Here is a 57671-nt window from a genome sequence, read left to right as displayed (position 1 = left end):
GGCCAGGGCCTCCGCGGCCCGGGCCACGGCGGCCTTGCGGGCCTTGGTGGCGCGCACGCCCCGTTCCAGCCACAGGCCCTTGATCTCCAGGACGCCCCGCTCCCGGTGGAACTTGGGATCCAGCCTTCCCACCAGGGCCTCCCCTTCGAGGATCGGCAGCACGTAGTACCCGTACTGCCGTTTCCCTTCGGGAACGAAGGCCTCGAACCGGAAGTCGAAATCGAAAAGGCGCAGCGCGCGGGCGCGGTCCCGGAGGATGGGGTCGAAGGGGCACAGGAGGACGGTGCGGTCCGCCGGTTCCGCCAGGCGCCGTTTCCAGTCCTCGGGCGCGAAGGCCTGCCTTCCGTCCTCGGTCTCCACGGGGCGGATGCGTCCGGCCTTCTCGGCCTGGGCGCACCACTCCCGGGCCTCGGCGGGGCCCAGGGCGTCGTAGTAGTCGGCGAGTTCCCGGGGCGTGGCCACTCCCAGGCGATCCAATGCGGTGGCGCAGGCCCACTCCCGGTGCTCGGCAGGGGTGGAGGCCGGCAGGGCGTGGGCCTCCGGGAAGACCCGCTCGGGCAGGTCGTAGACCTTGTGGAAGTTCACCCGGCTGGCCACGGCGAGCTCCCCGGCGTGCCAGAGGAACTCCAGGGCGGCCTTCTGGGGCTTCCAGCCCCACCACGCGCCGGCGCCCTTGTCCCGCTTGTGCTCGAAGTCCGCGCTGCGCAGGGGCCCCTCGGCGCGGATGCGCTCCAGGACCAGGTCCAGGAGCTCGTCGACCTTTTCGCCGACCCGTTCCCGCCACCAGGCGTTGCGGAGGATCCGTTCGCGGCTGCGGGGGAACCTGACCTTCCAGTGGGGGTAGGAGGCCAGGGGAATGGCCGAGGCGTCGTGGGTCCAGTGCTCGAAGAGCCTGCGGTCCCCCTGGAAGAGGGCGTCGAAGGCGGCGGGGGTGTAGCCGTCAAGGCGGCTGCCGAGGATGAGGTGATGGGCACGTTCCACGACGTTGATGGAGTCCAGCTGCACGTAGCCCAGCTGGCGGACCAGGGCCTCCAGGCCCGGCGGGGGCGGGCCCAGGAGGGCCTGGGCCGCCAGGAGGAGGCGCCGGGCCTGGGATTGGGTGACGGGTTCGGGTCTGCGGGCCATGGGTCTCGTCCGGGCGGTTGGGGCGCGTGAATCCTGCCAGAATACCTCTGGAGGCCCCCTTGGCTGGACATCTCATCCTCGTGCCCACCCCCCTCGGAAACCTGGGGGACCTGACGGAACGGGGGCGCGACGCCCTTTCTGAATGCGACCTGGTGGCCTGCGAGGACACGCGGCGCACCGGCGGGCTCCTGGCCCATCTGGGAATCGACAAGCCCCTGGCGCGTTTCGACGACCACGCCCCCCTGGAGGCGCGGGAGCGCGTGGCGCTGGCCCTGGCCGCGGGGCGCACCGTGGCCTACTGTTCGGACGCGGGAATGCCGGGCGTGAACGATCCCGGCTTCGAGTTGGCGCGCCTGGCCCGGGAAGCGGGGGCCCGCGTCACCGTGCTGCCGGGGCCGTCGGCGGTGACCCTGGCGGTGGTGGCCTCGGGGCTGCCCAGCCACGCCTTCGGCTTCTGGGGCTACCTGCCCTCCCGCAGCGAACCCCGCAAGGCGATGCTCCGCCGTTTGGCCGGCAAGGAGGAGACGGTGGTGGTTTTCGAGACGCCCCACCGGATCCATGAGACGTTACTGGAGTTGGAGGAGATCGTGCCCGACCGGGAGCTGGCCCTGGGCCGGGAACTGACCAAGCTCCACGAGACCTGGTACCGGGGCACCCCTGCCCAGGTGAAGGCGGCCCTGGGCTCGGAGGGCCGGGGGGAAATGGTCCTGGTCATGGCGGGAGCCGATGCCAAACGCACAGTTTCAGAGGCGTTGGACGAAAGCGAACAGGGAGACGCCCTGCCGGAGTGGGCCGGCCGGTTCCTGGATGCCGCCCGGGAAGGGGGCATGACGCTGAGGGAGGCCGTAAAGCCCCTCGCCAGGCACCTCGGGCGACCCGCGAGCGATGTATATCGCATGGCAATTGAACGGTAAACACGACTTAAGCGGTCGGGCATTCCGTAAAATTATGGTCAAAACGCGTGATTCTTGATCCTTCGGTCAAGATTTGTGGTTTCCTTTGTCCTAGATGCTCCACCACCGCTTCCGCACGACGGGTTTCCGACCCTGGCCCTGAGCCCCGGTTTCCGTTCCGTGCGTTCCTGGTCTCCCTCACCCCAACCCCTCACAGGAGCCAAGCCATGAGGATTTCCCGCATCTTCGGCGTCGCCGCCGTTCTCACCGCCGCCGGGTTCGCCGCCCAGGCCCAGGACGTCAAGGTCAACATCCTGACCGAGTTCTGGTACACCCAGATGATGGACAGCAACCTGCGCAACAACGGCGCGCAGAACGTGGTGTCCAACTATTACGGCCTCGACTCCCGCTTCACCGAGAACACCTTCAACGTCAAACGTGCTGAGATCTACTGCAACTACAAGATCAACGACGAGTGGGCCGGCTACGTCATGTTCGACCCCAGCCTGACCAACACGTCCTCCGGCGCCAACTCGGCCACGACCAACTCCGGCGCGGCCCTGCAGGACTGGGTGATCACCTGGACGCCCAAGGGCACTGGCCTCACCGTCAAGGCCGGCCAGATGAAGATGCCGACCACCTACGAATCCACCCTCATGTCGGCCCGGGACATCTACTTCTTCGACCGCGCCCAGATCAGCCGCGTCCTCGGCGAGCGCCGCGACCGCGGCGTCATCGCCACCTACAGCTACGGCAAGGCCGACGCCTTCAAGGGCAACGTGAGCGCGGCCATTTCCAACGGCACCTCCGACGACGGCACCGCCGGCAAGACCGCGGTGGACCAGAATGCGCAGAAAGACTACACCTTCCGCTTCGACGGCAGCTTCACCTCCGCCCACAAGTTCGGCCTCTGGTACCGCACCGGCCAGACCAACCTGAAGTCCTCCACCACCGTCAGCGCCACCCTGCCCGCGAACTGGGTTGCCGCCGGCGTCACCCAGGCCGACCTGCTGGACAACCGCGACAAGACCTCCGCCACCGGCCTGTTCTATTCCTTCAACACCGCGAAGGTGCATATCCTGGGCGAATTCGCCACCGGCCTCGTGGGCCGCCGGTTCCCCACCCTCTTCGGCGCCGCCGCGGCCCCCAGCCGGGAGCACCTGGACCAGAAGTTCCAGACCTTCGCCATCACCGGCGTCTACAAGATGGGCGCCCACCAGATCGGCGCGCGCTACGACATGTTCAACTACAACTCCGGCGACGACTACTACGGCGCCGTCAACCCCTACAAGCCCACCACCGGCCTCAACGCCGGCGGGGACTTCTCGCCCAAGTACACCGAGACCACCCTCGGCTACAACTACGTGTTCAATCCCTCCAAGAACACCTACGGCAAGCTGAAGCTCGACTACATCCTGCGCAGCAAGAACTTCCTCCGCGCCATCGCCGGCCAGTCCGGCGAGCAGGGCGGCGACAGCCTGGTCCTGTCGGTCCAGATCGGCTACTAGTCCGGTAGGCTCAAGGACCCGGGGCACGCCCCCGAGGGGGGGGTGCCCGGGTCCTTTCCGGAAAAACCCGATTTTTTTGCAATTGGACAAAAGCATGTTGTGGTTGTTAAAAAGCATCGCGGATATGCTTTCAAAAGATTGAAATCCGAAGCCTACAGCCCGGGGGTTGGCCCGAAGGGGCGCAGCGCTCCCAACGGGTCCGTCCATCCACCCTTCCTCTTCATGTGTTGAAGAAAAAGCCCATGACCGGTCCTGACACCAAGAACGTCCAAACCCACACCAGCGGCCCGCTGCGTCTTGTGATCCTCAAGCGGGATCCCATTCCGGCCAAGGCCATGCCCTCCAACGAAAGCTGGACCCTCATGCTCCCGACCAGCCCCATCCGGGTCTGCACGGGCGAGGACATCGAGGAGGGGGTCATCCCCCGGGGCAGCCTCGCGCTGTTGATGCCGGGGTTCGGGCACACGTTCAAGCGCCACCACCCGGATTCCCCCTTCGGGTTCACGGCCCTCCAGATGGACGGTCCCTTCCCTGAGCCCCTGGTTTCGATCCTGCAGCACCCGCCCCGCAAGTGGCAGGAGCAGAGCTTCGCGGTGCTCCGCAGCCAGAGCCTCAAGCAGCTCTTCGGGATCTTCAGCCAGGAGATCTCCAATCCCGATGGCCTCCAGCTCATGACCCGGGAGCTCTTCCTCATCCTGCTGGGCGCCGAGCTGAACCGCTTGTGCGAGAAGGAGGACCGGGCGCGGTTCCCCTACCGCCTGAGCCGTTCCACCCTCCAGCTCGTCCTGGACCACATGGAAGCCCACCTGGGCGCCCCCAACAGCGTCCCCGAAATGGCCAAGCTGGCGCGGTGCACGCCGGACCACTTCATCCGCCTGTTCCGGGAAGCCACCAGCACCACGCCCCACCAGTACCTCATCGAACGCCGCCTCCAGCGCGCCGTGCAGCTCCTGTCCGACGGCGAACGTCCCCTGGACGTGGCCGAGTCCCTGGGCTTCTACGACGCCTCGGCCTTCACCCGCGCCTTCAAGCGCCGCTTCGGCGTGCCGCCCAGCAAGTACGCGCAGGAAGCCTACGACCGGCAGTTCAAGAAGAACTGAACTTTTTTTGGAGGCTCAACCTGAGCCCACGCAGGGCCTGGGTCTGACGGTCCTCTGCCGCCTGCTTGCGGGCGGGGCATCGTGAACTAGAATCTCGTCTCCGAGGCATGCGGGGTCCGGCCCTAGGCTGCGACCCGCCTGCGAGGGGCCATCATCCTGCCGGCCGGTGTGGGTTTCCGGCGGTGGTGGAACCGCATCCGGCGGTTTCCATGGATTCACGAGATTCACCTGTTTGCCTGCAGAGGGGGTAACCGTGAGCAATCGACGTTTGGGCGGAGCCCTGGCTGCTTTTGTCATCCTTCGGGCCCCCTGCATCCTGCAGGCCTGGCCCTCTTCCCGGGGCGCGGAATACCGGGTGGAGCCCGGTTCGGGTGCCCTCTCCTGGGTCCTGACGGTTGGCACGGTGCCGGGGGACCTGCCGGTGACCGTGGCCTACCGTCATCAAGGGACCACGGGCAGCCTGCATTTTGGTTATATCACCCCCGCCCAGGAGGGAAGATCGGGTAGCCAGGTACTCGAGGATGGAAGGTCGTTCCTCGACGCGGACTGGGAGCCCGACGCAAAGGCCGGGACCGCTTTGGCTCAGGCATACGGCTTCACGGTTCCTGCGCCTGCCCTGGATCCCACCCGGACGGTCGGGTATTGCGATTCGGACCCCGGGGACCTTGGCCGCCTGGGCCCGGTGGTGAGCGGCCTCACGGCCTCCCGTCGCCTTAAGGTGGTCTTCGACCATCGGCGAGCCCGGATCTTCGCTTTCCACGACACCCTGAATTTATTCCTCCCTGTGCTGTGGGTGGACCGGTTCGGCCATGAGGTCCGCTTCCGTTGGCAGGAGGTCCACGATGGCATGGCGTCGTCTCGAGTCCTGCAAGTCACCAATGCCCTCGGGAAGGGTTTAAAGGTCACCTGGCCCGCCGGCAAGGCCTCAGAAGCCGGTGATATCCTCCAGATGGATTTCTTCGGCATGCGAGGGCCCTCTCTTCGAGTCCAGGGCCGCGCAGTACCGTCATCCGCACACCCCTTTTCCACGGCCCGGCCGGACCGTGTGAGCCTGGGGGAGTCCGGGGATATGCGGGAATGGACGTTCGGGTACGAGACATCTGGCGTTCCCGTCTTGAATTCCCTCCGGAGTCCACAGGGGCTGATCTCGACTTTCACCTGGGGGGAGGGCCGGTTTCCCGACGGTTCCAGCCTCCTGGGTGTGACCCGGGCCATGGATCAGGATGTCCGCACGGGAACCACGTTCGTACAGACCTGGCACAGGGAAATCGCAGGTGCGGGGAGCTGGTCCGTAAGCCATGTGGCGAAGTACTCCGATGGAATGCCCACCGAGGGCCGAAGGACGGACTACACCTTCTCCGCATCACCGGCCCACCCATTCTGTCGGAGCGAGCGGATCCTGGGGGCTGCGGGAACGGAAAGGACGACTACGTTCGACACCCCCTGCACCCGGGCGATGATGGCCGTTGCACCCCGGTGGGAATCCATGTGGCAGAGAGCGGAAGCCCGGCGGTGGACGTATTGCGCACCCTCGAACCGCCCTCCCGGAGGGTGCTGGCGGAAACCGTGGTTGTTGGTGGCGAGAACGTCCAGACAAGGACAATGGAGTATGGAGACGCCCTCCCTGGCGAATCACCATCCGTGATGACCACGACCCGCCAGGGGCACCCGGCCGTCATGGAACTCCGGGCACGTTCAGCCCAAGGCGCATTGATCCGCCATACGATCCGTGCGGGAGGCCAGGAGCGGGGGAAGTGGTACACCCGCGACGCGGATGGGCGGCGAACCGGCGCAAGGGTGGTGGCCTCATGGACGTCGGACACGGGAATGATACGGACCTGGGAACAGGGCCCTCTGGGGAAAACCGGCCTAACCATAAACGGGCACCACCTCGTGGAGCCGCTCCGAGAGTCCTGGGTCTACACCGACCGCGGACAGGTCGGCCGGCATACGGATGCCAAGGGGAATGTCACAACCTTTTCTTATGACCTTTGGGGCCGGCCCCTCGAGGTGAGGACGACAGGGTTGCCGGATCTCCGGTACGCCTATCCGGACGAGAATACCCGCACCTGGAGCCAGGGGCGTCGGAGTGGAGTGGAATGGAAGGATGGATTCGGGCGCTTTCGTTCCCGGCGTCGCGGCGATGGGGTGACGGAAACCTTCGCCACCGATACCTTGGGCCGCATCGTTTCGATCCACGAGAGCGACGGGACCAGGTCCCGGTTGGTCCGGGATGTCACCTGGGATGCCCTGGACCGGATTTGCCTTGAACGGTCGCCGTGGGGGCCGGACTTGGCCTGGAGCTACCGTGCCGAAGGTACCGCCTGGCGGTTGGAAAGCCGTTCTGGCCTGGCTCTGTCCATCGATCCCTGGGGGCAGGTCATCAGCCGTTCGGATGCCGAAGGCACCACCCGGACCACCCATAACGCGTTCGGCCAGGTAACCCGTTTGACGCGGATGGAACCTGGCGGCCTGACCCAGACTCGCAGCTTCAAGTTCGACAGCATCGGCAACCTGACGGAAATGACCGAACCCGAGACCCTCACCACCACCTTCGCCGACTTCAACGCCCTGGGGCAGTGCGGCTCCGAGACGGATGCCTCGGGCAGGAAGATCCGGAGATCCTTTGATGCCCTGGGCCGTGTTCTCGAAGCAGAATCCGGCGGCCTGAGGGTTTCGGCCAGGTTCAGGGGGCCCCTCCTTGTGGGCCGGGAGACCTCCGAAGGCCTGCGGCAGACGTTCACCTACTCCGCCCCAGGGAGCCGGATGGATTCGGAAACCTTGTTCATTGGGGGTGTTGAACGGACGGTGCGCTATGAATACGACTCCAGCGGGAGTATCGCCAGGATGACATATCCATGCGGCCGTACCGTGACCTACGGCTTCGACTCCTTGGACCGCATCGTGAACGTGGCCCACAACGGCGCGCCGCTGGCCTCCGTCACATACGACGGCTGGGGGAATCTTACTCGCCTGGGGTTCTCCAGCGGAGCGGCCAGTTCCTGGCGCTGGGATGATCAAGGACGCCGGTGGCAGGACTGGACCGTTTCCCACGCGGGTGGAACCCAATCCCGGGCTTTCACGTGGGACGGCATGGAACTCACGGGCGCCGGAGAATGGTTGATGCTGAATGACCGAATGGGCCGGCTCAGGGAAGCTGCAGTCGATGGCATGTGCACCGTCCACGACAGCGACGGCTTTGGCAATGCCATCTTCCATGGCGTTTCAGGAACTGCGCCATCCGGATTCAACGCATTCAACCTGGCGCCCCTGGCCGACAACCGGATGCCCGGGGTTCAGCCCAACGGCGCCCTGACGGGCTGGGTCGTCGGTTCAAACGGGGAGCCCTCCCAGGTGGGCACAGGAACGGGCAGTCAGCGCTACCTGGATCTGGCATGGGACGGCTTCGGGCGCCTCACGGCCGTTTCAGATTCGATCGCCGGGAATGTCCAGTCGTACCGATATGGGCCCCAGGGCATGCTGGCACGGGTCTCGGACTCCGCCAACCCCGGGCTGGATCGCCAGTTCGTATATTCGGACCGGGGCCAACTCCTGGCGGAGTATCACGGGGATGGTCGCTGGAACCGGGATGTCCTTTACCTGGGCGACGAGGCGATCGCCGAAGTGGATGGCAGCGGGGTCCACGAACTTCATTGCGACCATCTGGGCACGCCCCGGATTGTCACCGCGGGTACCGGGACCATCGAAGGCAGGCAGGATTTCGGCCCCTTCGGGGAACCTATGGAAAACGTGTGCGGCTATGCGCCGCTGACAGGTTTCACCGGGCATCTGCGCACGGAGACCACAGGGCTTATATACATGAGAGCGCGCTTTTTCAGCCCGACTTGGCACCGGTTCTTGTCTCCGGACCGAGGCGCCGCCCCCCTCTCCTGGAACCGCTTCACCTATGCGGATGGGACACCCTTTCTCGTGACCGATCCCACGGGAATGGCCGACAAACCACCTTTTGCCGGATCTGCCACCGTGACCGTGTGGGGAAATCAGGGTCCCATTCCCTACCATCTGGGCCCGATCCCCAATGATCGGCCGATTCCGTACATGGGGATTCCCGGACCTCTATTCGCCCCGAACGTGCCGATGGCTCCGCCGCATTCTGGTGTAGGTGGACCGCCGGCTTCGGAGCGACCGCCGGACCCGAGTGGGCCTGCGATGGTGTGTGGTGGCCGCGGTTCCGGCCCCACTGGGATGACCAACAGCGAATTCGAGGAGTGGCGGAGGAATCCGAACAATATCTTCTCTGCGACTTTCAGGAGCCGGCCTTCACCGTTCCCTCCCGTGACTGGGGATGCGGAGGCGGCAAAGGCACGTGAGGCCGAGAAAAGGCGGAAGGATGAGCGGAAATCATTCGAGGAATATGTTGCTCAATGGAAAATCCAAAAGAGCCTTGAAGTTCAATTCAATAACTTAACGATTCAGAAATCTGAGGTATCTTCAAGGGCCCAGGTCGAGGCGGCCGAAAAGGCGCTGGTGGAAGCCCTGAAAAGGCAAGGTGATGAATACACGAGGGTAATGCGAATAACAAGGGGCGTGTCCCTTGCTGATGCCCAGAAGAACATCAAAAGAAGTTCGGAATCCATCAACAACGAAATCCAAGCACTCGTGAATGCGGAGCGCGCCAAAGAAGGGCTTTCTTGTGAGCGGGTCAAAGTCGAGATCCAGCACATAACCGGAAATTCTCGGTGGGGCCATCTTGTCATAAAAGTTGGCGAAGGGGACCCGCTTGGTCTGGTCCCAGACTCGGGCCTGGATTCAACAATTGCGATCGCAAGGAATGCTATTGGCTCCGCATTGACTTCGGCGCAGCCATTCTCATCGTTCGTTGGAGGTCGTATCGTATCGAAGGATCCGAAGGAGAAGGTGCTTTCTGCAACATCATTGGAGGTTAGCCAAGAGGAGGCATTGGTGATGATCAAATATATGGAAAAGGCGATATTGGTTCCACAAATTTATCATCCGATAAGCCGAAATTGTGTTTCATGGGTTAGGGAAGTGCTGAAATTTTCAATTTCAAATGTGCCAACTGTCGTGACGCCTGAAGAGATGGTAAAATCATTGATTCAACAGAAGAAAGGCCAATAGGAACTCGGTTTTATGCGCAAAACTCTTCCGATAAAAATGGCTTATATTGGATGTGTATTGGGGATATTGTCGTTTGTGGTTTTTTGGTGGGTTAGATATTTTAATCCTTTTGATTTGCCCTCCTCGTACGATGCCGCCAAATGCCAAACTTTTTCGGCTGGCAAGATGTATTTTTTTATCAATAATATGATTCTCGTAATGAGCCCAGGGCATTGTATCCAGATTCTCTTTCTCGGAAGCACGGGATGGTTGTCATTTGTTGTTTGGGGGATGGGCATAATCTTGAATGGGGTTATTTTTTATTGCCTTGGTCACGTGCTGGCGTTCCTTGGGCGGATCCTGAGGCATATGAGACGGTGAAGGCTCAGCCCAGCGTCGCAAGATACTTCGGCGCCCGGCGGGCCTTGGTGGCCTGCTCGAAGGCGTAGCCCAGCTTCAGCAGCACCGGCTCGCTCCAGGCCCTTCCGAAAAAGGACAGGCCCACCGGAAGGCCCATCACGAAGCCCGCGGGGACGGTGAGGTGGGGATACCCGGCCACGGCGGCGGGGGTGGCGCAGCTGGTGCCGTAGTTGTCGCCGTTGACCAGGTCGGTCACCCAGGCGGGGGTGCCGGTGGGGGCGATGATGGCGTCGAGGCGGTTCGCGTCCATGACGGAGTCGATGCCCTGCCGGGAAAGGGTCCGGCAGGTGTCCAGGGCCTTGAGGTAGGCGGGGTCGGTCAGGGGGCCCTTGGCCTGGGCGTCGTACAGCAGCTCCTGGCCGAACAGCGGCATCTCCTTGTCCTTCATGCGTTCGTTGAATTCGATGAGGGAGGCCATGTCGCGGATGGGGGTGGTGACGCCGCGCCCGGCCAGATAGGCCTCGAGACCGGCCTTGAACTCGAAGAGCATGGCCTCCAGTTCGGCCTTCTCGTAGCCGGCGGTGGGGACGTCCACGGGGTCCACCAGCACGGCGCCCCGGGCGGCCAGGGTCTTCAGGGTGGCCTCCATGAGCTCGAGGACGCCCCGGTTCCCGGAAAAGAAGGAGCGGGCCACGCCCAGGCGTGCGCCCTTGAGGCCGTCCGGGTCCAGGAAGCGGGTGTAGTCGGGGTGGGCCCTGCACCCCGCGGTGGCGGGATCCCGGGGGTCGGGTCCGGCCATGGCGCCCAGGAGGATCGCGGCGTCGCGCACCTTGCGGGTCATGGGGCCCGCGGTGTCCTGGGTGTGGGAGAGGGGGATGATGCCGGTGCGGCTCAGGAGGCCCACGGTGGGCTTGAGGCCCACGATGCCGCAGGTGGTGGCGGGGCTGACGATGGAGCCGTCGGTCTCGGTGCCCACCGCCGCCGCGCAAAGGCACGCGGCCACGGCGGCGCCGGAGCCGGAGCTGGAGCCCGAGCAGTTGCGGTCCAGGACGTAGGGGTTGCGGGTGAGGCCGCCCCGGCCGCTCCAGCCGCTGATGGAATGGGAGGAGCGCAGGTTGGCCCACTCGCTGAGGTTCGTCTTGCCCAGGATCACGGCCCCCGCGGCGCGCAGGCGCGCCACGATGGGGGCGTCCGCGGGGGGCTTGGCGCCCACCAGCGCCAGGGAGCCCGCGGTGGTCTGCATGCGGTCGCCGGTGTCGATGTTGTCCTTGAGGAGCACGGGGATGCCGTGGAGCGGGCCGCGGGGGCCCTTTTCGCGGCGTTCCCGGTCCAGGGCCCGGGCGATGTCCAGGGCCTCGGGGTTGACCTCCAGGACGGCGTGGAGGGTCGTGCGGTCCAGGGTGCGGATGCGGGCCAGGTAGTGCTTCGCAAGGCCCTCGGCGCTCCAGCGCCCGGTCCTCATGCCTTCGGCCATCTGGTCCAGGGTGGCTTCGTCCAGGGCGGGGCCGCCGGACCCGGGAACCTTGGCCCGGGCGGCGAACGCGGCGCCCGCGGCCAGGGCGAGGCCCAGGAAACGACGGCGGTCGAGGGTGGTGAGGCTCATGGGTGGCTCCGGTTTCGAAGCAGTCTACACCCGGATCCCCTCAGGGCTCGGCGGGGGCCATGGGGCTGTCCCCCCCGTGGGTGTTCCGCCGTATGATGCCCTGGGCCAGGCGCTGGAGGAACAGGCCCCGGGACGGATTCCACACGATGGCGCTGGAGGCCTTCCATTCGGCGGAAAGCTCGAACAGGGCCGTAGCGTCCACCTGGGTGCCCAGGAGCAGGACGGGCACCTTGGGGAGGGTCGTTTCCACCAGCGCCTTCAGGAGGCGCCGCTCGTCCAGGGAGGTGCTCTTCACGTGGAAGATGGCCAGGGGCGGGGCCGCGGCCAGGGCGTCCTTGATGGCCTGGGCGGAGTAGGGCAGCCGGATCAGGGGCTGGATGGGGGCGAGGAATTCGCGCAGGGCCGTTTCCAGGGCCGGGTCGGCGCTCACCAGGAGGATGCCGGTGGGACCCGCGGCTTGCGGCTTGGTCGCCCTGTCGTTCAGTTCCAGGCGCTGGGCCAGGCGCTCCCGCTCCTCCTCGCGGCGCAGGAAGATCCACCTGGACAGGGGCTGCTCCGTGCGCTCGGGCAGGGCGGGCCGGAAGGCCAGGCCGAGGGTGCGGGCCCCCAGGTGGCGGACCTCGGCCCGGGTCTCGATCTGGATATCGGGGGACAGGGGGATGGAGAGCAGGAGGGGCGTTCCCGGACCCATGACCGCGGGGTCCACGTCCCGCTGGGCGTGGATCTTGGCGCCCGTGGCGCTGATGTCCACCAGGGCGCCCTGCAGCAGGTCCCCCTTTAGGGTGCTGTAGGTGACCAGCACCCGTCCCACGCGCTCCACGCGGTAGGAGTCGCGCTGGTCGTTCTCCGTGAGCGTCCTGGGCAGGGACAGGCGGATCGTGCGGCGCCCGTCCAGCATCCCGAGCCCAAGCACCTCCACGTGGGCCTCGAAGAAGCCCAGGCCATCCGGGAACCGGATGGTCAGATCCGGCGCCCGCAGGCCGAAGGTGGCATCCTCGCGGCTCATGGTGGCGAGGATGTGCAGCTCGCCGTTGTGCACCGCCAGGAAGGAGGACTCGAAGCGCAGGTAGGGCGTGGCGAGGATCAGGAGCTCCCGGCGGGCGCAGGCCTGGGCCAGGACATCCTGGATCTCGCCGGATTTCTTGATCGCGTCAGCCACGGGCCGCTCCGAAGGTTTCGTATCGTGCCATTGTTGTCGATTCGTGCGGGCCCGTCACCTGTGTTGAAATGGAACCGGAGGGATCATGGTGCACGAGGGCGTGGAAGCCGGGGGCGGGGGCGGTGCCCTCCTGCTCTACAGCGCTCCCAAAAGCGGATACGGGGACGAGTGGATGACTTTCCTCCCCATCGGCCTGGGGTTCCTGCAGGCCATGCTCCGGTCCCGGGGCCACGCCTGTCGCCTGGCGAACCTCAGCGGCAAGGGCCGCAAGGAGATCCTGGCCTACCTGCGCCGCCACGACCCGGCCGTCATCGGCGTGTCCATGTTCACCTTCAACCGCAAGCGCAGCTGCGACCTGCTGGCCCTGGCCCGGGAGGCCTGCCCGCGGGCGATCCTGCTGGCCGGAGGGCCCCATCCCACCCACCTGGCGAAGGAGGTCTTCGAGGACTGCCCCAGCCTGGACGCCATCGTCAAGGGCGAGGGGGAGATCCCGCTCCTGGAGGTCCTTTCGCGCGGCGCCGCCTGGCGGGAGGCCCCCGGGCTCATCCTGCGGGACGGCGAGACCCCCGCCGTGCCGCCCCTGGAGGACCTGGACGTCATGGGAGCCCCCGTGGAGCATTTCCAGGCGGACTTCCTGGACGACCCCGGCCAGCTCTCGTACCTGAGCACCAGCCGCGGCTGCCCCGCCACCTGCAACTTCTGCAACACGCCCGAGTTCTGGGGAAGTTCCGTGCGCTTCCGGAGCCCCGAGGCCGTGCTGCGGGAGATGACCCTGCTGCGCGCGCGCCACGGCCTGACCTACTTCAGCTTCCGGGACGACACCTTCACCGCCAACCGGGGACGGATCCTCAAGCTCATGGACCTCATCCAGGGCTCGGGCATGCACCCCCTGTGGAACTGCCAGAGCCGGGTGAACCTGGTGGACGAGGACCGGCTGGTGGCCATGAAGCGCGCCGGCTGCGAGTTCATGCAGTTCGGGGTGGAGCACGGCAGCGAGCGCGTGCTCCAGCTCCTGGACAAGGGCACCAACATGCGCCAGGCCCTGAAGGCCCTCACGCTGGTGCGCAAGGTGGGGATGAACCTGGGCATCTACCTCATCACCGGAATCCCCGGGGAGACCTGGGAGGACGTGGAGATCACCTGCGACCTCATCCGCAGCGCCCGGCCCCACGACGTGCAGGTCTCGCCCCTGGCCCTGTACCCCGGGACGCGGCTCTTCGACCGGTACCGCGCCGAAGGGCGCATCAGCCCGGACTTCTTCCGGGGCACCGGAGACGCGGAGGTCTTCGCGCGGGTGGACGCCCACACCGAGAAGGCCCTGCGGCGGCTGGCCCAGGTGGCCGAGGCCACGAAGCCCCGGGCCATCTACACTCCGGCCCAGTTCCGGGAACAGAAGGCCTGGCTGGGCTTCTGCGCCGTGACGAACCTCCTGTGCGGCGAGGCCGCCGAGGAGGAGGGCCGGTTCGGCGAGGCCGAGGCCGAGTACGGCGAGGTGGTGGCCCGGGAGCCCGGGAACCCCTGGGGTTTCCTCAAGCGCGCGCTGCTCCTCCACCGCACCGGGCGCGCGGCCCTGGCCCGGGCGGACCTGGCCGAGGTGCTGGCGCTGGCGCCGGGGAACCCCGAGGCCGTGGAACTGGCCCGGGAGTGGGGCGCCGGCAAGGGCTGGAAGGCCTCCCAGGGGCCCGCGGCCGTCATGAAGGGATCCCAGGCCTACCTGGACCGGGCCGGGCGCGGGTGATACGTTGTAGTTAATTCCCAAGCCAGCCTGCGTGCGGGCCGTGTATTTTAAGGGATACCAAAGCCCTTGCGCGTCCGAAATCGGAACCCCGAATGCCTTCGATCCGAGCCCTAGTCGTCTGTATTCTCGCCCTGGTGTTCGCCCAGGCTGAGCCGGCCGGCCGCTACCTGTTCCGGGCCTACGGCCCCGAGCAGGGTTTCGTGGAACCCGGGCTCACCTGCATCACCCAGGACTCCGAGGGCTTCATCTGGATCGGGGGGGACTCGGGCCTGGTGCGCTACGACGGCGTGCAGTTCCGCCGGTGGACCGCCGACGACGGCCTGGCTTCCACCGCGGTGAACCGCCTCCTGCGGCGGCGCGGCGGCGGCCTCTGGGTGGTCACCGAAGGCGGGCTGGTGAAGTTCCACAAGGGCGTCTTCACGCCGGTGACCTACCGGGGGCAGACGTTCCGTCCCATCCGGGGCTCGGCGGTGGACCTGGATGGCGACGGCGTCCTGTGGGCGCTGGGAATGGATGGGCTCTACCGGGCGGCAGGGGACGGCATGGAACGGGTGGCGGACGTGCCCTCCGGCCAGGGCCGCGGCCTTGCCTGCCGGGCGGCCACCGGATCGGTCTTCGCGGTGGTGGGCGGGCAGGTGTGGGAAAGGCGCCGGGACACCACCTGGGTCCACTACACCAACGAGGACGGCCTGCCCGGCGACGGCATCGAGACCCTGGCCGTGGACGGCGAAGGCCGGCTGTGGGTGGTGGGGCGGCGGCTCCTGCGGTACCAGGACCCCATGGACACCGCCTTCCGGGACGCATCCTCCTGGCTGCCGGCGCCGCCCTTCGCCTCCTGCACCATCAACCGCGAGATCGACGGAAGCGTGGGCATCCCCACCAACTCCGGCCTCCTGCGCCTGAAGGGGGACGACCACGAGGTCATCGACCAGGCCGCGGGGCTCCCGTGCAAGTGGACGGTCTCCTCCCTGCGGGACCGGGAAGGCAACCTCTGGGTGGTGGGGCCCACCCTGTACCGGCAGCTGGGAAGGGGCTACGTCCGCACCTTCACGGTGGCGGACGGCCTGCCCTCGGACCTGGTGTGGAGCGTGTTCCGCGACCATTCGGGACGGCTCTTCGCGGGCACCAGCGAAGGCCTCGCGATGCTGGGCGAGAAGGGCTGGTCCCGGGTGCCCGGCACCGAGGGCCTCAACGTGACGAGCCTGGTCCAGGGGGACACGGGCGCGCTCCTCATCGGGTCCTCCAACGCCCCCCTGCGCACCCTGGAGCCCCGGGCGCGGGCGGCCACCGAGGGCTTCCTGCGGGGGCTCCGGGCCGAGGGGCTCAGCCACCCGGAGCGCTCGCAATCGGTGGCCTGTGGCCGGGACGGGATCATCTGGGTGGCCGACCCCAGCCGCGGCATCTTCCGCATCGATTCCCGGAAGGGGACGGTACGGCTGGACTTCGGGGCGACGCAGGCCGGCGTGCCGGAATTCATTCCCTGGCAGCTGGTCCAGGACGGGGAGGGCCGCATCTGGGGCGCCACCAGCGCGGGCCTGGTCATCCACGACGACGCGGGCTGGCACCGGTTCGGCCGCGCCCACGGCCTCAAGGTCGATCCGCTCAACGGCCTGGCCCTGGCCAACGAGGGCACGGCGTGGCTCCTGTACCGGGAACCCCGGGGGGTGTCCCGGGTGGCCTACGCGAACGGCGCCCTCCAGGTGCTCGAGAGCCTGGACACCTCCAACCACCTGAGGTCCAACGTGGCCTACGCCGGGGCGGTGGATGCCCAGGGCCGCTTCTGGCTAGGGACGGACCGCGGCCTGGAATCGGTGCTGGGGACGTCCACCGGCCATCTGGGCCGGGGCGACGGCCTCGCCGGCGACGACTGCAGCCAGAACTCCATCCTGGTGGACCGGGACCAGGACGTGTGGATCGGCACCACCACGGGCCTTGCCCACGTCATTGCCGAAAACCGGCCCCGGAACCTCGCGCCCCTGGGCACGGTCATCACCCAGGTCACCCGCGGCCGGCGGGAGCTCCAGCCCCCCTTCGGGAACCTGGGGCCCGTGGGCCACGCGGACGCGACGCTGGAGTTCCGGTTCGCCTCGCCCACCTTCGTCAACGAGAAGGCCGTGCTCTACCAGGTGCGCCTGGCCGGGCTCGAGGACGAATGGCGGTCCACGGACGTGCCCCAGGCGCGGTACGCGGCGCTTCCCGGAGGAACTTACACCTTCGAGGTCCGGGCCGCCTATCCGGGCATGCCCTTCGGCCCCGCGGCGCAATACCCTTTCCAGGTGTTGCCGCCCTGGTGGCGCACCTGGTGGTTCCTGGCCCTGGAGGTGGTGGCGGCCATGGGGCTCGTGAGCTTCGTGATGCACTGGCGCTTCCGCACCCTGGCCAACCAGAAGGAGCGGCTTGCGGCCCTGGTGGACAAGGCCACGGGCGACCTTCTCAAGGCCAACCATGCCCTGGAGAAGGCCAACCTCGCCCTGAAGGCGCAGAGCCTGTCCGACCCCCTCACCGGGCTCCACAACCGGCGCTTCCTCTCCGTGGTAGTGGACGACGACACCGCCAAGGTGCAGCGCTCATACCGGGACTGGGCCCCCGGCCAGGCCCTGCCCAACAACGACCTCCTGTTCCTCATGGTGGACCTGGACCACTTCAAGGGCGTCAACGACACCTATGGTCACCCCGTGGGGGACCAGGTGCTCGCGCAGGTGGCCCACGTGCTGCGCAAGGCCGCCCGCGAGACCGACGGCGTCATCCGGTGGGGCGGGGAAGAGTTCCTCGTCATGGCCCGCAACTCCACCCGGGCCGAGGCCCCCATCCTGGCCGAGCGCATCCGCAGCCTCATGGCCGAGCAGAAGCTGGTGCTGGAAACCGGCGAGGAGGTGCGCTGGACGTGCTCCGTGGGGTACGCGGCCTACCCCTTCTGCCTGCAGGACACCAGCTGGCTGGGCTGGGAGAAGGTGGTGGAGATCGCCGATGCCTGCCTGTACCTGGCCAAGCGCGCGGGCCGGGACGCCTGGGCAGGCGCCGAGGCCCGCGACGGCCTGGCCCGCGCCGCCCACGGCCCGCGCCTGCCCTGGGAGCTCATGGAACTGCACCGGGAGGGGGTGATCGAGGTGGTCACCAACAAGCCGGAAGGATTGGGGAAGGCACCCGCGGCTGAAGACTAGGCCTTCTGGCGCTCCGCCACCCAGGCCATGACCTCCAGCGGGGTCATCCGGTTCAGGTCCAGGGCGGCCAGTTCCTCCCGGAGGGGGTCCGGCTCGGGTTCGAAAAGCGGCAGCAGGGGCTGCACGGGGGCCTGGCGCCGGGGGCGCTTCTCCTCCAGGGGTTTCTCAGGCGTTTCCGCCAGGATCCGCTGGGCGGCCGAGATGACGGACCTGGGCAGGCCCGCCAGGCGCGCCACCTGGATGCCGTAGCTGCGGTCCGCGGGGCCTTCGGCGATGCGGTGCAGGAAGAGCAGGTGCTCCTCCCATTCCTGCACCTCCACGTGCAGGTTCTGGATGCGGGCGTCGTCGGCGAGGCGGGTGAGTTCGAAGTAGTGGGTGGCGAACAACGTCCGGGGCTCGCCGCCTTTGAGGTCGCGCAGGTGCAGGGCGATGGCCTCGGCCAGGGCCAGGCCGTCCCGGGTGCTGGTGCCCCGGCCGATCTCGTCCAGGATGACCAGGCTCGCGGGGGTGACCTGGTTGAGGATGCGGGCTGTCTCGGTCATCTCCACCATGAACGTGGATTGGCCCTTGGCGAGGAAGTCAGAGGCGCCGATGCGCGTGAAGATCCGGTCCACCAGGGAGAAGCGCATGAGCTCGGCGGGCACGAAGGAACCCACCTGGGCCAGCACCGCCAGCAGGGCCGCGGTGCGCAGGAAGGTGGACTTGCCGCCCATGTTGGGGCCGGTGACCACCGCCATGGAGCGGTTGGCGGGAAGGCGCAGGTCGTTGGGGATGCACTCGCGGCCCAGGCGGGCCTCCAGCATGGGGTGGCGGGCGCCGGCGAGGATCAGCTCCCGGTCGTCGCTCACCTCGGGCCGGGTCCAGCCCGAAAGGCGCGCAAGTTCGGCGAAGGCGCAGAGCACGTCCACCTTGGCCACGGCCCGGGCCAGGGACGTCAGGGCTGCCCGGTCCTCCAGGACCCGGGCCAGGAGGCGCTTGAACTGGGCCTCCTCCAGGCGGAGCAGGTCGGATTCGGCCGAGAGGAGCCGCTGCTCGAAGGCCATGAGCTTCTCGGTGGTGAACCGCTCGGCGTTGGCCAGGGTCTGCTTGCGGATGAAGTGGGCCGGGGCGGCGGCCAGGTTGGCCTTCGTGATCTCGAAGTAGTACCCGAAGACCCGGTTGTACTTGATCTTGAGGCTGTTGATGCCGGAGGCCGCGCGCTCCTCCTCCTCCAGTTCGAGCATCACCTGCTTGGCGTCCCGGGCCAGGCGGCGCACGGCGTCCAGCTCGGGGTCGACCCCGTCGTTGATGGTGTTGCCCTTCTCCAGTTCCAGGGGCGGGGCTTCGGCGAGGCAGCGGCGGAGCTCGTCCACCAGATCCGCGCAGGTGGGCGTGTCGCCGGGCCAGACGTCGAGCTCCTGGGATTCCTGGAACCAGCCCCCCTCCCGGATGAGCTCAGGCAGCTTCCCCGCCCGGGCCAGGCCGTCCCGGAGCTGGGCCAGCTCCGGCGGGGTGGCGAGCCCCAGGGCCACCCGGCCCAGAATGCGGTCCAGATCCGGCACGGAACCGAGCACCTTCTGGATGGGCTCCCGGTGCCGGTCCTCGGTGAACCACGCCACCTGGCGCCAGCGGAGCTCCAGGGCGCCCCGGTCGCGCAGGGGCTGGTCCAGCCAGGCCCTGAGGAGCCGCGAGCCCAGGCGGCAGCGGCACTGGTCCATGAGCTCCAGGAGGCTGCCGGCCCTGGACCCGTCCAGGGTGTTGGCGAAGACTTCCAGGTGCCTGGACGAGGTGGCGTCCAGGAGGGGCCCGGCGGCGCCCAGCTCCAGGTTCACGCCCTGGATGTGCGCGGGGCGGCCCTTCTGGGTGGCCTCCACCTGGTCCAGGAGAGCCCCCAGGGCGCCGATGGCCGCGGGGTAGGGATCCAGGCCGACGCCTTCCAGGTGGGTCCAGCCGAAGAAGGCGAGGATCTGGGTGCGGGCCCGGGCGGCCTCGAAGCGCCAGGCCGGAAGGCGCACCCGGGCCGCCTCCAGCTCGAAGGGATCGGCGGTGTTCTCCGCGAGGATCAGTTCCTGGGGGCCCAGGCGCTCCAGCGTGGAGGCCAGGATGGGCAGGCCTTCGCCGGGGATGACCCGCAGCTGCCCCGAGGCCAGCTGCAGGAGGGCGATGCCCCAGCTCTCCCCCACGCGGTGGGCCGCCGCAAGCCACCGGCCGTCGTCGTCCAGCCAGGTGCCGGGGGTGATGATGCGGGTGATGGCGCGGGGCAGCAGGCCCTTGACCTCATCGGGCCGGGCGGTGGGATCGGCGATGGCGGCGGAATAGCCCGCGGCCAGCAGCTTGGGCAGGTAGCTCTCCAGGGCGAAGTGGGGAATGCCGCACATGGGCGTCTCGAACTCGGTCCCCCGGCCCCGCAGGGTCAGGGCGATCTCCATGACCGGCGCCGCCTTGACCGCGTCCTCGCCGTGCAGCTCGTAGAAGTCGCCCATGCGGGTGAAGAGGATCGCATCGCCGGCCTCGCGCTTGAGAGCCGCGACCTGCGTGAGCATGGGGGTGGACATCCGGCAGACCTCGAAACATCCAGGATACCGGGGATGGGCCTTCAGGGCGTCCGGAAGGCCATGGCCGCCGTCGCCAGGCCCACCACCGCGCAGCCTCCCCACAGGGCCCAGGGGCCGCCGTGGGCGTAGACCACCAGGCCCAGCCAGGGCCCCACGGTCAGGGCGAGGGTCCACACGAGGCTGTAGAGGCCCAGGTACTGCCCCCTGCGGTCCGGCGGCGCCAGGGCGGCCACGGCGTCGGTGGAGGCGGGCAGGAAGATCATCTCCCCCAGGCTCCAGGCAACGGTGGCCAGGATCAGGAGGGGCAAGGGGCGCATCACGGCGAGGGAGCCGAAGCCCAGGGCGATCAGGGCGGCTCCCAGGGCCAGCTGGCTCCCGTGGCTCCAGTGGGCCAGGCGGTGGTTGACGGCCACCTCCAGCAGGAGGATGAGGACGGTGTTGAGCGTGAAGAGCAGGCCGAAGACCTGGGTCCCGCGGCCCAGGCCCTGCACGACCCACAGGGGCAGGGCGCCGTGGATCTGGGTGAACACGGCCGTGGCGGGAAGCAGCGCCGCCAGGAGCCAGAGGAGGCGCCTGTCCCGCCAGCCCGAGAGGGTGGGCAGGGCGGGGGCGGGTTCGGGCGCGGGGGAGGGCACGAACGCCAGGAGCACGGCCAGCCCCAGGGCCGTCGTGAGGCCGTCGATCCAGAAGAGGGCATCGAAGGACCGGTGGGCGATGAACCCACCCAGGGCGGGTCCCACGGAGATCCCCAGGTTGGAGGCCAGCCGGTGGAGCACGAAGGCCTGCTTGCGGCAGGAAGGCGCCACCAGGTCCGTGATGAGGGCCATGGAGGCCGGGTAGTAGGCTTGGGTGGCCGCGGACCAGAGGGCGATGGTGGCCAGCAGGAGCGGCCGGGTGGGAACGGACGGGAGCAGCAGCAGGAGGGCCGCGGACAGGCCCAGGCTGAGGGCGAGGGTGAAGCGGTGGCCGAACCGGTCCGCGAACCACCCGCTGAACGGGCTCGCCGCCAGGGCCCCCAGGCCGTAGACGGCGAGGGCCGTGGCGGCCTGGGCCTCCGTCCAGCCCCGCGCCCCCACCAGGTACAGGGCCAGGAAGAACACCACCATGGTGCCCATGCGGTTGACGAGGGTGCTCAGGGCCAGCACCCACATTCCGGAAGGAAGGCCTTGAAGACCGCGCCAGGGATTCATCCCTCCAGGGTCGCCCCTGGATGGGAGGGTTGTCTAGGTCAGCCTCCTAGCTCCTCGCGCAGACCCTTTCGAGCGCGTCGACGAGCGGCTGGATGGCCTCCTCCTTCATGGAGCAGAAGGCCAGGCGGATGTACTTGTCGCCGTGGCTCACCACGCCCACGCTTTCCTCGGCGATGAGCTTCTGGCGGATGGCGTCGGCGTTGAGGCCCGGCCGCAGTTCCAGCAGGCAGAAGCATCCGGCGTTGAAGGGGAAGACGGTCCAGTGGGGCACGGGCTTGTCCAGCGCCTTGCGCAGGATCTCGTAGCGCCGTCCCATTACCTTGCGCATCTTCTCGAACTCGGCTTCGTGGCGGGCGTCGGCCAGCTCGAGCTCCATGAGGTACTGGCTGATTCCCACGGGGCTGCCGATGCCCGAGCGGATCAGGCCCATGCACTTGTCCACCAGGATGGCGGCGGATTCCTTGTCCACCCCGAAGGACAGGAAGCCCACGCGCCCGCCAAAGAAGCTGAGTTCCTTGGTCACGCCGTCGCACTTCAACGGGATGAGGTTGGGGCTGCGGCCGATGAGCTCGAAGAAGAGGCTCTTGGTGGTGGCCTTTTCGTCGAAGACGAGGCCGTGGTAGGCGTCGTCGCAGAACACCACCACCGTGCGGTCCTTGGCGGCGTCCACGAGCACCTGGGCGATGGCCTTCATCTCGGCGGGGGTCGGGCTGTAGCCGCTGGGATTGCTGGGGAAGTTGAGGAGAACCTGGACCTTGCCCTTGACGCCGGCGATGCTGTCCCGCAGGCCTTCCACGTTGAAGCCCATGGCCGCGTTGTAGAAGGGGAACCGCCTGAAGTCGCCTTCCAGGCGGATGCTGAAGATCTGCTCGTAGTTGTCCCAGTAGAGGTCCGGCAGCACCAGGGTGTCGCCCTTGCCGAAGAAGAGCTCGGCCCCCATGGTCAGGGCGTGGCAGATGCCGGCGCTCACCACGGGAAGGCCGACGGCCTCCATGCGCGCGTCCTCCTTGACCAGCTTGCCGTGCCAGGCTTTCCGGGCCGGCTCGCGGCCCTGGATGGGCGAATAGAGGAACGCGTCCTTGGGGTTCAGGCCCGCGAGCTTCTCGGCCATGGGGGCCAGGGGAAGCGGGTTGCCGGCGCCGTCGGTGATCTGGCCGATGGTCGCGTTGATGGCGCAGCCCTTGCTCTGGCCGGCCTGGTAGGGAATGCCCTTGGGGAAGAAGGAGCGCTGCCCCAGGGGGGAGAGGGCCTCGGCGATGGCCGGGTTGATGGCCTTGAGGCGATCGTTGCGATCCTGGGCTTCGGGATGGATGGACACGGGCCGCTCCTGGTAGGTTGGTGCCGAATGACTGGGCTAATGATCCGCCCGGCGGGTCCCGGTGGAGAATGATAAAAGTCACACTGGCCGGGATCGGGGCCAAGAAGCCCATGGAACAAGGGGTTGGTGCGTTCCAAGCATACCAAGAAGAACGCGTCGCGGCCCCATGGAGCCTTCTTCCGCGTTGCGGGAGGAAAACCCCATGTCTAGACTGGGTTCAATCAGCTGTTTGAGGGAATGGCGGGCCTTTCCGGAATTCCCGGGACATGCTACTGGAGACTGGCATATGAGCGCCGTGCTGAACGTCCCTGAATACGTGCACAACAGGAAGGCCATCGCCTGGATCCAGGAAATCGCCGACCTCTGCCAACCCGAGAGCATCCACTGGTGCGACGGGTCCCAGGAGGAGTACGACGCCCTGTGCGGGCGGCTCGTGGCCGGGGGGACCTTCCAGAAGCTGAATCCCGCCAAGCGCCCCAACAGCTACCTTGCCCTTTCGGACCCCAGCGACGTGGCCCGCGTTGAGGACCGCACCTTCATCTGCTCCGTGCGCAAGCAGGACGCCGGCCCCAACAACAACTGGGTGGCCCCCTCGGTCATGAAGGAGAAGCTCAAGGGTCTGTTCAGTGGCTGCATGAAGGGCCGGACCCTGTACGTCATCCCGTTCAGCATGGGCCCCCTGGGTTCCCGCATCGCCCACATCGGCATCGAGCTCACCGATTCGGCCTACGTGGCCGTGAACATGCGGATCATGACCCGCATGGGCCGGAAGGTGTGGGATGTCATGGGCACCGGCGACTTCGTGCCCTGCCTGCATTCCGTGGGCGCGCCCCTGGAGCCCGGCCAGAAGGACGTGAGCTGGCCCTGCAACAAGGAGAACAAGTACATCGTGCACTTCCCCGAGGAGCGCGCCATCTGGTCCTTCGGGTCCGGCTACGGCGGCAACGCCCTCCTGGGCAAGAAGTGCTTCGCCCTGCGCATCGCCAGCTGCATGGCCCGGGACGAGGGCTGGCTCGCCGAGCACATGCTCATCCTGGGCGTCGAGAAGCCGGGCGGCGAGAAGACCTACGTGGCCGCCGCCTTCCCCAGCGCCTGCGGCAAGACCAACTTCGCCATGCTCCAGGTGCCCGGCGCGTTCGCGGGCCACAAGGTCACCACGGTGGGCGACGACATCGCCTGGATCAAGCCCGGCCCCGACGGCAGGCTCTACGCCATCAACCCCGAAGCGGGATTCTTCGGCGTGGCCCCCGGCACCGGCATGAAGTCGAACCCCAACGCCATGCTCTCCATGACCGAGAACACCATCTTCACCAACGTGGCCCTCACCCCCGACGGCGACGTGTGGTGGGAAGGCATGACCGACGAGGTCCCCGAGAAGCTCACCGACTGGCAGGGCCAGCCCTGGACCCCCGGTTGCGGCCGCAAGGCGGCCCACCCCAACAGCCGCTTCACCGCCCCCGCGAGCCAGTGCCCCAGCATCGATCCCGAGTGGGAGAACCCGGACGGCGTGCCCATCAGCGCGTTCGTCTTCGGGGGCCGGCGCGCCACCACCGTGCCCCTCGTGGTGCAGTCGGTGAACTGGAACTTCGGTGTCTACACCGCCGCCACCATCGGCAGCGAGATGACCGCCGCCGCCGCCGGCAACATCGGCGAGGTGCGCCGCGACCCGTTCGCCATGCTACCCTTCTGCGGCTACCACATGGGCGACTACTTCAACCACTGGCTGCAGATGGGCCGCGACATCAAGAACCCCCCGCGCATCTTCTGCGTCAACTGGTTCCGCAAGGACGATGCCGGCCGGTTCGTGTGGCCCGGGTACTCCGAGAACATGCGCATCCTGAACTGGATCGTGGACCGCGTCCACGGCCGCGCCTACGCCGCCGAGTCCCCCCTGGGCTGGGTGCCCCGCTACGAGGACCTGCACCTGGAAGGCCTTGAGAACTTCGGCGAGGAGGGCTTCCGCGCCGCCATGGCCATCCGCCGCGACGAGTGGCGCCACGAGATCCTGCTGCACGAGGAACTCTTCGAGAAGCTCTACGACAAGCTTCCCAAGGAGTTCTTCCACATGCGCCAACTGCTGCTGAGCTCCCTGTGGCGGTCCCCCGAAAGCCTCGGGCTGGCCCCGGAGCGGTAGGAACAAACGCTCTCTGCCAGGAGCCGGGGGCCTGCGCCCCCGGCTCCTGGTGTTCAGGGGGCCGGAAGGGCCACGGCGTCGCTGGTTCCGAGGGGGCTCTCCACCTGGAGGGTTCCGGTGGTGCCCGCGGGGACCTCGACCCTGAGGATGGCGTCGCTGTTGCCCGTGCCCTGGACGGCCAGGGGCGTTCCGTTGAGCAGGACGGAGGTGGCGCTTCCGAAACCTGAACCGGTGAGGGTCAGCTGGACGTTGGCGCCGCCGTTGGCGGGGGCCCGGGTCACGGTGGCGACGATGGGCCTGGCCAGGGCCAGCAGAAGCTGGATGCCCCGGGAGTTGCCGAAACTGGATTTCACCAGGGCCTCGAGGAGGCCGCCCACCGTATTGGGGTTGCCGGCGATGGAGAGGAGGGCCTCCTGGTGTGCGTCGTTGAACAGGAGGTGCAGGGTCACCGCGGCCCGGTCGCCATCCCTGACCACGCTGTAGAGTCCGGTGGAGGTGTTCGTGTCGAAGCCCGCCATGGGTTCCGAGTTGCCGGAGGCGAGGATCTGGCCGGCGACCGTGGGAGAAGGTCCGTGGGTCGTGATGGAGAAATCGAACCATTCGCCGGGAGCGTGGCCCGAGATCGTGATGCCCGGGTCCGCCTCGAAGATGCCCCCCGACAGGGCATGGTTCTGGAAGTACACACCGGTGTCGGGAGCGTCGGGATCCGTCCAGTAGTGCGGCCGGAACAGGTAGACGCCGTCGTTCGGGGTAACGCCGTCGTAGGCGTAGTCCTGGCTGGAAACGAGGATCTGCACATTGGCCGGGGGAATGCCGAGGGCCTGGATCCGGTCCTTGATGGGCCGGGGCAGCGCCTCGTAGAACGGGGGCGGAAGCAGGATGCTCAGGGTATGGGACGGATAGGACTTGTCGGGGCGGAATCCCGTCGAGCCGATGGGGTTGTAGGCATGGAAGACCGGCGCCAGGGGCAGGGACAATCCCTCGTATATGGCTGAGCGCCTCCTGGCCGGATAGTCCAGCAAGGGCATGCCGAACGTGTGGGTGCTCGAGACGAGGGGCTGGGGCATGATCGTCCCGCGTGACGGCAGGAGGACAAAGTCCTGCGACGTGGCTGCGGGGGGCGTTGCGGTGGCCACGCCGATGGTTCCGCCGGCCTGGGCGTCGTCGGGAATCCGCACCCGCAGGCGGGTGGGGGAATCCAGGTCATACCGTGCCGCAGGCAGGGCCAGGCCCCCATAGGTGACGCCGGTGACCCCCTTGAATCCGGTGCCGGTCACGGTGACCTCCGTGCCGGGAATGCCCTGGGCGGGGGTCAAGGCGGTGATGACCGGGGCCGAAGGGATGTCCGGGGCATCCACCGTGAAGGTGGTGGCGGGGGTTTCGGGGGAATTTCCGACGGGGGTGAGCACGACCACCGGGCCCGTCGCCGCCCCCGCGGGCACCGTGGTGGTGATGCGGGTGCCGGTGGCGTCGATCTGGAAGGGACCCGAAGGCACGCCCCCGAACCGGACCCCGGTGGCGCCCAGGAAGCCGGTGCCGGTGAGGGTCACGGCCGTGCCCGGGGCGCCCGAGGCCGGCGCGAGGGCGAGGAGCACCGGGGCCCCGGAGGCCTCGATCGTGAAGTCCCCGCTGCTGTTCGCGATGGAACCGGCGGCGCCGGTGACGGTGATCAGGCCCGAGTCGGCCCCGTCGGGGACGGTGGCCTCGATGTGGGTGTCGTCCAGCACCTGGAACGATCGGGCCGCCCTGGCGTTGAATGCCACGGCGGTGGCGCCGGTCATCCCCGATCCGGCGAGGGTGACGACGGTGCCCGCGACTCCGGATTGGGGGCTGAAGGAGGTGAGCACCACCGGGGGCGGCAGCGGCTTGATGGTGAACAGTGCCGGGGACGTCCCCGACATGGAACCCTTCCGCACGGTGACGGCCACGGCGCCCGGAGGGGTGGCTTCGGGGACCGAGGTGGTGATCCGCGAATCGCTGTCCACCGTGAAACGAAGGGCCTGGGTGGGTCCGAACAGGACCTGGCCGGCCCCCCTGAACCCCGTTCCCGTGATGACGATGCCGCCGGCGCCGGGGAACCCGCTGCCGGGCGAGACGGACACGACCGTGGGAGGCGTCGTGGCATCGTCCCGGAAGGAGCGGGTGCTGCGGCCGCAGGCGGTCGCCAGGAGGAGGCAGGAACCCAGGGCCAGGGCGGGGAGGAGGAATCGCCGGCGGCGGGGTTCCCGGAGAAAGGGGTGAAGGGCGCTCATGGGAAGATTCCTGTATGAATTAAATATTGAATTAATCATGCCGTTCGGGGATGGGCGGTCATGATCGGCCCATGAATCTTCGTGTCCGTAAGCGTGCTTGTCGACTCAAAATGAAATAAAAATAAATCGAGGGATGATTTTCAATGGTTAGTTATCTGGCTCAAAAAACTTTAGTTGAAATGAATCACATTTGGCCTAAGCTTGGATCCGGAGGCGTTTCATGGCCATGCTGCCGTTCACTCAGAAAGCCAACGAAGCCCTGGTCGCCGCGCGGGATCTCGCGGTGGCCGGGCAGCATCCGGAGATCCTGCCCCAGCACCTGTTCGCTTCGATCCTTGTTCCCGAGCGTGGCCTGCGGCCCATCCTGGAGAAGGCCGGCCTCGCGCCGGAGGCGGTGGCCGGCGTGGCGGACGCGGCCGAGGCCGCCCTGGCGGGGCTGCCCAAGGCCATCGGCGGCGCCGAGCCCCAGGCGGGTCCGGCCCTGCGCCATTTCCTGGAGGTGTCCAGCGACACCGGCCGGGGGCTGGGGGACCGGTTCCTGGCGGCGGACGCCATGCTCCTGGCCTTCGGGAACGCGGGCACCGAGGCCAAGAAGATCCTGGAGTCCTTCGGGCTGGACCGGAAGAAGATCGAGGCCGCCATCCGGGAGACCCGCAAGGGCTCGCGGGTGGAGGACGAGCGCGGCGAGGAGAAGTTCGCCTCCCTGGAGAAGTACGCGAAGGACCTCACCGCGCTGGCCCAGTCCGGCAAGCTGGACCCGGTCATCGGGCGGGACGAGGAGATCCGGCGGGTCATGCAAGTGCTGAGCCGGCGCACCAAGAACAATCCCGTGCTCATCGGCGAGCCCGGCGTGGGCAAGACCGCCATCGCCGAAGGCTTAGCCCAGCGCCTCGCCAAGGGGGACGTGCCCGAGAGCCTCAAGGGCATGCGGCTCATGTCCCTGGACATGGGCGCCCTGGTGGCGGGCACCCAGTACCGCGGCCAGTTCGAGGAGCGGCTCAAGGGCGTCATCCAGGAGATCCAGGGAAGCGACGGCGAGATCATCCTGTTCATCGACGAGATTCACCTGCTGGTGGGCGCGGGCTCGGTGGAGGGCGGCATGGACGCCGCGAACCTCCTGAAGCCCGCCCTGGCCCGGGGCGAGCTGCGCTGCATCGGCGCCACCACCCTGGACGAGTACCGCAAGCGCATCGAGAAGGACGCCGCGCTGGAGCGGCGGTTCCAGACCGTCTTCGTGGACGAGCCGGCCCTGGAGGACACCATCTCCATCCTGCGCGGGCTCCGGGAGCGCTACGAGCTCCACCACGGCGTGCGCATCCGCGACGCGGCCCTGGTGGCCGCGGCCAACCTGAGCCAGCGCTACATCGCGGACCGGTTCCTGCCCGACAAGGCCGTTGACCTGGTGGACGAGGCGGCGTCGCTCGTGCGCATGCAGATCGACACCCGCCCCATCGAGATCGACGTGCGCGAACGCCGGGAGATGCAGCTCCAGCTGGAGCGGCACGCCCTGGCCAAGGAGAAGGACAGCGCAAGCCGCGCCCGCCTCGGGGAGCTGGACAAGGAACTGGCCGACCTCACCGAGGAGCTGCGCAGCCTCCGCGCCCGGTGGGACCAGGAGAAGGCCCGCATCGAGGAGAACCGCGGGCGCCAGAAGCGCCTGGACGACCTTCGCATCGAGCTGGACCGGGCCAAGGCCCGCGGCGACTACGAGGTGGCCTCCCGCCTGGAATATGGCGAGATCCCGACCCTGGAGAAGCAGCTCGCCTCCTCCGAGGACCTGGAAGGGGCCATGCTGCGCCAGGAAGTGCGGGAGGAGGATGTGGCGGCCGTGGTCAGCAAATGGACCGGCGTGCCCGTTTCCCGCCTGCTGGAGGGTGAGATCCAGAAGCTCCTCCACATGGAAGAGCGACTGCGGGAGCGGGTGGTGGGCCAGGATCCGGCCCTGGAGGCCATCAGCGAGGCGCTGCGCCGGAACCGCGCGGGCCTTGGCGACCCCAAGCGCCCCATCGGGTCCTTCCTGTTCCTGGGGCCCACGGGCGTGGGCAAGACCGAGGTGGCCCGGGCCCTGGCGGAGTTCCTCTTCGACGACGAGAACGCCATGGTGCGCATCGACATGAGCGAGTTCACCCACGAGGCCGACGCCACGCGCCTGATCGGCGCGGCCCCGGGCTACGTGGGCTACGAGGAGGGCGGCCGCCTCACCGAGGCGGTGCGCCGCCGGCCCTACGCCGTCATCCTCCTGGACGAGATGGAGAAGGCCCACCCCCGCACCTTCGACCTGTTCCTGCAGGTGCTGGAGGACGGCCGCCTCACGGACGGCAAGGGCCGCACCGTGAACTTCCGGAACACCGTCGTCCTCATGACCACCAACGTCGGCAGCCAGGCCATCTTCGAGGCCGGGGGCGAGGTGGACAAGGCCCGCGCGGAGATCCAGGCCGCCCTGAAGCTGCATTTCCGGCCGGAGTTCCTGAACCGCCTGGACGAGGTCGTGACCTTCCGCGCCCTGGGCGTGGACGACATGAAGGCCGTGGCCCGCATCCAGATGCTCCGCGTCGTGGGGATGCTCCAGGACAAGCGGATCACCCTGGAAGTGCCCGAGGAGGCCCTGGCCTGGCTGGCCCGGGAAGGCTACGACCCCCAGATGGGCGCGCGGCCCCTGAAGCGCCTGGTGCAGCAGGTGGTGGTCAACCGCCTGGCCCGCATGCTCCTGGAAGGGCGCCTGCGGCCCGGGGATGCGGCCCGCCTGGAGGTCCAGGGCGGGGAGCTCTCCATCCGCGTGGAGTCCGTCCAGTAGCCCGGCGCGGCCGGGTCATTCGATGTCGATGTTCCCGTCCACCGTGCGGAAGGAGATCTTCTGGTCGCGGCCGGGTATGGAGCAGGTGAAGCGGTTGCGCTTGCTCCCGGCGTCGGGGGCGCAGGGAAGGGTCGAGCGCACCCGCCCGTCCACGGACCTGGCCTCGACGTTGCCCTTGGCCTGCCCGAGCTTGACCCTGATGGCGCCGTCCACGGTGCGGAAGGCCAGGCCCTCGCCCCAGCCGTCCAGGTCCTCGGCGGTGATGGAGCCGTCCACGGTGTGGACGTCCACGCCGCCCTCCACCCGGCTGAGGGTGATGCCGCCGTCCACGGTGCCACCCTTGATGCGGGCCTTGAGGTTGCGCGCCGTGAGGGTCCCGTCCACGGCCCGGGCGTGCACCTCGCCGCTGATGTCCTCGAGGCGGATGGGGCCGTCCACGCTGCGGCAGCCCGCGTAGCCCTCCAGGTCCTGGATGCCGATGGCCCCGTCCACGGTGCGCACATCCACGTTCAGCTTCCGGGGCACCATGAGGGTCAGGTTGCACACGGGATCGTGGACCCGCCCGAAGAAGAGGATCCGGACACGGTGCCGCCGCTGCCGGTCCACCTCGATCTCGAGGCCGTCGGCCACCCGGCGCACCTCCAGCTTGGCCTCGCCGCGGTGGGAGCCCGGCACGAACTCGGCCACCAGCTGCACCTCGGGCTTGTCCCATCCCTTGATCTCCACCTTGCCGTCGCCCTGGGTGATGCGCAGGTTGGCGCCCATGGCCAGGGGTTCGGTGCGGGTCTCCGTGCGGGAGGGGGGCGCCGCGGAAAGGGCTGCGCAAAGGATGAGGGGAAGGACTTGGATTCTCATGGGGTCACCTTGGGCTTCCAGGGTAGGCCTTTGGGGGGGACCTGGGTGCATGATTCCGCCAATTCCGGGCCTCCATCGGCGAACGCCGTCCCTGGCCCGGCGGGTGGAGGGCGAAGGTGTGCCAAGCCTGCCTTTGAATGCTTTTCTCAGCGATCCTCTGCGAGCCCTCAGCGCCTCCGCGTTAAATCCTTTTCATGGTTGAGCCGGCGCATCGGACCCTTGCGCCGGAGCATCCGTGAAACGACGTTGTCGCCGAGGCGCAGAGGACTCGCCGAGGCTCGCAGAGGAAAAAAAAGAACCTCTTCTAGATCGCCAGCAGTTCCCTGATCTTGTCCAGCCTCGCCTGCTTTTCCGCGGCGCCGGCGCGCATCTTGGCCACGGCGGCCTCGGGGGCCTTGGTGACGAAGGCTTCGTCGGCAAGGCGGGCCAGGGAGGATTCCAGTTCCTTCTCCAGCTTGTCCCGCTCCTTTTCCAGCTTGGCCTTTTCAGCGGCGGGATCCTTGAGGCCGGCCAGTTCCAGGGCCACGGTGCCGCCGGTGACCACGCCCACGGCGCGGGTGGGGGCGTGGATGTCGCCTTCGGGGAAGGTCACGGACTCCAGCCGGGCGATGCTCTTGAGCCCCTCGGCGAAGGGTTCTAGGGCCCTGAGGGTGCAGAAGGCGTGCACGCGCCGGGCGGGGTCCACGCCGTTCTCGGCCTTGAGGCGCAGGAGGGCCGTGAGGACCTCCTGGAAGCGGGGCACCAGGTCGGGATCGCCGCCCTCGGCCCGCAGGAGGGGGTCGTCCAGCGGCCAGCTGCGGGCCGCGAGGAGCGCGGGTTCGCCCTGGGGGAGTCGCCCGTCCAGGACGGCCGCGTGGATCTCCTCGGTGAGGAAGGGCACCACCGGGTGCAGGGCGCGGAGGAGGATGTCGAGGAAGTGGAGGATGGCGGCCTTCTGGGCCGGCGTGCCGTTCTGCAGGGTGACCTTGGCCAGTTCGATGTAGGTGGCGCAGAAGTCGTCCCACACCAGGTGGTAGAGGGTCTCGGCGGCCTCGTGGAAGCGGAACTCCTCGATGGCGCGGGTGGCCTGGCCCAGGCTCTCCCGCAGGCGGCGGATCATCCAGAACTCCGCCTCGCCCAATTCGGGCACCACGTCCAGCGTGACGTCGGGGGTGAGGTTCATCTGCACGAACCGCGCGGCGTTCCAGAGCTTGTTGCAGAAATTGCGGCTGGCCTCCAGGCGGGATACCGAAAGGGAGATGTCGGTGCCGGGGGCGGCCATGGCGGCCAGGGAGTAGCGCAGGGCGTCCGTGCCGTAGTCGTCCATGGTCTGGAGGGGGTCGATGACGTTGCCCTTGCTCTTGGACATCTTGGCGCCGTGCTCGTCGCGCACAAGGGCGTTGAAGTACACGTCCCGGAAGGGCACCTCGTCGGTCCAGGTGAGACCGGCCATGACCATGCGCGCCACCCAGAAGAAGAGGATGTCGTAGCCGGTGATGAGCACGCTGGTGGGGTAGTACCGCTTGAGGTCGGCGGTCTCGTCGGGCCAGCCGAAGACGCTGAAGGGCCAGAGCGCCGAGGAGAACCAGGTGTCCAGGGTGTCGGGGTCCTGGGTGAGGGCGGTGGAGCCGCACTTCTCACAGGCGGCCGGGGCGTCCTCCTCCACGTTGAGGTGGCCGCAGGCGTCGCAGGTCCAGGCGGGGATGCGGTGGCCCCACCAAAGCTGGCGCGAGATGCACCAGTCCTGGATGTTCACCAGCCAGTGTTCCCACACCCCGGCCCAGCGCTCCGGGGTGAACCGGATGCGGCCGTCGCGCACGGAGGCGAGGGCCTTGGCGGCGGCCTCGTCCACCTTCATGAACCACTGTTCCGACACCAGGGGTTCCAGCACGGCGCCGCTGCGGTCGCTCACGGACACCTGGTGGGTGTAGGGTTCGATCTTCTCCATGAGCTCGAGCTTCTCGAGGTCGTGGATGACCTTCTTCCGGCAGTCGAAGCGGTCCAGGCCCGCGTAGGCGGGTCCGGCCGCGGCGGTCATCTTCGCGTCGAAGCCGATGACGGTGATGCTGGGCAGGCCCAGGCGCTTGCCGGCGGCGTTGTCGTTGGGGTCGTGGGCGGGGGTGAGCTTCACGCAGCCCGTGCCGAACTTGGGATCCACGAAGGTGTCGGCCACCACGGGGATCTCCCGGTCGGTGAGGGGCAGCCGGACCATCTTCCCCACCAGGTGGCCATAGCGCTCGTCCTCGGGGTGCACCGCCACGCCCGTGTCGCCCAGCATGGTCTCGGGGCGGGTGGTGGCCACGACCACGAAGCCGCTGCCGTCGGCCAGGGGGTAGCGCAGGTGCCAGAGCTTGCCGTGGCGCTCGACGTACTTCACCTCCAGGTCGGAGAGCGCCGTCTGGCTCGCGGGGTCCCACTGGATCATGCGGGGTCCCTTGTAGATGCGGCCCGCCTTGTACGAGGCTGCGAAGACCTTGCGCACGGCGCGGTTGAGGTCGGGATCCATGGTGAACCGCTTGCGGGTCCAGTCCACGGAGGCCCCGAGCCGGCGAAGCTGGTTCTCGATGGCGCCCTGGTTCTCGTCCTTCCAGGACCAGAGGCGCTCCAGGAAGGCCTCCCGGCCCACGTCGTGCCGGGTCTTGCCCTCGGATTCCTTGAGCTGTCGTTCCACCACCACCTGGGTGGCGATGCCGGCGTGGTCGACGCCGGGCACCCAGAGGGCGTCGAATCCCTGGGCCCGCTTGAAGCGGGTGAGGATGTCGTGGAGGGTGAACACCAGGGCGTGGCCCATGTGCAGGTTGCCCGTGATGTTGGGGGGCGGGATGACGATGGACCAGGGCTTCTTGCCGCTGGCGGGCTGGGCCTCGAAGATGCGGGAGGTTTCCCACTGCTCGTACCAGCGGTGCTGGGCGGTCTTGAAATCGAAGGCCTTGTCCATCTCTTGCATGTGGCGAATCCTAAAGTGTTTATTTTGTCAGAGCGGGAGGGCGCGGGCCACCTTTAGAATTCGGCTCCGGGCGGGGCATGTCCTGCATCCGCGGCTCCCTGCCGCCCGTGCGGAGAGGCGGGGGATCTTGCCCGGGGAACCCATGGGTGCAACTAGCCATTCATAGTTGGGCCCGTCGGCCCCGCTAAAGGAACTCAAATGCGCATATCCCCGTTTCGCTCGGCAGCCCTGTCGATCATTGCCCTCAGCCTGGGCGCACCTCTTGCCGCCGAAGAAATCACCTTCGACAACCGGACGGATGCCCCCTGGACGCTGGTTTGGTACGGCCCGGATGGTCAGCTGGACCCCACGGATCCCCTGTGCATCAAGCCCAAGGAGCAGAAGAAGATCAACTTCGTGACGGAGGGCACGCGCCGCGCGCGGATCTTCGACGGCCAAAGGGAGGACCTCTGCACCCTGGAGGTGACCCACGGCGGCGTCCCGGGGGGGCCCGCCCTGACCACGCTCAACCTCGTCCCCGAGGAGGAAGCCAAAGGCCTGTCCGATGCGGCGGTGCAACTGACGTCGCCCCACACGGTGACGTTCGTGAGGCCCTTCCTCCCCGGCATCCGCAGGGTGGCACCCCCGAACCAGAAGCTCGAGTACAAGGACGCCAAGGCCGCGGGGAGGCCCGCGATGCCCGCGCCCGCGGCCAACACCGTGCGGGCCCTGAGGTTCGAATAGCTAGAAACTGGCCCAGGCCGCCAGGATCTCCTGGGCCAGCCGGATGGTGGCGTCCCCGGGGGCCGGGGCGGCCACGAGAACCGTGCCGTCGGGGTTGAACTGGCCCCCCTTCTGCTGACGCACCCAGGCCATGAGCTTGCCGGGGTCCACGGGGGTCATCGGACTCAGGCGCAGCTTGAGCCGGCCCTTTTCCGCCGACACCTCGCCCACGGCCAGGGCCTGGGCGAGGATCTTCACCCGCAGGAGCTCGAAGAAGCGCGCGCTCTCCTCGTCCTTCTCGGGAATCCGGCCGAAGCGGTCCTCCAGTTCCAGGCGGTAGAGCTCCAGGTCGCGTTCGGTGCGCAGGCGCGAGGCCCGCTTGTAGGCCACGAGCCGCTCCGCGGCCTGGTCCACCCAGAGGCGGGAGAGCTGGGCGCCGCCCAGCTCGATCTTCACCTCGAAGGTGCCGCTGGGCTGGCCCTGGAGCTCCTGGAGGGTCTCCTCCAGCAGCTTGATGTAGAGCTCGAAGCCGATGTCGTGGATGTGGCCGGACTGCTCGCCGCCCAGGATGTTGCCGGCCCCGCGCAGCTCCAGGTCCTGGGCCGCCACGCGGAAGCCCGAGCCCAGCTCCGAGAAGTCCTCCAGGGCCTGCAGGCGCTTGCGGGCGTCCTCGCTGATCTCGCCCTTGCCCGGGATGAGGAGGTAGGCGTAGGCGGGCACGTCGCTGCGGCCGACGCGGCCCCGGAGCTGGTAGAGCTGGGACAGGCCGAAGGTGTCGGCGCGGTGCACGATCAGGGTGTTGGCGTTGGGCACGTCCAGGCCGTTCTCCACGATGGTGGTGGCGACCAGCACGTCGATGCGGCCCTCCATGAAGCCCAGCATGGCGGCCTCCAGGGCCTCGTCGGTCATCTGGGCATGGCCCACCCCCACCCGGGCGTCCGGCACCAGCTCCCGGATGCGCGCGGCCACGGTGACGATGGAGTCCACCCGGTTGTGCACCACGTACACCTGGCCGCCCCGGCGCAGCTCGAACTGGATGGCGGTGGCGATGAGTTCGTCCGACCAGGGGGCCACCACGGTCTCGATGGCCAGGCGGTTCCTGGGCGGGGTCTCGATGAGGCTCATTTCGCGCAGTCCCGTCAGGCTCATGTGGAGGGTGCGGGGGATGGGCGTGGCGCTCATGGCCAGCACGTCCACGTTGGCGCGCATCTTCTTCAGCCGCTCCTTGTGGCTGACGCCGAAGCGCTGCTCCTCGTCGATGACGACCAGGCCCAGGTCGCTGAACTTCACCCGGGCGCCCAGCAGCTGGTGGGTGCCGATGACGATCTCCACCTTCCCGGCCTCCACGTCCTGGAGGATGGCCTTGGCCTCGGCGGCGTCCACGAACCGGTTGAGCATCTCGATGCGGATGGGGAAGGCCGAGAAGCGCTCCTTGAAGGTCCGGAAGTGCTGGAAGCACAAGATGGTGGTGGGGCACAGCACCGCGACCTGCCTGCCGTCCAGGGCCACCTTGGCGGCGGCGCGCATGGCCACCTCGGTCTTGCCGAAGCCCACGTCGCCGCACAGGAGGCGGTCCATGGGCACGGGGCGCTCCAGGTCGGCCTTGATGGCTTCGGTGGCTTCGATCTGGTCGGGGGTGGGCTCGAAGGGGAAGGTGGCCTCGAACTCCGCCATCTCGGGGCCGTCCGGGGGGTAGGCGTGGCCCGCCTCCAGCTTGCGCTGGGCGTAGAGCTTGAGCAGCTCCTCGGCCATGTCGCGGATGGCCTTCTTGGCCCGGCGCTTGACCTTGGCCCAGGAGGCGCCGCCCAGCTTGTCCAGGGGTGCCAGGCCTCCGTCGGGGGAGACGAAGCGCTGGATGAGGTCGGCCCGTTCCAGGCTCACGTTGAGCTTGCCGCCGTCGGCGTAACGGAGCTGGACCACTTCCTGCTCCTCCCCGCCGATGTTCAGGGCCGTGAAGCCCATGAATTCGCCGATGCCGTGGTCCAGGTGCACCACCCGGTCCCCGGGCTTGAGGTCGCGCAGGTCCGACAGAAAGGGCGCCGAGCGGCTGCGCTTGGGGGGAGCGGCCAGGGCCTTGCGGCCGAAGACCTCGCGCTCGGTGAGCACCAGGAGGCGGGGCTCCTTCAGGAAGGTGCCGGCCGACAGCGGAAGGTGGACGGCGCGGCACCCGGCCTGGGTGCCGAAGGAGACCGGCAGCTCGTATTCCTGGAGGATCTCCCCGAACCGGTCGCGCATGCCCGGGGTGGACCCGGCCAGGAAGATCCGGTGGCCCGAGAGGGCAAGCTCCTGGAGGTACTCCGCCAGGTCCCCGAGCCGCCCGTGGAACTCCCGCGGGGGCGTGGCCTGGAGGGGAACGGTGGCCTCGCTCTGCCACTCCGTGAGCAGGAGGGTCGTGCGGCTGGGATCGGTCGCCAGGAAGCGGTCCTCGAACTCGGGACACACCACGCCGCCCCGGCGCAGCACCGCGAGGCTCTCCTGGATGCGGGCCCGCTCCCGGTCGGCCACGGCCTCCTCCCACTGGGGCTCCAGGCGCACCCGGAGGCAGGGGGGGACCCAGTGCGCCAGCTGCCCCTTGGGCTGGGCGAGCATGGGGTAGAACAGCTCCTCGCCCGGGAAGTGGCCGTGGGTCGCCAGGCGGGAGCGTCGGAACTCCAGGTCGTCCTCGGGCTCGGGGGTGAGCCCCGCGCGGCTCTCCACGGCCGCCATGAGGGGCGCGCCTTCGCCGCGCTCGCCCTCGAAGCGGGGGTAGAGCGTGATGGCCTGGAGCCCTTCGCCGCCGCGGCGCTGGGTGTCGGGATCGAAGGGGCTGAGCCGCTCGAGCTCGTCCCCGAAGAACTCCAGGCGGAGCGGCATGTCCAGGTGGTCGGGCCACAGGTCCACCACCAGGCCGCGGGCGCTGAATTCGCCGGGGCTCCCGGCCAGTTCCGTGCGGCGGTAGCCCAGGGCCACCAGGGTCTCCAGGAGCAGTTCCCGGGGCACCTCGGTGCCTTGGGCCAGTTCGAGTCTCTGGCGCTGGAACCAGGTGGGGTGGGGCAGCCGCTCCAGGGCGGCCAGGGGTCCCGTCACCAGGACCTGCACCCGGTGCTCCAGCAGGCCCACCAGGGTTGCCAGGCGGTCCCGGGTGACGACGAAGGGTGGGCTGGACTCGCCGCCGGCGAAGGGGGCGAAGCCCGGGAAGTGGGCCACCCGGGCGTCGGGCAGGGCCACGGCCAGGTCGTGGGCGAGGGTCTGGGCCTCCAGTTCGGTGGGGGCGTCTACCCAAAGCGTCTTCTGGCGCCCGTCCCCGGCGGTCCAGCGGGCCAGGATGAGGGCCAGGGCCGTGGGGGAGGTCCACCGCAGGCGCGAGCCGGCCTGTTCGAGGCCCCCCGGGTCCAGCGGTCGGAGGAGGTCGTTCAGGGTGGCGCGGTCTTGACTGCTCATGCAACCAGTGTGCCCCAAGGAAGAAGCCGTGAACATGAATGGGCGCCGGGGCCGGCATTTGGCATCCGGGGCCCCAGGCCCGACAATGGAACCCTGCCCGGTGGTCCATGCCCCTTGAAAAAGCCATTCAGACCCTTCGCCTCCTGTTCGAATCCGGGGAGCGGGACGCGTGCCGGCAGTCCCTGGAAGCCTTGCGGAGCCGCTACCGCACCGAACCGGACATCTTCGACGCGGGGTCCATCGGGACCCTCAAGGAGATCGCCGAGGCCCTCAAGGGCGAACCCGACCTCAAGGCCCGGCTGAAGTCGGTCTTCGGGTTCGACACCTTCCGGCCGGGGCAGGAGGAGGTCATCCGCGCGGTGATGTCCGGCCGGGACTGCCTCGCGGTGATGCCCACGGGGGCCGGGAAGTCCCTCACATACCAGCTGCCGGCGCGGCTCCTGGGCGGAACCACGCTGGTCATTTCGCCGCTGATCGCGCTCATGAAGGACCAGGTGGACGCCCTGGTGGATGCGGGCCTCCGGGCCACCTTCCTCAATTCCTCCCTGGAACCCGGCGAGCGCCTGGAACGCATTCGCCAGCTCCACCGGGGCGAGTATGAACTCGTGTACGCGGCGCCCGAGGGCATCGAGCAGAGCGTGGGGCCCTTGCTTGATCGCTTGGATCTTCGACTCATCGCCGTGGACGAGGCCCATTGCATCAGCCACTGGGGCCACGATTTCCGCCCCGCCTACCGGAACCTCGCGGGGCTCAAGGCGCGCTTCGGCCACCTGCCGGTGCTGGCCCTGACGGCCACGGCCACCACGGAGGTCCGCCGGGACATCATCGCCCAGCTGGGCATGAACGAACCCCTGGACTTCCTGGGCTCCTTCTTCCGCCCCAACCTCCGGCTCCACGCCATCAAGAAGGGCGGGGACGCCCCGGAGGTGCGGGAGGCCATCTTCGACCTGGTGCGGGCCCGGCCGGGGCAGAGCGGGATCATCTACTGCCTGTCGCGCAAATCCACCGAGTCCACCGCCGACTACCTGCGCAGCCGCGGCGTGCGCGCCCTGGCCTACCACGCGGGCCTGGACGCCCAGGCGCGGGAGGCGGCCCAGGAGGCCTTCCGCCGGGATGACGTGGACGTGGTCACCGCCACCATCGCCTTCGGCATGGGCATCGACAAGAGCAACATCCGCTACGTCATCCACCGCGACCTGCCCAAGAGCCTGGAAAGCTACTACCAGGAGATCGGCCGCGCCGGGCGCGACGGCGCGGACGCGGACTGCGTCCTCTTCTACTCCTGGGCGGACGTCATGAGCTTGGAGCGTTTCCTGGACGGCCTGGATCCCGCCGTGGCTTCGGTGCAGAAAAAGCAGATCCGCGCCATGTACGACTTCGCGGAGACGCGCTCCTGCCGCCATCGCGCGCTGGTGGGGCACTTCGGCGAACGCATCGAGGCGTGCGGGTGCTCCTGCGACGCGTGCACGGGGAGGGACGTGCTGGCCGAAATCCCGCTGGCGGCGGCGTTCGGCGCCTCCCGTGCGGGAAGGAAGGCAAAGGTTCCCAAGGGAAATTTTCCGCTTCCGCCCCCCGCGGACGCCTCGCCCGGAACCGGCGAGGGAGATGCGGGCTTATTCTTGAAACTCAAGGCCTTGCGCAAGCAGATCGCGGACCGGAGGAACCTCCCCGCCTACATCGTCTTCAGCGATTCGACGCTTCACCAGATGGCCCGGTTCAAGCCCCTCACCCCGCAGGAAATGATGGCTATCAGTGGGGTTGGACCCAAAAAGCTGGAGACGTACGGCGAGGAGTTCCTCCGGCTTCTGGCCGAGCCCCTGGACCCTTGACCCCCTTCGGGTCGAACCGCTAACCTTCCTTGGGGTTGTCAATTTTTTCAGCACATTCCAGGGCCTCTCCCCTTCCTGGAGTGGTCTCCTTTTCGCAAGGATCACGGAAATGGTCGTTCGATACTGCTGGTCGATGGTGACGGTCGCCTGCCTCGTGGGCGCGTTGGGGTGCAGCAAGAGCAAGGATCCCGCGGCCTCGTCGGTCCCGGTCATCACCTCGTTCACGCCGTCGCAGGGCCTCACCGGCTCCTCCGTGGAACTCACGGGCACGGGCTTCGACGGGACCACGAGCGTAAGCATCGGCGGGGTCTCCGCGGAATGGAAGCGGCACAGCAACACCTCGATGACCGTGAAGGTTCCCGATGGGGCCATGTCGGGCGTCATCGGCGTGGTGAACTCCCTGGGCAGCGGCGGCAGCACCTCCACCTTCAACGTCATCCCCACCATCACGGCCATCAGCCCCACCAGCGGCAGCCCCGGGACCACGGTGACGCTCACGGGAACCGGCTTCACCGGGGCGCAGGTCGTCAACTTCGGCGGCGGCCCCGCGGCCAACTTCTACGTCAACAGCGCCACCCAGATCCAGGCGGTGGTGCCCCTGGGCTCCAGCACCGGCCCCATCACCGTCACCACCAACACCGCCGGCGTCCAGCTCACCGCCACTTCGCCCGCCTTCACCTATTCCAGCGGCGGCGTCGAGGCGCCGGTGCTGACCTCGTTCTCGCCCAGCCAGGCCGGGACCGGCGACTACGTGGTCCTGACGGGCTCCGGTTTCACCGGCGTCTCCAGCGCCACCATCGGCGGCATCAGCTCCTACTTCACCGTGACCAGCGACACGGCCATGAGCATCCAGGTTCCCGCGGCCGCGGCCTCGGGCTTCATCCAGGTCTCCGGCGTGCTGGGCACGGCCACCTCGGCCTCGCGCTTCCTGGTGACGCCCACCGTCTCGGGCTTCACCCCCGCCTCGGGGCCCGCGGGCACCCTGGTCACCCTCACCGGCACCGGGTTCTCGGGCGCCACCCAGGTCACCTTCGGCAATGCCGTCCCCTCCAGCTTCATCGTCGTGGACTCGAACACGATCAAGGCCAACGTGAAGGCGGGCTCGGCCACCGGGGCCATCACCGTGGCCAGCAACGGCCTCACCTGCACCAGTTCCTCGAACTTCACCTTCGTCCCGGACGCCGTCAACAGGCCGGTCATCACCAGCGTCGGCAGCGTCAAGGGCGCCGTCGGCGACAGCGTGACCCTCACCGGCACCGGGTTCACCGGGGTCACCAACGTCACCGTGGGCGGGGCGGAAGCCACCGAATTCACCGTGACCGACGACACCACCATCAGCGTGACGGTGCCCACCGCCGCAGCCACCGGGTTCATTTCCGTCACCAACGCCCTGGGATCCACCTCCTCCCCGTCGACGTTCTACGTGACCCCCTCCATCACGGCCCTGTCCTCCCTCAGCGGCAAGGTGGGCGCGACGATCACCATCACCGGGACGGGGTTCTCCGACCCCAGCTCCTCCGGGAATTCCACCCTGACCTTCGGTGGCGGGCCGAACGCGAGCTTCATCGTGACCGGCCCCAACACCCTCACCGCCGTCGTGCCCGCCGGCTCCACCACGGGCGTCGTCACCTTCACGGCCTACGGCTCCTCGGCCACCAGCGCCGACACCTTCACCGTTCTGCCCTAGGACCTTCCCCTTCCCGTCGAGGCCGGCTCCCTGAGCCGGCCTTTTTGCGTGCGGATTTTGACCATCCGGAGCTAGAATTCGTCAGCGGTTCCCGCCCATTCCGGAGGCTCCCATGGCAGCGAAGAAGATCCTGATGCTCGTCGGCGATTTCGTCGAGGACTACGAAGTGATGGTTCCGTTCCAGATGCTCCTGATGGTCGGCCACACGGTCCACGCCGTGTGTCCGGACAAGAAGGCCGGGGACTTCGTGCGCACGGCCATCCACGACTTCGAGGGGGACCAGACCTACTCCGAGAAGCCCGGCCACCGCTTCACCCTGAACGCCGCCTTCGCCGACGTGCGCGCCGAGGACTACGACGCCCTGGTCATTCCCGGAGGCCGCGCCCCCGAATACCTGCGCCTCAACCCCAAGGTCCTGGACCTGGTGCGGTCCATGGCCAAGGCCGGCAAGCCCATCGCCGCCATCTGCCACGGCCCCCAGATCCTGGCCGCGGCCGGCGTCCTGGAAGGCCGTCCCTGCACCGCCTACCCGGCCGTGGGCCCCGAGGTGACCGAGGCCCGCGGGACCTTCGTGGACATCCCGGTGGACAAGGCCCACGTGGACGGCAACCTCGTCACCGCCCCCGCCTGGCCCGCCCACCCGGACTGGATCGCCAAGTTCCTGAAGGTGCTTGGGACGCGCATCGAAGCCTGACCGGCTTCGGCGCAGGAAAAAGTCCCGGTGGACTGGTTAGGCAGTTCAGTTAGGATTCCCCTTTGGAGGGCGGCCCCAGCCGCCCTCCTTGCCTGTCATGAATGGGATGCGGAGGCTCCAGTCCTCCTTACTTGGCTTTGAGATATTCCCTGAAGTCTGCGGGGGCCGTCTCCCATGTGCCCAGTCGATCTGAGTACCAGAACACGAAGTCGTGCCCTGACTTCCCGATGAATCGGGCTTCGTGGGGATACGCTGCCTCCTGGCCATTGGCCGGAGGTTCGAACGCCAACTCTCCGTTCATAATCCGGGTGGCTCCAGATCGGCTTTCACCGGACCAGGAAAGAGGAGCCAGATAGATGTCGAAATAGGGTGCAGTGCTCTCAGGGTCCGGAGTTACCGGAAACCAATAGCGGTAGTGGCGACAGGCCCCATCCTGGTCAACCGGAATGTCCTTCACGCTGGAAGTCCAACCTGGCGGGGCTGGGCAGTATTCAGCAAAAAGGAACTCCCATCCCTCAGGAAGAATCCGCGAAGGAATAAAGGGTGGCGGGTATTGGCCACATGGGTCAGGTACTTCGAGGCCGCCGTACCTGGGCGAACCGATGGCTTCCCACCAGCGCCTGATCCTCTCGACACTTTCCTGGGAATGGTTCAGTTTCATGCCGATCATGCCACTGATGATGCTCGCCGCTGCTTCAGAGGGATTGCCAAATTCACAGGACTCGTTGTCGCCCAAGAAGAGGGCCAAGTATTTCATCGACCGCTTGCCGCCGAAGTTCGCCAAGTAGTTGACGATCATCCATCGCACCTTAGGAGAAGGGTCGGTCCGGTGTCGCAGCAGGGCCTGGAAGGCCCCAGGATCCCTGTGGCGAAATCCCAAGGCACAGATGGCATCCGACCGCAGTTCGGGGTCATCGCTTTCGAGAGCCCTGATGAGGGCTGGTCCTGCGAAGTCGTCCTTGGTGGACCGCAGCGCCAAGGCCGCCTCCCTTCTGACAATAGCGGACGGGTCTTGAAGCGCCCTAACAATGAGCAAAACGCTTTCCCGTTCACGGAACCGCTGAAGCCCGTACACGGCCCATTTGCGCGTCTCAGGATCTTTGGCATGGACCAGTGGCATCAAGGTTGTTCGCACCTTGATGGATTCCGAGGGTGTCCTGTTGTCTACGAAGGCGAGCCCCAGAAGACCCCTTTTCCTCATCCTTGGGGTTTTCGAGACCAAAGTCCGAATGAAGACATCGACGGCTGATCCCCCAATCATTTCAAGTGCCGTGACGCAACTATTGGAAACATAATCATTGCCAGAATGCATACCTTTTTCCAGGGTTGGAACGGCAGCCTCACCAAGAGCAATGAGCTTCTTTACGGTCGGAGACCATGTCTCCGCTTTGGGATTCTCCTTTTCCCGGTAGAGTTCGTCCACTAGCTTTTGGGCGGCAGGATTCACTGAGCGAGTGGATTGTGGTGCCGCGCTGAGGCATATGGTGGTTAGGATTGGCAACAGGCCCCTTCCTGCACACGACATCACAGGCCACCTCTTCTCGCCGATGTAAAAGGGAATCTTGGCTGCCCGTGGGCTTTGCATGCAGCGCGTGAGCAGGAGCCAGAAGCACAGGAGGTCATACTGCTTTATACCGCCAAAAATTCTTCCTCTCACGCCGTAATGAAGAAATTGGTAGCAGCCTTCTTTATCTCGGGTTCTCGACAAACCCAGGATGCCTGAAATCTGTTGCTGCCGACCTGTTACCCGGTGAATCCAGCAAATTCCATCGAAGAGCCTATCGCCGAGGCGCCGAAGACGCCGAGGATCGCCGAATAAAAGATGATCTTTTCTCGGCGAACCCCGGCGCCTCGGCGCCTCGGCGACAAGGCTTTTCGTTTCTAACAGCCTCGATGACGGGACCAGGACGGCCTTCGACCACCCGTCCCAAGCCCCTTTCCAAGAGGAGGCCAGAGTGAGTGTGGGTCGAGGACTTCACTCAATTCTGTGAGGACCCCTTTTCCCGTCCTACCGCCGGATCCGGTCCCGGATCCGGTCCCGGATCCTGGCCCGGGCCTTCTTCCAGGTGAACGCGTCCAGCAGGTCGAAGAACACCGGGATCACGATGAGGGTGAGCAGCGTCGAGGTGATGATGCCGCCCACCACGGCGCGGGCCATGGGGGCGCGCATCTGGGCGCCGGCGCCCAGGGCCAGGAACAGGGGCAGCATGCCGCCCACCATGGCGAAGGTGGTCATGAGGATGGGGCGCAGGCGGGTGGTGCCCGCCTCGATGAGGGCGTCCCTCCGGCTCATCCCGCCCTCCCGCATGTTCTGCAGGGCGCGGTCCACCAGCAGGATGGCGTTCTTGGTGACCAGGCCCATGAGGAGGATGAGGCCGATGCTCGTCATCATGCTCTGGGCATCGCCCGTGATGAGCAGCATCATGACCAGGCCCACCATGGACAGCGGGAGGCTCAGCATGATGGTGATGGGGAGCTTGAAGCTCTCGAACTGGCTGGCCAGGACGAAGTAGATGAAGGCCACGGCCATGAGCATCGCGGTCCCCATGTAGCCGGCGGTCTCCTTGTTGTTGCGGGCGGACCCGGTGAAGGCCACCTCCACGCCCTCGGGGAGCTTGTGCGCCAACTTGAGGTAGGACAGCTTAAGGTTGGCGTCGGCCACCACTTCGTTGAGCGAGCGGCCCTCCTTATTGGTGGAGATGAGGATCTGGGACTGCAGGGCGCGGCGCTGGAGCTTGGAGGGGGCGGTGGTCTCCTCGAAGCGGGCCACGTTGCTGAGCTTGACCTGCAGGTTGTTGCCGGCCTTGTCCTTCTTGGTGGAACCCACGGTCATGGACTCCAGCAGGTCCCCGCGGGAGCGGTTGACGTCCGAGAGGCGCACGGTGACGTCGTACTGCTCGCCGGTGCCGGGGTCCTCGAACTTGGCCACGTCCACGCCGTCCACCAGGGGGCGCACCAGGTTCGCCACGGCCATGGGGGAGACGCCCAGGTCGGAGGCCCTGCGGCGGTCCACGGCCAGGCGCAGTTCGGGCTTGCCCTTGTCCTTGCTGCTGGCCACGTCCACCACGCCGTCCACGTTCTTGAGCGCCTCCAGCACGATGGGCTCGGCCTGCTCCATGGACCTTCGGTCCGGGGACATGACGGCCAGGGCGATGGGCTTGCTGTCGCCGAAGTCGGAGACGGCGGAGATGTCGGTCTCGACCCCGGGCACGGCCCGGAAACGGTCGCGGAGCTCCCGGCGGATGTACATCATGTCCCGGCGGCGCCCCTCGGAAAGCTTCACGTAGATGGAGCCCTCCGTGATGGTGCCGTTGAGTCCGGTGCCGATGGTGGTGTAGACGTGCTCGATCTCGTGGTTCTGCGTGCCGTCGGTCTTCGAGGCGATGATCTGCTCGAGCTGGGCGGCCTTGCGCCGGGAGGCCTCCAGGCTGGCGCCGGATTCCACCTTGAAGCCCACCTGGAAGTCGCCGCGGTCGTAGTCGGGCATGAAGTCCCCGCCCAGGAGGGGCATGAGGATGACGGCCAGGGCGAAGCTCGCCGCGCCCATGCCCAGCACGGTCCAGCGGTGGTCCATGGCCCAGGAGATGGCCGACGTGTACCTCTTCTCCCAGCCGTCCAGCTTGTCGTTGAACCAGTCGACGGTCTTCATGATGAAGCGGCGGTGGCCGTGGTGGGACTCCTGGTAGCCCTTCTCGTGCTCGGGATCGGGCCACACGGCGCTGAGCATGGGGTCCAGGGTGAAGCTCACGAAGAGCGACACGGCCACGGCGAAGGCCACCGTGATGCCGAAGGAGAAGAAGAAGCGCCCGACGATGCCGCCCATGAAGGCCACCGGAATGAACACGGCCAGGATGGAGAGCGTCGTGGCGATGACGGCGGGGCCGATCTCCGCGGTGCCCTCCCGGGCGGCGGTGATGTGGTCTTTGCCCATCTCGGCGTGGCGGGTGATGTTCTCTCGCACCACGATGGCGTCGTCGATGAGGATGCCGATGGCCAGGGAGATGGCCATGAGGGTCATGGTGTTGAGGGTGAAGTCCATGGCCTTCATGATGGTGAAGGTGCTGATGACCGACACGGGCAGGGTCAGGCTGGTGATGATGGTGGAGCGCCAGCTCTTGAGGAAGTAGAAGACGATGATGACGGTGAGGATGCCGCCCAGGACGATGGAGAGCACCACGTCGTCTACGGAATCATTGATGAACTTGGAGTTGTCCTTGGCCTTGACGGTCGTGACGCCCATCTTCTCCAGGTCCGGCCGCAGGCGCTCCACGGCGGCGTCCACGCGGCGCACCATGGCGACGGTGTTGCCGCCGATCTGCTTCTGGATCTCCAGGGCCACGGCGTCCACCCCGTCCATGCGGGCCAGGGTGCGCTTCTCCTTGATGCCGTCCACCAGGGTGGCCACCTCGCGCAGCTCGATGGGCCGGCCCTTCTGGTTGCCCACGACGACGTTGTTGAAGTCCTCCACGCGCCGGGCCTTGGCGTCGACCCGCACGCTGATCTCGCGGGTCTCGGTGAGCAGGTTGCCGCTGGGGACGGCCATGGTGTCCTGGCCCAGGGCGCTCATCACCTGGGGCAGGGTGAGGCCCAGGGACTCGAGCTTCTGGGGGTCCACCTGCACCAGGATGTTGCGGGTGGAGCCGCCGACCACCTCGGCCTTGCCCACGCCGGGGATGTTCTCCAGGCGGCGCTTGAGGAACTCGTCGGCGATGCGGGTGACCTCGCGGTTGCTCATGTCCTTGTGCTTGGCGTCGGGCTTGACGATGAGGCTGAGCACGGGGAGCTGGGCGGGGTCGAACTTCTGGATGATGGGTTCCTTGATGGTGTCGGGCAGGTTGCGCCGGATCTGGCCCACCTTGGAGCGCACGTCGTCCAGGGCCTTGTCCACGTCGCGCTCGATCTCGAACTCGATGGTGACCGTGCCCAGGCCGTCCTGGCTGGTGGAGCTGATCTCCCGCACCTTCTCGATGGGGTTGACGGCCTCCTCGATCTTCTTGATGACGTCCTGCTCCACGGCGTCGGGACTGGCGCCGGGGTAGATGACGCTGATGGTGACCACCGGCATGTCGACCTTGGGGAAGCTGTCGAGGCCCAGGCCCTTGATGGAGAACAGGCCCAGCACCACGAGCGCGAGCATCACGCAGGTGGTCAGCACCGGCCGCTTGATGGAAAGATCGGAAAGGAACATGGCTCACTTCCCCTTTTCGGTTTCGAACTGCAGGCGGGTGCCGTCGGCCACCAGGTCGCGGCCCTGGGCCACCACCTTGCTGCCCACGGGGAGGCCGTCCACGGTGCGCCAGCCGCCCTGGTCGGGGCCCACGAGCACCCGCCTGCGGCGGGCGACGCCGTTCTCGTTCACGAAGACGTCCGCGTCGCGGCCCACGGCGGTGAGGATGGCGCTGGGCAGGGCCGGGCGCTGGATTTCGCCTTCGCCCAGGATCACGCCCTCCGCGAACAGGCCGCTCTTGAGGCGGCCGTCGGTGTTCGGCACCTCCATGCGCACCCGCAGGGTCCGGCCGTCCTGCATGACCGAGCCGCTCACCTGGGTGAGGGTGGCCTCGAAGGGCTGGTCGAAGCCGGCGATGCGGAAGGAGGCCTTCATGCCCTGCCGGACCGCGGCCACGGCCTCGGCGGGCAGGTCGGCCTGGATTTCGAGCTTGCGGTTGTCCACCACGGTGAACGCGGTCTGGCCGGGCGAGAGCATCTCGCCGGGCTGGATGAGGCGCTGGGCCACCTCCCCGGCGAAGGGGGAGGTGATGCGCGACTTCCTCAGGCGGCTCTTGGCCAGCCCCAGGTTGCTTTCCGCGGCGCGGGCCATGGCCATGGCGGCGTTGAAGTTGGTTTCGGCCTGCTGGGCGGACTGGCGGGTGACGCTGCGCTTCTCCAGCAGGCTCTGGGCCCGGTCGTTGTCGCGCCTGGCCTGCTGGGCCTGGGCCTGGGCCTGGGCCAGCTGGGCCTCGGCGGCCTGCACCGACAGGAGGAGGTCGTCCTCGTCCTGGGCGGAAAGCACGGCGCCGGCGCCGACGCGGTCGCCCTCCTGCACGATGACGCGGGTGACCCGGCCGGAAACCTCGGCCTTGAGCTCGGCGCGGTTCACGGCCAGGAGGGTGCCGGTGAAGGCGATGGCCCCGCGGAAGGGGTGGTTCTCCACCGCCGTGAGGGTGACGGGCACCAGGCCTTCCTGCTTGGTTGCGCGCTGGCGGGCGATCTCCGCGCGCTTGCGGTACTGGTGGACGGTGATGGTCCCGGCGATGAGAACGGCGGAGAGGACCGCGTAGACGATGATTCTGGGGCTGCTCATGGGTTACCTCGTGGGGTCCGGGACGATCAAAGGGGAGGGAGGCCGCAGGAGCGGCGGTAGTCGAAGAGCGCGGTCCACACGCCCAGCTGGGCGCGGCGGCGCTGGCTCTCCTGCTGGCGTTCGGCGCGCTCGGCCTGGAGGAGGTCCAGGGAGGTGATCAGGCCCTGGTCGAAGGATTCGCGGCTGGTGCGGAGGGCCTCCAGGGCCGCGGTGTAGGCCGACTTGGCGGCCTGGTGGAAGGCCAGGGCCTTCTGCATCTCGCGTTCGGCGCTGCTGCGCTCCACGGCGATGGCGCGCTCCTTGTCGATGCGGGCCTGGGCCACCTGCTCGAGCTGGGCGCGGTTCTGGGCGCGCTTGCCCGAGGATCGCAGCCCGTCGAAGACGGGGAACTTCATGGTGACGTTCACGCGCCAGGTGTCGTAGGGCTCGTGGAAGAGGTTGGGCGTCTTGTTGGCCTGGTAGCCGTACGAGGCGTTGAAGTCGAACTTGGGCCTCAGGTCGGACTTGATGATCTGGTCGTTGGCGCGGTACATCGCCTCCTGGGTCTTGAACTGGGAGATCTCGCTGCGCTCGCCGGCGGCGGCGGGGAGGTTCGTGTCGGGCGCGCCCGGGTCGGCCAGGTTCAGGGGGGTCCGGGGATCCAGCCCCAGCTGCCCGTTGAGGAGTTCCATGGCGCGCTTGTACCCGGCCTCGGCCTGGAGGTTCTCGGGCACCACGCCCAGGTATTCGCTTTCGGCCCGCAGCCGGTCCAGTTCGGTGGCGCTCTGGGCCTCCAGCTTGGCCTTCACGTCGCTGAGGAACTGCTCGGCAGTCCTGAGGCGGGTCTGGACCACTTCCAGTTCCGCCTGGGCCGCCAGCACCCCGATGTAGGCCTTGGCCACGCCGTGGAGGGTGTCGAGTTCGGCGGTGGTGTAGGCGTAGGAGGCTTCCTTTTCGCCCATCTTGGCGATCTTCACCGCCGTGCCCAGCTTGCCCCAGTAGAAGAGGGGCTGGGAGACCGTGGCCTGGGTGGTGTAGAGGGTGGTGGGCGCCACGAGGCTGGAGGGCTCCATGCCGAAGGCGCCCACCACGCCGCCCAGGTTGCTGTTGAGCAGGGACACGTCCCGCACCCGCGTGAAATCGCCGTTTAGGGACACCTGGGGCAGGGCGTCGGCCCGGGTGGAGGTGATGAGCCCGCGCCGTTCGGCCACGCGGGCCTTGGAGGCCTGCAGCATGGGGTTCTCGGCGCGGGCCCGGGACAGGGCTCCGGCCAGGTCCAGGGCCAGGGGCGGGGCCTGGGGCGGGGTGGGGGGAAGCTGGGCCACTTCGGCCGCGGGGGGGAAGAACACCATGGTCATGCTCCTGGGAACGCTTCGGGGATGGCGAGGCCCCGGAGGCTGAATTCGGTGATGTGGCGGGCGATGGCCGTGAGGTCCCGGGGGTAGTCGGGCTCCTGGCGGACCAGGCGGATCAGCTTGAGGTTGGTGTGGAGGTGGACGATCTGGCCGAAGATGCTGTGGATGAACTCCAGGGCCCGGAGCCGGTCCAGGTCGGGCCGAAGGATCGCGATGCAGGCCAGCATGTGGTCCGTGGTGGGCCGCAGGTGCTCCAGGATGAGGTCCGCCACGTCCTGCCGGGGCGCCTGGAGCTCCCGGGTCACGAGAACGAGGCAGGCCTGGTCCAGTTCGGAACCGTCCGAGCAGGCCATGAGCTCGTTCATGAGCCCCTGGATCATGTCGCCCAGAGCCTGGATGGCCATTCGCCTGGCGGCAGGCACGTCGGCGCCCGCCGAGGGCGGGGGGGGCATGGGGGGCCGGGAGGAGAAGATGTGCTTCAGGGCCTCGGCGTACAGGCCGGTCTTGCCGCCGAAATGGTACTGGACCAGGGCGGAGTTGGCCTTGGCCCGCCGGGCGATCTCGCGGATGCCCGTGCCGTCGAACCCCTTTTCCGCGAAACACAGGATGGCTGCTTCCAGGAGGCGGATCCGGGAGGACGGTTCGACTTCGGGGTGCGTCATGGGTCCCTCAAGAAAATTTAATCAATCGGATGAACAACCTTTGATCATGTTAATCAATCGATTGATTGGGTCAAGGACTTTGTTTAGGAAGGCCCGTTCCGTGCTATTCCTGTAGGGATCGAGGAGTTCGTGATGCTGTTCTACATCTCCCTGTATGTCCTGGCCGCCATCCTGCTCTTCCAGGGCACCCAGCTCCTGGGCGAACTGTCCGAGCCCCGGGAAGCCCTGCCGTCCGAGGTGCGTCCCGGTTCCGCCTGGGCAGCCCGTTGGGGTGGGTTCCTGGTCACCTACGGCGCCGCCATGATCCTGGCCGGGGTGCTGAGTCACGGATACGAATGGTTCCAGGGCTCCCTGGGGCTCCTGCGGGGTTTCGGGGTGGCCATCGAGGCCCTGTTCGGCCTCTGGCTCGTCTTCGGGCGCAAGGTCGACTACATGCCCGCCCCCGGCGCTCCGGCCCCGGCCCACCACTGAAGAGAAGGAACGCGATGACCGCAGCGCCCAAGGCTCCCAAGAAGGAAAAGGAAAAGCGCCAGACAGCCGAGGAGCGGCTGGAGGCCATGCGCTACAACCACATGATGTACGGCCCCACCGAGGGTGAGCTGAAGCTGGCCCCCAAGAAGATCGACTACGGGGTCTCCTACATCAAGCACCCCAAGTTCCAGAGCCTGCTCACCGCCTTCAAGCGGGGCGCCGAGTTCAAGTTCGACGTCACCGCCGGCGGCAAGGTCTTCGTCATCGCCACCGACGGCTCGCACATCACCTTCAACGGGAAGATCCTCTTCTACTCCCGGATGCTCAACCGGTACGAGAACAACCTCCTGCTCAACAAGGCCACCGCCATCCAGAACGCCACCAGCGACCCCCTGGTGCACCTGGTCTTCGCCGTGCTGAAGAGCTTCCCTGAGCTGGCCGGCTACCAGGTCAACTACTTGAACAAGAAGTTCTGGAATGGCAGCGAGGTGCTGGACACCGGGCAGGTGGAGGAGGACGCCAACCTCCTGATCGGGTCGTTCAAGCACAACAATTCCCTGGAGAAGCCCAGGCGGTTGGCCCCCTAGGGCCCGCCGGTCAGAGGCGGGCCAGGCTCCGGTACGCCTCCAGGAAGTGGCTGGCCTGGGGCAGGATCTCGTCCTCCAGGCTGGGGTGGTAGGCCACCCAGGTGTCCTTGGCGGCCAGGCGCCGCACCGGCGCGTCCAGTTCGAAGAAGAGTTCGTCGGCGATGCGGGCGGCGATCTCGGCGCCGTAGCCCCAGGCCAGGGTGTCCTCGTGGGCCACCAGGACCCGGTGGGTCTTCTTCACGGTGGCGGTGATGGCGTTCCAGTCGTAGGGGTTCAGGGTTCGCAGGTCGATGATCTCGACGTTGAGTCCCTCGGCCTCGGCCTGACGGGCGGCCTGGACGGCGCGGTGCACGGTGCTGCCGTAGGTGATGACGGAGAGATCCGTGCCTTCGCGGACGGTGCGGGCCTTGCCGAAGGGGATCATGAAGTCGGGCCCGGGGTCGTTGCCCTTGTTGTGGGTCTGGCGGTAGAGGTGCTTGGGCTCCAGGAAGAGGACCGGGTCGTCGCAGCGCATGGCGGTGCGCAGCAGGCCCGCGGCGTCCAGGGCCCGGCTGGGGTACACCACCCGCAGGCCCGGAATGTGGGTGAAGGAGCTCTCGCCGCACTGGCTGTGGTAGACGGAGCCGCCCATGAGGTAGCCGCCGATGGGCACCCGGATGACCACGGGGGCCTTGAAGTGGTCGTCGCTGCGCCAGCGGATGTTGGCCAGTTCGTCCCGGATCTGCTGCATGGCGGGCCAGATGTAGTCCATGAACTGGATCTCCACCACGGGCTTGAAGCCCCGGGCGGCCAGGCCGATGGCGCGGCCCACGATGGTGGCCTCGGCCAGGGGGGAGTTGAAGACCCGGTTCTCCCCGAAGATCCGCTGGAGGCCATGGGTGGCCTTGAAGACGCCGCCCTTGCCCTTGAGCTCGTCCAGGATCTCGGGACGGCTGGCGTCGGCCACGTCCTCCCCGAAGGCGAGGATGAGGGGGTTGGCCGCCATCTCCTGCTTCAGGGTGAGGTTGACGAGGTCGATCAGGGTCTTGGACCCCGTGCCCTGGTCCCCGGCCTGGTCCTCCCGGTCGAAGGCGGCCGAGGTGGGGTCCACCGTCTCGCTGTAGAGGTGGCGGGAATGGGAGCCGCTTTCGGGCGGCGGCGCCTCCACGGCCTCCTCCCAGGCGCGGTCCACCTCCTCCTGGACCTCGGCCTTGAGGCTCTCCAGCTCCCCGGCGGTGAGCAGGCCCTCCCGCAGGAGGCGCTCCGGGTAGGTGGTCACCGGGTCCCGCCTGGCCTCGTCGGCGCGCTGGGCGGGGGTCTTGTAGAGCTGCTCGTCGTCGGAAAGGGAGTGGGAGTAGGGCCGGACCACCCGGGCGCGCACCAGCGCGGGGCCCTTGCGGGCCCGCGCGTGGGCCACGGCCTCGCGCATCGCCTCGTAGCTCGCCACGGGGTCGCAGCCGTCGACGCCGTCGATGACCTTCAGCCCCTGGGCCTCCCAGCCCTTGAGCAGGGCGGCCACGTTGGCGCCGGGGTACTGCACCTCGGTGGGGACGGAAATGGCGTAGCCGTTGTCCTCGATGAGGTAGACCAGGGGCACCTTGAGGTTCACGGCGCTGTTGACCGACTCCCAGAACTCGCCCTCGGCCACGGTGCCGTCGCCGCTGGTGACGAGTACCACCTCGCCCTCGGTCATGCCGAGGCGTTCCCGGAGGCCTTCCCGCCCGGCCCGGAGGAGGGCCTCGGCCGCGCCGACCGCCTGGAGGAACTGGGTGCCCGTCGGGCTGGACGTGGTGAAAATGTTAAGCTTATGGCTGGACCAGTGGCCGGGCATCATGCGGCCCCCGGTGGCGGGGTCCAGCCTCGAGCCCACGGAGCCCAGGAACATGTCCCGGGCGGAAACGCCCAGGGCGTAGGCCAGGGCCCGGTCCCGGTAGTACAGGAAGAACCAGTCCCGGCCCGGCTCCAGGCAGAGGGCGGCGGCGGCCTGGAGGGCCTCGTGGCCCGCCCCGTTTATCTGGAAGAAGACCTTGTTCTGGCGCTTTCCCGTGATCTCCCGGTCATCGATGCGCCTGGAGGCGTAGATGGTGCGGAAGAGACCGATTCTCTGCTCCCGGGAAAGGCTGCGAATGTCGGGGACCGTCTCGGTTTTCGCCACAGGCGCTCCTCACGCCGAAGGCCGGCGGGCGAGATGAATTTATCACAACCAAACTGGTCAACAATACAACTTCCGCCTGATCCATAGATGCGCGCAGACCACCCGGTGCGCCACCGGGTGGATTCATACGATAGGCCCGTTGGCCGGTCTGTCCAGGCTGCCCGCGGCGGCGTAGGCCTCGTCCAGGATCTGGCTCACGTGGCGCACCCGCACCTCCATGCCCTTGCGCCGGGCGCCGTAGCCCAGGTGCATCATGCAGGCGGGGCACTCGGTGGCCAGGGTCGCCGCGCCCGTCTTCGCGACGTTGCCCATCTTCCGGTCCAGGACGCCGGAGGCCTCCTCGTGGTGGAGGAAGGTATAGCTGCCTGCGGCGCCGCAGCACCAGTCGGCCTCCGGCAGCTCCTTGAAGGCCACGCCCGGGACGGCCTTCAGGAGGTTCCGGGGCTGGGCGGTGACCTTGGCGAAGCGGTTGGAGAGGTGGCAGGGGTCGTGGTACGTGACCGTCCCGGCCACGGGGCCCATGCCGCCCTCCAGGCCGATGGAGGCCAGGTACTCGCTGAAGCTGCGGATCTTGGCCGAAAGGGCCGCGGCCCTGGGGGCGTAGACCGGGTCGTCCTTGAGCAGGTGCCCGTATTCCTTGAGGTGGGTGCTGCAACTGCCGCAATCCGAGACGATGGCCTCCAGGCCTTCGGCTTCGGCGGCCATGTGGTCGATGTTCTTGCGGGCGATGTCGCGGGCGGCGTCCAGGTCCCCGTAGGAATGGGCGGGGCGCCCGCAGCAGGTGTTGTCCATGAGGGTCGTGGCGCAGCCGTTGCGGGCCAGGACCCGCAGGGTGGCGCCGACGACTTCGGGAAACTCGAAGGAAAGGCCGCAGGAGGCGAAGTAGCCGATGCGGTGCCTGACCTGTCCGGGCCTGGGCACCCGCTCCTGGTCGCCCCGCAGGAAGGGCCTGGCGTCCATGGGCGGAAGCATGGCGTCGGCCACCTGGAAGCGGCGATCCACGAGGCGCAGGGCCCCGGACCTTTCGACCACCTTCACCAGGCCGTGGCGCTTGGCCCAGAGCGCCAGGCGCCCGGCGCTCTCCAGGCGCTTGTTGTCGGCCAGGATCTGCCGGAAGAGGAAGCGCTGCCACGCGGGCTGGCCGTGGCGCTTGATGTAGGCGTGGCGGATGGCCAGCACGGTCTCGTCGGTGCGGATGGCCGGGAAGCAGTGGGCGGTGCACCCGCGGCACAGGAGGCAGTCCTCGAGGGCCGCGGCCACGTCGGGCGTCAGTTCCATGTTTCCGAGGATCAGGGCCCTGCCGATGGCCTGCCGGCCCCGGCCCAGGGAGTGCTCGGAGCCGGTGGTGCGGAACACGGGGCACCCGGCCTGGCAGAAGCCGCACCGGTTGCACTGGGCGATGGTGTCGTAGAGGGGGAGGAGTTCGGGGGTCGCCATGTCAGATCCCGCCCACGAAGCGCCCGGGGTTGCAGATCCCCAGGGGGTCGAATTCCGTCTTGAGCCGCTTCATCATGTCCAGGCCGCCCACGGGCGCGCCCCAGGCGTCGAACCGGGCCTTCAGGGCCCGGGGGGCGGCTTCGAGCACCAGGTTGCCCTCCGCGGCCTCGGCCTCCCGGCGCAGTCCCTCCAGGGCCATGGGCGCCTCGCCGGGGTGGGGCTCGGAGCCCGGCACCAGCAGGGCGCGGATGACGCCGGTGGCCGCGTGAGCCGTGATCACCGCCTTCAGTCCGGCCAGGAGGGCCATCCGCTCCGTCGCCGCCACCAGGGGCGCGGTGGCGGAAAGGGGCACGGAGATCCGGCAGAGGATGGGTTCGAACGCGCCCTCGAGGAGGTCGCGGATGCCCTCCCAGGCCTGGACGGCGGCGGCCTCCCGCAGCACGTCGGCGGTGGCGCCGGCCTCCTGGAAGAAGGCGGTGAAGTCCCGCACCTGGCGTTCCACGGTTTCGGGGCTGCCCGCGAGGGAGACCGCCAGGGCGCAGGTGCCCGGGGGGCCCCCCAGGCGCTGGACGGCCTCGGCGTTGAGGAATTCCAGGGCCTCGGGCAGGAGGAAGGAGGCCAGGGTCCGCCCCACCGCCGCCCAGGCCCCGGCGGTGTCGGGGAACCTGCCGATGACCGCCGCGCGGCACGCGGGCATGGGCAGGAGCTTGAAGGTCACTTCGGTGATGATCCCCAGGCAGCCCAGGCTGCGGATGAAGAGCTTGTTCATGTCGTAGCCCGAGACGTTCTTGATGACGCGGCCGCCGCAGTGGATGCGCTCGCCGTCGGGGAGCACTACGCGCATGCCCAGCACCCAGTCCCGAACCGTGCCGTGCTGGAGCCGGCCGGGGCCGCTCTGGTTGGCCGCGACCAGGCCTCCCAGCGTGACGCGGCGGAGGCCCGGCGGGTCCAGCGGCAGGACCGCGCGATCCCTGGCCACCAGCTCCTGGAGGGTCTCCAGGCGCATGCCGGCCTCGGCGCTGATGCAGAGGTTGGCGGGGTCCCATTCCACCACGCGGTCCAGGCGGTCCAGGTGCACCAGGACGTCGGCCCGGGCCGGGGGATTGCCCAGGCCCATGGACGTGCCTCCCCCGATGGGGATCATGGCGGCTCCGGCCACCGCGCAGGCGCGGACCACGGCCGCGACCTGGTCCTGGGTGCCCGGGCGCACGGCGAGCGCGGGCCGCAGGCCGTCAACGGGTTCGCCGGGGCCGAACACGAGGCCCGGGCCGACGATGGCTTCCAGCCGGGAGCGCAGTTCAGCGTTCACAGGCCACCTCCTTGGCGGGGAAGATCTTCCCGGGGTTGGCCCGGTTGTCGGGGTCGAAGGTCGCCTTGACCCGCCGCTGGGCCTGGATATCGGCTTCGCTCATGACCATGCGCATGGCCTCGAGCTTCTCGAGGCCCACGCCGTGCTCGCCGCTGATGGTGCCGCCCAGTTCCGCGCAGAGGGAGAGGATCTCCATGCCGGCATTCAGGACCCGGGCCTTCATCTCCGCGTCCCTCCAGTCGAAGAGGATGAGGGGGTGGAGGTTGCCGTCCCCGGCGTGGAAGACGTTGGGGATGCGCAGGTCGTACTTGGCGGCCACCTGGGAGACCTTCTTCAGTACCTGGGGCAGGGCGGTGCGGGGCACCGTGCCGTCGCACACCAGGAAACTGGGCGCCAGGCGCGCCACGGCGCCGAAGGCTCCCCGGCGCCCGGCCCAGAGCAGGGCCCGCTCGGCGTCGTCCTTGGCCACCCGGACTTCCCGGGCGCCGTGGGCCTTGCACAGGTCGCCGATGGCCGCGGCCTGCGACTCCAGGTCGTCCTTGAGGCCGTCCACCTCGATGAGCAGGAGGGTCGCGCAATCCATGGGCAGGCCGCAGTGCAGGGAGGCCTCCACCGCGTGGATGACGAGCTGGTCCATCATCTCCAGGGTGGCCGGGACCATGCCCGCGGCCACGATGGCCGACACCGTCTCGCTGCCGGCCTCGAGGCTGTCGTAGATGGCCAGGAGCGTCTTGACCGACTCGGTCTGGCGCACGACCTTCACGAGCACCTCGGTGCAGATGCCCAGGGTCCCCTCGCTGCCCACGAACAGCCCGGTCAGGTCGAAGCCCGGGACGTCCGCGGCCTTGCCGCCCAGGGTCTCCACGCTGCCGTCGGGGAGCACCACCGTGAGGCCCAGCACGTGGTTGGAAGTGACGCCGTACTTGAAGCAGTGGGGGCCGCCGGCGTTCTCGGCCACGTTGCCGCCCAGGGTCGCGGCCTTCTGGCTCGCGGGGTCGGGGATGAACTGGTAGCCCAGGGGCGCCAGGGCATTGCCCAGTTCCAGGTTGAACATGCCCGGCTGGACCCGGGCCCGCAGGTTGGGGATGTCGATTTCCAGGAGCCGGTTCATGCGGATCATCTCGATGACCGCTCCGCCCCCGAAGGGAATGGTGCCGCCGGTGAGGTTGGTGCCGCCTCCCCGGGGCACGAAGGGCTTGCGGTGGCGGTTGCAGCACTGGACCACCCGGGCCACCTCCTCGGTGGAACGCACGAACACCACCGCCTCGGGGCGATGCTCCTCGAGGTAGCCGTCGTACTGGTAGAGCTGGAGGTCCACGCCGGACGCCAGCACATTGGAGCCGCCGACGATCTCCTTGAGATCCCGGATGAAGGC

The 57671-nt window shown here is 68.0% G+C and carries 33 protein-coding genes (2 of these 33 only partly in view); 14 read left to right on the top strand and 19 right to left on the bottom strand.

Annotated features, from left to right (window positions below; translation table 11 throughout):
- Positions 1 to 1125 carry the 5' portion of a winged helix-turn-helix domain-containing protein gene (locus tag ACZ5LB_RS12340; RefSeq protein ID WP_464602524.1) on the bottom strand. 36 nt of this gene lie to the left of the window's left edge, so 1125 of the gene's 1161 nt are visible here — the first part of the coding sequence; it begins with the start codon at positions 1123 to 1125; the stop codon falls past the left edge of the window.
- Positions 1126 to 1184: 59 nt separating this feature from the next.
- Between ACZ5LB_RS12340 and rsmI the strand changes: the two genes are divergently transcribed.
- The 4 genes from rsmI to ACZ5LB_RS12320 all read left to right on the top strand — a co-directional run bounded on the left by rsmI (position 1185) and on the right by ACZ5LB_RS12320 (position 9726).
- Complete coding sequence (gene rsmI, locus ACZ5LB_RS12335; RefSeq protein WP_464602523.1) at positions 1185 to 2039, top strand: 16S rRNA (cytidine(1402)-2'-O)-methyltransferase; 855 nt, start codon at positions 1185 to 1187, stop codon at positions 2037 to 2039.
- A 206-nt stretch (positions 2040 to 2245) separates the two neighbouring features.
- On the top strand, positions 2246 to 3526 hold the full coding sequence (locus ACZ5LB_RS12330; protein ID WP_464602522.1) for a porin family protein: 1281 nt from the start codon (positions 2246 to 2248) through the stop codon (positions 3524 to 3526).
- 242 nt (positions 3527 to 3768) lie between these two features.
- A complete protein-coding gene (locus ACZ5LB_RS12325; RefSeq protein WP_316414253.1) occupies positions 3769 to 4626 on the top strand; it encodes an AraC family transcriptional regulator in 858 nt (285 codons plus the stop codon).
- 2094 nt (positions 4627 to 6720) lie between these two features.
- The gene (locus ACZ5LB_RS12320) at positions 6721 to 9726 is read left to right on the top strand and encodes an RHS repeat domain-containing protein (RefSeq protein WP_464602521.1); all 3006 of its coding nucleotides are present in this window, start codon (positions 6721 to 6723) and stop codon (positions 9724 to 9726) included.
- 364 nt (positions 9727 to 10090) lie between these two features.
- On the opposite strand, the gene ACZ5LB_RS12315 is transcribed toward ACZ5LB_RS12320, so the two are convergent.
- Together ACZ5LB_RS12315 and ACZ5LB_RS12310 are read right to left on the bottom strand one after the other, a co-directional pair.
- Positions 10091 to 11668, bottom strand: a complete 1578-nt coding sequence (locus ACZ5LB_RS12315; RefSeq protein ID WP_464602520.1) for an amidase — start codon at positions 11666 to 11668, stop codon at positions 10091 to 10093.
- 40 nt (positions 11669 to 11708) lie between these two features.
- Positions 11709 to 12827: a flagellar brake protein gene (locus ACZ5LB_RS12310; protein ID WP_464602519.1), complete on the bottom strand. Its 1119-nt coding sequence runs from the start codon at positions 12825 to 12827 to the stop codon at positions 11709 to 11711.
- Between the two features lie 85 nt (positions 12828 to 12912).
- Between ACZ5LB_RS12310 and ACZ5LB_RS12305 the strand changes: the two genes are divergently transcribed.
- Together ACZ5LB_RS12305 and ACZ5LB_RS12300 are read left to right on the top strand one after the other, a co-directional pair.
- Entirely contained in the window at positions 12913 to 14565 is a 1653-nt protein-coding gene (locus ACZ5LB_RS12305) for a B12-binding domain-containing radical SAM protein (RefSeq protein ID WP_464602518.1), read from the top strand.
- Between the two features lie 92 nt (positions 14566 to 14657).
- Positions 14658 to 17726, top strand: coding sequence for a ligand-binding sensor domain-containing diguanylate cyclase (locus ACZ5LB_RS12300; protein ID WP_464602517.1), 3069 nt, complete (start codon positions 14658 to 14660; stop codon positions 17724 to 17726).
- Here ACZ5LB_RS12300 and mutS read toward each other — a convergent pair.
- The 3 genes from mutS to ACZ5LB_RS12285 are packed head-to-tail and all read right to left on the bottom strand — an operon-like array spanning position 17723 to position 22768.
- Positions 17723 to 20260: a DNA mismatch repair protein MutS gene (gene mutS / locus ACZ5LB_RS12295; protein WP_464602516.1), complete on the bottom strand. Its 2538-nt coding sequence runs from the start codon at positions 20258 to 20260 to the stop codon at positions 17723 to 17725. The two genes, ACZ5LB_RS12300 and mutS, sit on opposite strands and share 4 nt — an antisense overlap.
- A 41-nt stretch (positions 20261 to 20301) precedes the next feature.
- Positions 20302 to 21450, bottom strand: a complete 1149-nt coding sequence (locus ACZ5LB_RS12290; protein ID WP_464602515.1) for an MFS transporter — start codon at positions 21448 to 21450, stop codon at positions 20302 to 20304.
- Between the two features lie 46 nt (positions 21451 to 21496).
- Complete coding sequence (locus tag ACZ5LB_RS12285) at positions 21497 to 22768, bottom strand: aminotransferase class I/II-fold pyridoxal phosphate-dependent enzyme (RefSeq protein ID WP_464602514.1); 1272 nt, start codon at positions 22766 to 22768, stop codon at positions 21497 to 21499.
- Positions 22769 to 23054: 286 nt separating this feature from the next.
- On the opposite strand from ACZ5LB_RS12285, the gene ACZ5LB_RS12280 reads away from it, so the two are divergent.
- A complete protein-coding gene (locus ACZ5LB_RS12280) occupies positions 23055 to 24902 on the top strand; it encodes a phosphoenolpyruvate carboxykinase (GTP) (RefSeq protein WP_464602513.1) in 1848 nt (615 codons plus the stop codon).
- Between the two features lie 53 nt (positions 24903 to 24955).
- Here the strand turns inward: ACZ5LB_RS12280 and ACZ5LB_RS12275 are convergent, their stop codons facing one another.
- Positions 24956 to 27154 (bottom strand): IPT/TIG domain-containing protein, encoded by a 2199-nt coding sequence (locus tag ACZ5LB_RS12275; protein ID WP_464602512.1) that lies wholly within the window; start codon positions 27152 to 27154, stop codon positions 24956 to 24958.
- Positions 27155 to 27374: 220 nt separating this feature from the next.
- On the opposite strand from ACZ5LB_RS12275, the gene ACZ5LB_RS12270 reads away from it, so the two are divergent.
- Positions 27375 to 29948, top strand: coding sequence for an ATP-dependent Clp protease ATP-binding subunit (locus ACZ5LB_RS12270; RefSeq protein ID WP_464602511.1), 2574 nt, complete (start codon positions 27375 to 27377; stop codon positions 29946 to 29948).
- Positions 29949 to 29963: 15 nt separating this feature from the next.
- Here the strand turns inward: ACZ5LB_RS12270 and ACZ5LB_RS12265 are convergent, their stop codons facing one another.
- A complete protein-coding gene (locus ACZ5LB_RS12265) occupies positions 29964 to 30803 on the bottom strand; it encodes a DUF4097 family beta strand repeat-containing protein (protein ID WP_464602510.1) in 840 nt (279 codons plus the stop codon).
- A 304-nt stretch (positions 30804 to 31107) separates the two neighbouring features.
- Positions 31108 to 33729, bottom strand: a complete 2622-nt coding sequence (locus ACZ5LB_RS12260; RefSeq protein ID WP_464602509.1) for a valine--tRNA ligase — start codon at positions 33727 to 33729, stop codon at positions 31108 to 31110.
- Positions 33730 to 33927: 198 nt separating this feature from the next.
- On the opposite strand from ACZ5LB_RS12260, the gene ACZ5LB_RS12255 reads away from it, so the two are divergent.
- The gene (locus ACZ5LB_RS12255) at positions 33928 to 34452 is read left to right on the top strand and encodes a hypothetical protein (protein ID WP_464602508.1); all 525 of its coding nucleotides are present in this window, start codon (positions 33928 to 33930) and stop codon (positions 34450 to 34452) included.
- Here ACZ5LB_RS12255 and mfd read toward each other — a convergent pair whose 3' ends face one another.
- Positions 34453 to 37851: a transcription-repair coupling factor gene (gene mfd / locus ACZ5LB_RS12250; protein ID WP_464602507.1), complete on the bottom strand. Its 3399-nt coding sequence runs from the start codon at positions 37849 to 37851 to the stop codon at positions 34453 to 34455.
- A 107-nt stretch (positions 37852 to 37958) separates the two neighbouring features.
- Here mfd and ACZ5LB_RS12245 point away from each other — a divergent pair, with 107 nt between their 5' ends.
- The 3 genes from ACZ5LB_RS12245 (at position 37959) to ACZ5LB_RS12235 (ending at position 42061) form a co-directional block, all read left to right on the top strand.
- On the top strand, positions 37959 to 39680 hold the full coding sequence (locus tag ACZ5LB_RS12245; RefSeq protein WP_464602506.1) for a RecQ family ATP-dependent DNA helicase: 1722 nt from the start codon (positions 37959 to 37961) through the stop codon (positions 39678 to 39680).
- A 109-nt stretch (positions 39681 to 39789) separates the two neighbouring features.
- Positions 39790 to 41367: a beta strand repeat-containing protein gene (locus tag ACZ5LB_RS12240; protein WP_464602505.1), complete on the top strand. Its 1578-nt coding sequence runs from the start codon at positions 39790 to 39792 to the stop codon at positions 41365 to 41367.
- 112 nt (positions 41368 to 41479) lie between these two features.
- Positions 41480 to 42061 (top strand): DJ-1/PfpI family protein, encoded by a 582-nt coding sequence (locus tag ACZ5LB_RS12235; RefSeq protein WP_464602504.1) that lies wholly within the window; start codon positions 41480 to 41482, stop codon positions 42059 to 42061.
- A gap of 127 nt (positions 42062 to 42188) precedes the next feature.
- On the opposite strand, the gene ACZ5LB_RS12230 is transcribed toward ACZ5LB_RS12235, so the two are convergent.
- The 5 genes from ACZ5LB_RS12230 to ACZ5LB_RS12210 all read right to left on the bottom strand — a co-directional run bounded on the left by ACZ5LB_RS12230 (position 42189) and on the right by ACZ5LB_RS12210 (position 50358).
- Complete coding sequence (locus ACZ5LB_RS12230; protein ID WP_464602503.1) at positions 42189 to 43484, bottom strand: HEAT repeat domain-containing protein; 1296 nt, start codon at positions 43482 to 43484, stop codon at positions 42189 to 42191.
- 585 nt (positions 43485 to 44069) lie between these two features.
- Entirely contained in the window at positions 44070 to 47249 is a 3180-nt protein-coding gene (locus ACZ5LB_RS12225; protein WP_464602502.1) for an efflux RND transporter permease subunit, read from the bottom strand.
- A 3-nt stretch (positions 47250 to 47252) separates the two neighbouring features.
- Positions 47253 to 48362 carry an efflux RND transporter periplasmic adaptor subunit gene (locus tag ACZ5LB_RS12220; RefSeq protein ID WP_464602501.1) on the bottom strand — a complete coding sequence of 370 codons (1110 nt, stop codon included), beginning with the start codon at positions 48360 to 48362 and terminating at the stop codon, positions 47253 to 47255.
- Between the two features lie 26 nt (positions 48363 to 48388).
- Entirely contained in the window at positions 48389 to 49693 is a 1305-nt protein-coding gene (locus tag ACZ5LB_RS12215; protein WP_464602500.1) for a TolC family protein, read from the bottom strand.
- Positions 49694 to 49695: 2 nt separating this feature from the next.
- Positions 49696 to 50358, bottom strand: coding sequence for a TetR/AcrR family transcriptional regulator (locus tag ACZ5LB_RS12210; protein ID WP_464602499.1), 663 nt, complete (start codon positions 50356 to 50358; stop codon positions 49696 to 49698).
- Between the two features lie 132 nt (positions 50359 to 50490).
- On the opposite strand from ACZ5LB_RS12210, the gene ACZ5LB_RS12205 reads away from it, so the two are divergent.
- Together ACZ5LB_RS12205 and ACZ5LB_RS12200 are read left to right on the top strand one after the other, a co-directional pair.
- The gene (locus ACZ5LB_RS12205) at positions 50491 to 50829 is read left to right on the top strand and encodes a hypothetical protein (RefSeq protein ID WP_464602498.1); all 339 of its coding nucleotides are present in this window, start codon (positions 50491 to 50493) and stop codon (positions 50827 to 50829) included.
- 14 nt (positions 50830 to 50843) lie between these two features.
- A complete protein-coding gene (locus ACZ5LB_RS12200; RefSeq protein WP_464602497.1) occupies positions 50844 to 51416 on the top strand; it encodes a hypothetical protein in 573 nt (190 codons plus the stop codon).
- Positions 51417 to 51426: 10 nt separating this feature from the next.
- Here ACZ5LB_RS12200 and ACZ5LB_RS12195 read toward each other — a convergent pair whose 3' ends face one another.
- From ACZ5LB_RS12195 to ACZ5LB_RS12180, 4 genes are all read right to left on the bottom strand, one after another.
- Positions 51427 to 53550, bottom strand: a complete 2124-nt coding sequence (locus ACZ5LB_RS12195; RefSeq protein ID WP_464602496.1) for an alpha-ketoacid dehydrogenase subunit alpha/beta — start codon at positions 53548 to 53550, stop codon at positions 51427 to 51429.
- Between the two features lie 123 nt (positions 53551 to 53673).
- Positions 53674 to 54987 (bottom strand): (Fe-S)-binding protein, encoded by a 1314-nt coding sequence (locus ACZ5LB_RS12190; RefSeq protein ID WP_464602495.1) that lies wholly within the window; start codon positions 54985 to 54987, stop codon positions 53674 to 53676.
- Between the two features lies 1 nt (position 54988).
- Positions 54989 to 56296, bottom strand: a complete 1308-nt coding sequence (locus tag ACZ5LB_RS12185; protein WP_464602494.1) for an FAD-binding oxidoreductase — start codon at positions 56294 to 56296, stop codon at positions 54989 to 54991.
- Positions 56286 to 57671 carry the 3' portion of an FAD-linked oxidase C-terminal domain-containing protein gene (locus tag ACZ5LB_RS12180; protein WP_464602493.1) on the bottom strand. Its footprint extends 12 nt past the window's final position, so only the last 1386 of its 1398 coding nucleotides appear in the window; its start codon lies off the right edge, out of view; it ends in the stop codon at positions 56286 to 56288. Before ACZ5LB_RS12180 ends, ACZ5LB_RS12185 begins: the two co-directional genes overlap by 11 nt.

It is taken from the genome of Mesoterricola sp. MK458, assembly GCF_055384935.1.
This window is presented reverse-complemented; position numbering and strand designations above follow the sequence as displayed.

Bases quoted from the DNA above. Each gene is read 5' to 3' on its own strand.
- ACZ5LB_RS12220 (WP_464602501.1), bottom strand. From the start codon at position 48,362: ATGAGCAGCCCCAGAATCATCGTCTACGCGGTCCTCTCCGCCGTTCTC.
- ACZ5LB_RS12325 (WP_316414253.1), top strand. From the start codon at position 3,769: ATGACCGGTCCTGACACCAAGAACGTCCAAACCCACACCAGCGGCCCG.
- ACZ5LB_RS12260 (WP_464602509.1), bottom strand. From the start codon at position 33,729: ATGCAAGAGATGGACAAGGCCTTCGATTTCAAGACCGCCCAGCACCGC.
- ACZ5LB_RS12190 (WP_464602495.1), bottom strand. From the start codon at position 54,987: ATGGCGACCCCCGAACTCCTCCCCCTCTACGACACCATCGCCCAGTGC.
- ACZ5LB_RS12210 (WP_464602499.1), bottom strand. From the start codon at position 50,358: ATGACGCACCCCGAAGTCGAACCGTCCTCCCGGATCCGCCTCCTGGAA.
- ACZ5LB_RS12240 (WP_464602505.1), top strand. From the start codon at position 39,790: ATGGTCGTTCGATACTGCTGGTCGATGGTGACGGTCGCCTGCCTCGTG.
- ACZ5LB_RS12275 (WP_464602512.1), bottom strand. From the start codon at position 27,154: ATGAGCGCCCTTCACCCCTTTCTCCGGGAACCCCGCCGCCGGCGATTC.
- ACZ5LB_RS12235 (WP_464602504.1), top strand. From the start codon at position 41,480: ATGGCAGCGAAGAAGATCCTGATGCTCGTCGGCGATTTCGTCGAGGAC.
- ACZ5LB_RS12265 (WP_464602510.1), bottom strand. From the start codon at position 30,803: ATGAGAATCCAAGTCCTTCCCCTCATCCTTTGCGCAGCCCTTTCCGCG.
- ACZ5LB_RS12255 (WP_464602508.1), top strand. From the start codon at position 33,928: ATGCGCATATCCCCGTTTCGCTCGGCAGCCCTGTCGATCATTGCCCTC.
- ACZ5LB_RS12305 (WP_464602518.1), top strand. From the start codon at position 12,913: ATGGTGCACGAGGGCGTGGAAGCCGGGGGCGGGGGCGGTGCCCTCCTG.
- ACZ5LB_RS12300 (WP_464602517.1), top strand. From the start codon at position 14,658: ATGCCTTCGATCCGAGCCCTAGTCGTCTGTATTCTCGCCCTGGTGTTC.
- ACZ5LB_RS12270 (WP_464602511.1), top strand. From the start codon at position 27,375: ATGGCCATGCTGCCGTTCACTCAGAAAGCCAACGAAGCCCTGGTCGCC.
- ACZ5LB_RS12315 (WP_464602520.1), bottom strand. From the start codon at position 11,668: ATGAGCCTCACCACCCTCGACCGCCGTCGTTTCCTGGGCCTCGCCCTG.
- ACZ5LB_RS12280 (WP_464602513.1), top strand. From the start codon at position 23,055: ATGAGCGCCGTGCTGAACGTCCCTGAATACGTGCACAACAGGAAGGCC.
- ACZ5LB_RS12225 (WP_464602502.1), bottom strand. From the start codon at position 47,249: ATGTTCCTTTCCGATCTTTCCATCAAGCGGCCGGTGCTGACCACCTGC.
- mutS (WP_464602516.1), bottom strand. From the start codon at position 20,260: ATGTCCACCCCCATGCTCACGCAGGTCGCGGCTCTCAAGCGCGAGGCC.
- ACZ5LB_RS12205 (WP_464602498.1), top strand. From the start codon at position 50,491: ATGCTGTTCTACATCTCCCTGTATGTCCTGGCCGCCATCCTGCTCTTC.
- ACZ5LB_RS12290 (WP_464602515.1), bottom strand. From the start codon at position 21,450: ATGAATCCCTGGCGCGGTCTTCAAGGCCTTCCTTCCGGAATGTGGGTG.
- mfd (WP_464602507.1), bottom strand. From the start codon at position 37,851: ATGAGCAGTCAAGACCGCGCCACCCTGAACGACCTCCTCCGACCGCTG.
- ACZ5LB_RS12330 (WP_464602522.1), top strand. From the start codon at position 2,246: ATGAGGATTTCCCGCATCTTCGGCGTCGCCGCCGTTCTCACCGCCGCC.
- ACZ5LB_RS12245 (WP_464602506.1), top strand. From the start codon at position 37,959: ATGCCCCTTGAAAAAGCCATTCAGACCCTTCGCCTCCTGTTCGAATCC.
- ACZ5LB_RS12215 (WP_464602500.1), bottom strand. From the start codon at position 49,693: ATGGTGTTCTTCCCCCCCGCGGCCGAAGTGGCCCAGCTTCCCCCCACC.
- ACZ5LB_RS12200 (WP_464602497.1), top strand. From the start codon at position 50,844: ATGACCGCAGCGCCCAAGGCTCCCAAGAAGGAAAAGGAAAAGCGCCAG.